The sequence below is a fragment of the Aquimarina aquimarini genome, from assembly GCF_900299535.1.
In the GTDB taxonomy this organism is placed as follows: domain Bacteria; phylum Bacteroidota; class Bacteroidia; order Flavobacteriales; family Flavobacteriaceae; genus Aquimarina; species Aquimarina aquimarini.
The window spans coordinates 1-57,671 of sequence record NZ_OMKE01000001.1 but is presented as its reverse complement, the minus strand read 5'-3'; the positions used below and the strand labels follow the sequence as shown (position 1 = coordinate 57,671).

Sequence of the window (57,671 nt, the reverse complement as noted above, 5' to 3'; positions counted from 1 at the left end):
CAAAATCAACTAATATCTTATCAAGTTCTCCTGAGTTATAGGTAAAAAAAACTTGGTACTTCTCACCCAATTCATCCAAAATCTCTGAAAGCGGCCTATTTTGTGAATAATTTTTAGCCTCCATTGGAAAAATTCCTATTATAATAAAATAGCAACAGAAGAAGACATATTTAAAATCTTTTCTCATAATTAAATACTTGATTTAACACCTAAAAAGGGTATTTATGTTGGTTAATTGTTTTGTTTGACAATTAGTTTATTCTTATCTTTTATTATTTCAACATCTAGTGAAATTTCAAGGATAGGAATCACTATGTCAAGGTTTTTCATAGGGATTCCAATTTTACGAGTCTCTTTATATAAAGTTTCATCTTCTAACTCTATATCTACACCATAGATATTTTCTATTTCTTTAAAAATCTTATCTACCGTAGAATTCATCTGTAATGTTCCTGTCCTCCATGAAGTATAGAACTCTTGCGGCACCTTATTACGATCAATAATTGTTTGTTTTTTTGCAGAGTAAGTAATAAAATCTCCTGGGTTAAGGTATTCCTCTTTATTGTTCATAAGAAGCTTTATTTTCCCTTCTTTTAAAAAAATTTTGGTAAGATCCCCTCTAGATTGAACATTAAATTCAGTTCCTAAAACTTCAATGGTTAGTTCATTAACGATAACCTGAAATTTGCTTTGAGTTGTTGTTTTTTTTTCGACGTCAAAAAAGGCTTCCCCATTCAACCATACAACACGCATATCGCTATCTTTCCAGTTTTTTGATAACTTTAATGTTGAATTTGCATTTAATTCTACTATTGAAGCATCTGGAAGTTGTACAGTTCGCCATTCGGCATAATCAGTCGTATAGTTTTTATTATACCCATAATTAGATCTATAAAATAAATAGCCTACAAAAAATAATAAGGTAAATGAGGCTGCAATGATTAGGTTACGAAATTTTTCATTAAGAAGAAATCGTCTTTTTGGTCTCAATGATAATGGGAGTTTTTTCTCAGCTATATTAAACACAAGGGTGAGTTTCTGTTTTATTTCTTCTGGAGTTTTATCGTATTGCTCAAAATAGGATTTTCCAGAGAGTAAAAACATTTTTGCTTCTTTTATTACGGCCTTTTTTTCTGGGTGTTTTTTTAAAAAATCTTGCCAAAAATCATTACTTAATAAAGAAGGAGAATACACCCAATTCTGAAATTCGGTATCTTCAATTAACTCTTCAAAGTTCATTTCTTTATATATTTCAAAATCACTCATATTAAAATAAATATCGCTTTTAGATAAATTTATTTAAATACTCCTAATCAAATATTAAGGAGTTTTATATGAATGATGTACGAAGAAAGAATTTGTAACCCTTTTTTTTAAAAAAATAGATTTATAATGAGAAAAATTTTAAAATTCTTTGGCTATTGAAGTTTTTTTGAAGGCAAACATCCAAAAATAATAGTAAATAGAAACGTTTTTCCTTTTTCTATTTTCGAACGGATTTTCTGAATTGCTCTAGACACATAATTTCTAGCAACCTGTCCATTTAGTGAAGTTATTTGAGTAATTTTTTCATAACTAAATCCTTCATAATATCTAAGATAAATAATTTCTTTTAGATAGGGAGGCAAGTTTTGGATTTGGTCTTTCAACCATTCTTTTTTTAACGAAGTTGTTTCTTCTTCAATAATTTTTTTTTCTTTTGATACTGTATATCTTTCTTGATCAACAACTAGTTTTCGGATAACTCCTCTGCGATCATCTTTTTGCTTTTCAGAGATTATATTTAATTTAATCGACCGAAACATATAAATTTCAAGGTTTAGTACATGATTAAGTTTTTCAGGGTCTTTAAGCATTTTTACAAAAAACTCTTGAATTACATCTTCAACCAGACTTGAGTCATTACAAAAAAACATTCCATAACGATAAAGTTTATTATAATACGCTGTATAAACCTTACAGAAAGCAACTATATTACCTCTTTTAAGAGATTCAAAAACTTCACCTTTATTTTTTTTCATACCCCAATAGAATATTTTTAAAATATTAAAAATAATTACAATTTTATACATAATTACCAATAAAAAATATAAAATTTTAGTTTTTTTTTACTCTAAATACATTTTCTTTGTTAATTACCTTACAAAACACCTAAAACTTTCTGCTGTAATTTTCTTAGTTGAATTTTCAGATAAGTTTTCCCTTTTTAAACCTTTTTTTCATGCATGTAATGTTAATTATTTTTGCTCATCGTTTTAAAATGTGTGATAACAAGTAGTTATTTAAATAAGTATTAAAGAGATAAAATATAGTTGGTCTGTAAGGATTTGGTCTTTTCCCAGATTTAGGTACAGGTTAAAAATAGAAGATTCAAGCTATTTTTGCCTCTTTTAAGATTACATTTTTTTATCTCATATAGTAGATAGTAAAAATTCCTTAGTTTTAGCCTAATTAAATAGAACTTTATGTAAGATTATGTTTGCCAAAAAGACACTTTTACCTTACACTTAATATTCATAATAAACTAAAAAAGGATAATGATAAAGTTAAATCCATCAATTAAGCATCATCTATTAATAGGTGTATTTATATGTATCTGGGGGTTTATTTTTGCTTTTTTCATAAGACCTTTTGATGACGGCACACTAAATTTTAAAGCATGGCTCTTAATAAGCATCGGTTTTAATGTCATTGCATTTATAGCCTATGCGTTAACAAGCCTAGCTCAAAAATTCGTCTATCAAAAAATTGAAAAATGGAATATTACTCTTGAAGTAATTAGTATTATTTTTTATCAAATATTATATACTATTGAACTTTCATCTATTACAAAAGCCCTTTCATTTTATCAGGAGGATATACTTTTTGGACATTCTGTACTAATATAATTTTCAAAACAGCTTTAATTGTAATTCCAATTATCATTATGGCAAGACGGTATTCAATCAAATTAATTCCTATACCAGAAGATATTTTAAGTATTAAAGGAGATAATAAACTTGATATTTTAAAAATCAAAAAATCTGAGTTAATTAGTATCAGTAATGCTCAAAATTATGTGGAGATTTTTTTTATTAATAATAATGAACTTAACTCAAAATTAATTCGCTCTTCTTTAACAAAAATGCAGGAAGATTTAGATTTTTTAGTTCGAATACATCGTTCACATTTAATAAATCCATCACATTTTAAATCTTGGAAAAACAAAAACACTATATCTCTTACCTTAATGGAACTCCCTGTTTCCAAAAAATATAAAGAAGCCATACAAGCTATTTAACTTTTAGTTCCTCCCTCCTTATCTCTTCAAAAAATTCAACTCTTCCTTAGTATTAATTAGGGAATTGATATTATCTATTTTTAAGGGTGTTCATATAAATTATCCAGAATAGAAAAATAAAAAAACACATCTTACGTTTTCATTGATATAGATGCTATTTTTTACCTCTAAAATAACGTAGCAGTCTATGATTTCACTACCGAGTAAAGCCATATCCACCTTTCTTAATACATACATTACAGTGGGGAAATTACCCACATATGTGTAATTTTTCTACACACCAAAGTTTAGTAAGTATTCATAAAACTCTATGAAACAATTACATTGAAAATGGCATCAATATTGCCACCTTTTCAAAAAAATCAGTGAAACACTTATGAAAGGATTATCATTTTCCAAATCTTTGGAAACTTCTGCAGCTACCAACAAACATTCTAAACTTATCAAGAAAACTATTTTAGACACATCTTCATCTTTCATTTTAATAGGAACATTCTTATTAATGTTTGGTGCTATATCTTTATTCTTTTTCTTACAACCATATTTTGAAAAAATATATTTAGAACGAATAAATAGTCCATGGGGAATTGCCTTAACAGCAACAGGCTTCTGTTTACTCACTATTAAAATTAGTTTTTTAATCTATATATTATTTTTATACTTACGCTATAAAGTCATTAAATCTGTATCTGATGATCAGCTACCTTTATGTACAGTTATTGTTCCAGCATACAATGAAGGTGAGTTAGTTTATAAAACATTAGTTAGCCTAGCAGAAAGCGATTATCCTCAAGAAAAAATACAATTAATTTCTATTGATGACGGAAGTCAAGATGATACATGGCAATGGATGAAAAAAGCTAAAGAAGAATTAGGGGATCGTGTTGCAATTTATCAACAACCAAAAAACAAAGGAAAAAGACATGCCCTGTATCGTGCATTTAATTTAGCTACAGGAGAGATTTTTATAACTGTGGATAGTGACTCTATAGTTAAAAAAGACACAGTACGTAATATGGTTAGCCCTTTTGTAGTCGACAAAAAATGTGGTGCTGTAGCAGGTAATGTGCGTGTATTGAATAGTAAAAAAGCTTTAATCCCACGTATGTTGAATGTAAGTTTTGCTTTTAGTTTTGAGTTTATCCGCTCTGCTCAAAGTAGCTTAGGTTCTGTATTATGTACACCAGGAGCACTATCAGCTTATCGAAGAGAAGCTGTTTTTAATTGCCGTCAAGAGTGGATTACTCAAACTTTTATGGGACAAGTCTCAAAAATTGGAGAAGATAGGGCTATGACAAATATGATTTTAAAGCAAGGTTACAAAGTATTTTTTCAACGTAATGCCTATGTGTATACTAACATCCCCGAGCGCTACAAAAATTTATATAAAATGTTCATTCGTTGGGAAAGAAGCAACGTTCGTGAGAATATAGCAATGTCAAAATTTGCTTTTGGAAATTTTAGAAAAGAGGCAAAAAGTGGCACTAGAATATTATTATTAAACCAATGGTTAAAAATGACAATGGCTTACCCAGGAATAATATTGATGTTATTTTTTATCTGCACCTACCCTATATTATTTCTAACTTCTACACTGGTTAGTATATTTGTTTTTTCAAGTATACAGGCTTTATTTTATGCAAAAAAGCATAGTCTTACAGAATCTCTTTGGGCGTATCCTTATAGTATCTTTTATGCCTTCTCCTTATTTTGGATTACTCCTTACGCTATAGCTACTGCTGGCAGAAGTGGGTGGTTGACAAGAGATTTACCAAAAAAGCAACCAAAGAAAAAAATAAAAAAACAACAGATTATTACTGCTGCTGTATCATCGTAATGTAAAAATAATTGTGTTTATAAAACGCAATCAAATTATACTTTGTAATAATCAAAGTAGAAAAAAGAAATAATATTTTTATTCCTCTTTTTCATATTTGTATGTTTGCACACAATAATATTTAAGACTCACATTTATGACGACATCAGGTAAAATAGAATTAATGGCTCCTGCTGGTAATTTCGAATCTTTGCAGGCTGCAATAGATAATGGAGCCGATTCCATATATTTTGGCGTAGAGCAATTAAATATGCGTGCCCGCGCAAGTATTAATTTTACCATTGATGATTTACCTGAGATTGTAAACAGATGTTCTAAAAAAAATATCCGTACTTATCTTACTCTTAATACAATCATATACGATCATGATTTATCGGTTATAAAAACAGTATTGGATGCTGCAAAAAAAGCTACTATTACTGCGGTTATTGCAATGGACCAATCAGTTCTTGCATATGCAAAACAAATTGATATAGAGGTTCATATCTCTACACAGATTAACATTACCAATATAGAAGCCGTTCGCTTTTATGCTATGTTTGCAGACACGATGGTCCTGAGTAGAGAACTTAGTTTACGTCAAATAAAAAAAATAACCGAACAAATCGAGAAAGATCAGATCAAAGGACCTTCTGGTAATTTGGTAGAAATTGAGGTTTTTGGTCATGGTGCTTTATGTATGGCAGTATCAGGAAAATGCTACTTGAGTCTTCATTCACATAACTCCTCTGCAAACAGAGGTGCTTGTAAACAAAACTGCAGAAAAAAATATACGGTAATCGATCAAGATTCTGGTTTTGAAATAGAGGTCGATAATGAATATTTGATGTCTCCAAAAGATTTATGCACATTAGATTTTTTAGACCAGGTGATTGATACTGGTATCAAAGTATTAAAAATTGAAGGTCGTGGTAGAGCCCCAGAATATGTTGCCACTGTTATTAAAACATATAGAGAAGCAATTGATACCTATTATGAAAATAACTTTACTAAAGAAAAAGTAACTGAATGGATGGATCAGTTAAAAAAGGTATATAATCGTGGTTTCTGGAGTGGGTATTATTTAGGTCAAAAACTTGGAGAGTGGAGTGATGTTGATGGATCCAAAGCTACACAAAAAAAGGTTTATATAGGAAAAGGTCAACATTATTTCACTAAAAGCAAAATAGGAGAATTTAAAATTGAAGCGTATGACTTATCACTGGGAGATACTGTCCTTATTACTGGACCAACCACAGGAGCTAAGGAATTTAAACTTACAGAAATGTTTGTAAACGACAAGTCGCTACAAAAAGCCCAAAAAGGAGACTCTTGTACCATCCCTTTAGACTTTAGAGTTCGATTGTCAGATAAACTTTATAAAATTGTGAAGAATTAATAACAAATGGTAGTAGTAACTTTACAACGAAATAAATGTATTGGGTGTAATTATTGTGTTGAACTTGCTCCAGAACAGTTCCAGATGTCTAAAAAAGATGGGAAATCAGTTTTATTACACGCCATCGAAAAAAAAGGCTTTTTTACCATAAAATCATCAGACAATACTATTTTTGACGCTTGCAAACGAGCTACAGAAGCTTGTCCTGTTAAAATCATTATCACTAAAATGATTTAATGAGCTTGGTAATTAGTCATAGAGCAAATTATTAGCTTCTATTTTTATACTCATCTATAAAATTTAATAATGCAAAATTCCTACAGGGATAGTACATAAATTTTTGATCATTGAAATCTACATTTTAATTCTACTTCTGGTTCTAAATGATATGTAAAAACAATAGAGCTTTTTAGAAAAGGTTGTTCCAACATTATTTCTAAAGGTAATGTTAAGGATGATTCATTTCTATACAACCAAATATCATTATAAATATGCACTTGGGTTTCTATCAAAGTGCTTTTATATCGATCTATATTCATGGATTTTAAATTCACTATCTTTTCTGGTAATTGTGATAGAATATTTGAGTCTCCTGTATAAGAGGATATAGCTTTACGTACATCTAAAATAGTCCCTGCATCCTCTTCTAAACAGTCTGAATCTTTATTGGGTTTAGCTAATAACTTTAAGTTTATCTGTACATTTTCAGGAATTAATGTGATGTTCTTATTAAATTGAGGCAATAGATTAAATACAATAGGAACATAACATTCTCGATACAATAATGCATCTAATGTCTCACTAATAAGAATATGAAAAGTATTCGGATTTGGAACTTTAAATGTTACCGCATCAGCTAAGTAGAACTCTTGAATATAATCTTCTAACCCTAGTGTGCTAATTAAATTCTTGGAAGATTCAAGAGCATTTTTATTAATATCCAATAACGAAAAATTGACCTCTTCAGGTTTAAAAAAATGGGCTACCAAAGTTACAAATGGAGCATAAGGCCCACATCCCGCATAAAAAACATGAATCAATTCATTTGGATATACCTTTTGCTTATCTCTAATGGCATAAACAATTGCTTTTAAAAACCTTGTCGTTCTTTTATAATCCAGTAGACATTGTGCTGCATAGTTTAACCCCAGAGCTTTTCCTTTTGCAGTAGGAACAGCCGCCAGATGTTCTATATTTAAATCAAATCCAGTAATTTTAGTGATCTCTTGAAAATGTACATGGATTTGATCTATAATTCTTTCAATCTCTGTTTGATTGTATGGGTTTTCTAATAATGATACCGCTAATTTTTTGAGGTCACCAAATGTTTCTTTTCCAGTCATTGTTTTAATTTCTTATTACACTCATAAAAATCCTCACCCTTTAGTCTTACCAGATAGTAGAAATAAAGATATTACTTACTACGTAATCACCAACTATAAATCTATAATTATAGAGTATAAATGTAAGTTGTTTTTATCAAAATCACATCTTACTATATTTTAACTATTTTTGCTTTTAGCTATGAAAGTATGTATTGCAGAAAAGCCAAGTGTTGCCCGTGAAATTGCTGCTGTATTAGGAGCCAATACTAGATGTGATGGTTATTATGAAGGCAATGGGTATGCAGTTACCTATACCTTTGGTCATCTTTGTACACTATTTGAACCAAATGACTATAAGCCATATTGGAAAAGCTGGGATCTTAACAACCTCCCTATGCTACCCGATAAGTTCAAAACCAAGGTAGTAGACAACTCGGGGATCAAAAAGCAGTTTGATATTGTAAAAAAATTATTTGATAAAGCCACCGTAGTTATCAATTGTGGAGATGCTGGACAAGAAGGAGAATTGATACAACGATGGGTTATCGATCAAGCAGCTTATCAAGGTGAAGTACAACGCCTTTGGATTTCGTCATTGACCACAGAAGCTATCAAAGAAGGTTTTGACCAACTACAACCATCTACGCAGTATGATAATTTATATTACGCAGGGTTTTCTAGAGCAATAGGAGATTGGTTATTAGGTATGAATGCCACACGACTATATACAGTAAAACACGGAGGATACAAACAAGTATTATCCATTGGTAGGGTACAAACACCTACATTGGCAATGCTGGTCAACCGATTTAAAGAGATTCAGAATTTTAAACCCCAACCCTATTGGGAGTTACAAACGGTATATAGAGAAACACTGTTTAATTGTGAAGAAGGAAGATTCTTAAAAAAAGAAGAAGGAGAGGCTTTTGCCAAGGTAGTAAAAGAAAGTGATTTTGAGATTCAATCTATTACTAAGAAAAAAGGTAAAGAATATGCCCCCAAGCTTTTTGATCTTACAGGATTGCAAGTATATTGCAATACAAAATTTGGATTTTCTGCAGATGAAACTTTAAAAATAGTCCAGAAATTATATGAACAAAAGGTTGTTACCTACCCTAGAGTAGATACTACTTTTTTACCAAATGATATCTACCCAAAAGTATCAGGGATATTAAATAAGTTAACCAATTACCAAAATCTTACTCAACCCCTATTAGGAAAGAAAATCAAAAAATCTGCTAAAGTATTCAATGACAAAAAAGTAACAGATCACCATGCAATTATTCCTACAGGAGTTCAAATTAATCTACAATACAATCAACAACAAGTATATGATATCATCACCAAACGATTCATTGCAGTATTTTATGAGGATTGTGCAGTGGCAAACACAACAGTCATTGGTAAAGCAGATACAGTAACATTTAAAACTACAGGGAAAGTAATTTTAGAAAAAGGATGGAGAGTAGTTTTTGAAACCCCTAATTCTAAAGAGAAAAAAGAAAAAGGGATCCTTCCTTCTTTTGAAAAAGGAGAAAAAGGCCCACATGAACCTTCTTTTTTAGAAAAAGAAACCAAACCTCCTAATCAATATACAGAAGCTACCTTATTACGTGCTATGGAAACAGCAGGAAAACAAGTGGATGATGATGAAATGCGGGAATTGATGAAAGAAAATGGTATCGGTAGACCTTCTACCCGGGCTAATATTATCGAAACTCTTTTTAAACGAAAGTATATCAAACGAAATAAAAAACAGATCCTACCCACCCAAACAGGAATACAGCTTATTGATACAATACAAAATAAACTACTTACCTCTGCTGAATTAACAGGGCAATGGGAAAAGCAATTAAAAGAAATTGAAAAAGGAAATTTTCATGCTGGAGCTTTTATCAAAAACATGAAAAAAATGGTAGATGATTTGGTATACGAAGTACGTACCGAAAAAAAACGTGCCAACATTTCTTATACCGCGACTGCTGAAGAACCTGTCTCAAAAAAAGAAAAGAAAGTAATAACAATTAATGGACAATCATGTCCTAAGTGTAAACAAGGCACACTCTTAAAAGGGAAAACAGCATATGGTTGTAGTGGGTATAAAAAAGGCTGTGATTTTAAACTCCCTTTTTCTTTTGAAGGCAAAAAAATATCAGAAAAACAGTATTTACGGCTACTACAAAAAGGATGTACTGTCAATCTAAAAGGTTTTAAAACTTCTAATGGTAGCAAAAAAGGTTTAATTCGTTTTGACGATCATTTTCATTTACATCTCGAAGAAAAAAAAATGAATCATTCTCTCACCTCTAGTAAAACTCCTGACTCCATACCTTGTCCAACTTGTCATCAAGGAACAGTAGTAAAAGGAAAAACAGCTTATGGATGTAGTGCATACAAAAGCGGATGTAACTTTAGATATACATTTGATAAAATTCGAGAAAAGGCTAATGGAAAACCATTGACCGCCTCATTGGTTGTTTCTTTACTTAAAGAAAACTAAAAACAACTATCACAAAATAACACTAAATTCATAAAATAAAACCTGACCAAAAAATAAATTTGATCAGGTTTCACATGTCTATACATAGGGTAGATTAGAATAGTTTATACAACCTATCTAAATAAATTACACTCTCTTAAAAGAGAAATCTTACTTTTTAATTATTTTCAATTTCTCTGTTACATTACCCCTCTCAATGGTCACAAAATATATCCCTTGTCGCATATGAGAAGCATCCCATTCAAAATTTGAGGTTTTATCAATATTTAATTTTGAATACACCTGCCTCCCCCAAAAATCATGAATTACAATAGATACATCTCCATTTCCTTTTACATTTTTTAAGTTAAACATAAACTTATCAGAAGAAGGGTTAGGGGATACAATAGTCTTTATAGACGCTGTATTTACTGGCGGATTAGGCACAGCAGGTGCTACACTTCCAAAAATCTGAAATCGCAAATCAATACCAGGATCCTGCGGATTATTTTCATCAATTTGTATAGGGTTCCAACCACTATATACTCCATCCAAAGTTGATGCTATTTGTCCTCTTTCTCCTATCCCTGGATTTTTTGCCTGATAGAACCAATTCCATCGTTTTTGCTCGGGTGATGTTCCTGTATCTTCAATAACTGGAGAAATCGATATCCAATACCTCCCTGCAGGCAATACCTGAGGAGTAAAGGTTATATCAATATCATTATTATATGGGTTTACAGGATTTATGGTTTGGAATGGTTGATCTTGATAAATTGTATTTTGATCCAAATCAATAGAATCATTGTTATGAATACTTAACAGTATACTCTTTCCTACAACCAATGCATCATTTTCTCCAAATCCAAAGGCTTTTATTCTATCTACTGTCCAAGTTTCACCTTCTGGAACAACAAAATCATCTGCTGCCAAAAATTGGATAAGTTGCCCTTGTTGCTCAGGATTAACATAAACAGGATAGCCATTTTCTATAGCTCCTTCTAGTTGACTATATACAGGTACTTCATCTACGGTTACTGTAAATCCTTCTGATACCTGCTCTGTTCCAGAGGTAGCAATTAGACCAATCGTAGCTCTTCCTATAGTATTTGGTGTGTAAACCAATCGTATTACTCCGTCAACAAATGTAGCGGTAACCAGATCTGGATTTGAATTAGTTATCCTAATAGTAACGGGTTCTATGTCTTCCTGATGAAATAGGCCCTCTATATTTACCTGACTATCTGCACTATTTTCTGTGACTGTAAAATCTTCTAATAAACGAGTAACACTTAATTTTGGTTCGGGAAGTGGTTGAGAAAATGGAAATTTTGCACTATAAATACCACTACCATGAGTTCCTACCGCAATAAACCCATCTTTTCTAATATCTATATCCGATACTAATGCTTCTCCTATCACGGTATCTTCTCTCGTCCATTTTACTTTTCCTCTGGCTAATAAATCTCCAGTAGTATAATATAATCCCGTACTGGTACCCACATATACTTTTTGAAGTCTCTCTTCTGCCTGACTTCCTTCGTAAAATGCAACGCAACGTACAGAAGGACCATTTCCTGTTCCATCTGCATTTTCTTCTAGATTACCACTGATATCCTGCCAGGTATTCCCTGCATCATTACTCATAAAAATACTAGGGATACCATAATTAGAGAACACAACAATCACCCTATCTGAATTAGAGGGATCTACCGCAATATCAGTAACATTAGCTCCAGGTATAAAGTTTTTCCCTGTAAAAATATCAACTACTTCCTGATTATCCAGATTAGCATTGTCTATTCTATAGATTGCTCCTTGATTAGTTCCATAATATAAGCGATTGGCAACAGGGTATGTAGATACATCCATTGCTGTGATAAATCCACCAGAAGGACTTTCTGATTCTAATAATATAGTCCAATTTACAGAAGCATTTTTGAATTCTGGGTCAAAAGGAATGTCATCCAGATTATTATTCCTCCAAATTGCAGCCGCTACACCTAAATACATAATATTATCATTATTATGATCTAGGATATAAGGTGTAAGAAACGAATAAAAAGCACTAGGGTTATTAGATGTCCCTTCAGGAGTTATTTTTATTTGAGAAGTGATTTCCCCTGCCGCATTCAGGTTTTGTCTAAAAACAAATCCAAATTGAGAAGACACATAACGAGTTGCTCCATTATCAGCAATATGGTTTACAGTTCCATCTCCTCTAAAAACTTGTTCCCATATGGCAGTAGGAGCACCCGAAGAAGTAAAATAAGTACTACTATCCTGAAATCCAGCTAGTATATTTTCGTTGGTAGATTGGGGATCAAAAGACAGATCATATACCTGAGTTGTCAGATATCCATTATTAAGAGAAGTCCAGTTAACAGATTCACTTGCTGCTACCCTAGTGATATCATTGGTTATAAATACTCCTCCATCATTTGCCGATAATGCCATATTGGAATTAGAAGGAAAAAACACCAGGTTATGTTGATCAGGATAATGATCTGTATAGATATCTACATCTCCTGCTTGATTAGGTTTATATCCACCAATCCAGTCTTGCAGCCCTTGTACTACATTAGAAAAAGGGGTCGTAAACCCATCAAAAGATCTATATAAATTTGTTCCTCCTACAAATACAATATTAGGATTGGTAGGATGCACTTTGATAAGCATATTATAGCTCCCTTGAAAATTTAAATTGGCAATTCTGGTTCCTATATCTGTAGGTAAATTTGCGGATAGGTTTGCTATTCTAGGAGAATCTCCATGATCATATCTATAAAGAGTAGCTGAATTTTCTAAAGGTTGTGCTCCTTGGCCTTGGTCTCCATGAAATGATAAAAAATACACTCTATTTTCGTTAGAAGGATCTATCCCGATAACAGTTCTTCTATAGGTTGCATTAGGAATAGGCGTAATATCAGTCCACTCTGTTGCATTTCCCGTAGCAGATGTAAAAAAACCTTTTACTGGATCTCCCTGCCCATCTATAGTAGCATACAAACGCCCAGTAGATGTAACTGCTATCTCAGAGAATGAAATATCGTTTGTAGTACCTAATACTGGGGCAAATGTTATTCCTGCATCTTGAGACCTATAAATTCCTTTTTTTCCTGCAACATAGATATCTCCATTTATGGGATTGATTGCCATAGAATTAACAACCCCAAAAGCATTAGCCGTAGTCACATCCCCATCAGTTGTACTAGCTAATAATTGCCAGGAATTTCCTCTATCTACAGATTTATAGATCCCATTACCAGTTAATATTGCTCCTCCATCTCTAGAGGAATTACCAACTGTCTCTCCTGCTCCGTAATACCATACATTACGCATGCCTTCTCTAGGGTCTTGTACAATGGTTGTAATATGTAAATCCTGATCCCCCTGTAAGATTCTCGACCAGCTTTGCCCTCTATCCACAGTTTTCCATAGACCACCACTTACGCCTCCTGCAAAAATAATGTCCTCATTAGTGATATCGATCGCTAATGCTCTGGTTCTACCCCCTACATTATTAGGCCCTCTACTTTTCCAGTCTGAAAATTCTTTTGATTTGGTGGTACTACGAGTAAAGCTTTTTTTGGCGCTGATTTTTCTTGAGAACTTTAATTCTTTTCGCCTGATATCATCTGGCACTTTACCAGTTCTGGGGTCTTTAATTTTGTTATACTCAAAATTAAATCGCTCAATGGCGTCATCATATAACCGCTCTTTTTTACTTTTACGTTGTTTTTGAGCATTGTTTCTTTGTGAGTTTGTTGTTTGGCCATGTGCCACTACAGGTCCTAAAAAAGATAATGCTATGTAAAGCATTACCCTACTTGTGGGTTTTAAGAATTTCATGATTATAAGTGAGTTATATTAAGAAAAAATATGTTTCTATAACATCATTACAGAAGCTACTGCTTCATATACTATTCAGAACCTTTCAGTAAAAATCACATCACAAGAAAGGTAAAAAGGTGGGTATGACAATAAAATAAATTGATTAAATCAATTATTACAATAATACAAAACAATCGCTTAGAAAACTCTTATAAAAAAGTTAACGCAAATATAAAGTATTGTAAACAAATAGTTTACATAAAGTTAATTTTACAAAACACACCCCATATGTTCATAGATAGCATATTAATTTTTTAAACTATCTTTTCTTTATATAAAACAACAAAATCTGATCACACACATCCGATCAGGTTTTATGTACGCCTTAAATTAAGAGCTTAATGATCCGTTTTACTTCTTAAGTATTTTAGGATGTATTGATAATATAACAAAAGGAGTAGTTTTAAAACTACTCCTTTCAAACACAAACTTCGGTTTTAATAAAACTAATTAAAAATGAAACGATAAATAAGGTTAATAAAAGTGTATTTTATTTTATACAATTCTTACATGTTATATCACCGTCTTCTTTTTACTATTTAATATGAGTTTCGAAATAAGTATTTATTTCAGGATTAGAAGGCCTCATTGCATGCGCTGAGACAATTTTACCTTCGGGATTTACCAGTATAAATGTAGGGTATCCAGGTATTTTATATAATTCTGTAATCTTCATTTTTGATTTTTGTTCTTCGTATAATTGAGTCCCTTTCAGGTTTTCTTTTTTCACAAATTCTTTCCATGTTTCTTTTTTATCCTTAACAGAAACACTCAAAAACTCTATATTTTTATCACGATATCGTTCTTCCAGTTTTTTTAAGAATGGAATTTCTTGTTTACAAGGCCCACACCAAGTACCCCAGATATCGATATAAACATATTTTCCTTTAAAGTCACTCAATGACACCATATTTCCTTCAACATCTTCATATGTGAATTCTGGAGCAGGGTTGCCTGGTACTAATTTTTTAATTTCCTGATATCGTTTTTCTACATATTCTTTTATAGAAGGACTTGTTATGATATCAATAATTTCAGTATATCTTTTTTCAAAATTTGGATTAGAAGACACCAAGCTTCGTCGTATTGGGTGCTCCCATAACAAATCATCCTTAATATCATTGGATTTATATGTTTTAATTTCGGCAATAGCAGCATCCATAAATTTGGTTTTATAATACTCATATCCTCCAATCTTTTCTATAATTTTTTTATAAAAAAAATCTTTCACCAAACGTTTGTAGGTTATCGAATTTTTATAATCTTCGCTATTATCAAAATTAGTAGTATCCATAAAATCTTTGGTGACCTTTTCCGTTTTGGGATAGTACTTACTCAATTCACTTTCTATATCTTTATGAGTCTTACCTATATATTTAGAATTATAAAAAGGGTAACTTCTGACCATATCAAAATATTCATATTCGATATTCTTTTTTTCAATTTTTTTGAAAGTTTCGCTATAATCAGTAGCATCTATCAATATATTTGCAGTATTTTTTTTAGAATTTAACTCAGCTAAAAACTCATCCTCATTTAAACCATAAAGCTCTTTCTCCTTGTCGCTATCAATATAAATGCTTGCTTTTTTTTGTATAAAATTATTTATTGCCCCCCCTTCTCCAGAAAAAATTAATGAAGGTTTTCCTATTCTAAAATTCATAGTAAAGGAGATATCTTTTCCTGATATAATATATACAGGTATACTATAATAAGCCCCCAAATTAATACTGTAAAAACCTTCTTTTAAGGTTAGTGTATCCTTAAAATTATTAGCATCATCAAGCGTGATTTTTTTGGTTACGATACCTTGCCCATTAATTGTAAAGACTTTTGTAGAATAATCTTCAATTATACCCGAAACAACTGTCTTGGGAATTTCTGTATCAGGTTGGCTTTTACACGAAAAAGCAATAGCTGTAAATAAAACTAAAAAGTAATATTTGAATTTCAGTAAATAAAACATTTTATAGATATTTTTGGTTATACTTCATAAAGACGTAACAGAAAGCTCGCTACCCTTACTTTATTTTCTGTTATTTTTTATTTCTACCTCTATTCTCAACAAGATAAAACTTATAAAAGATGGCAAAAAAGTAAAGCACTCTTATAAAAATCGCTTTTATTTTCATTCTTTAAATTAGCTTTTTATCAGTCTAAAAAAACAACTACTTAAAAAGAATCATAACTTAAATAGCATGAAAAAAAATGAAGATTATTTCTGGATTCAATTAAAAGGTGAAAATCATTTTTTTTTCTTCATTTTTTGATAAATACTATTCCAGGCTTTTTTCTATAGCCTACAAATCATAATAGAAAATCTACCTCCAAAAGTAAGAGATGTTTTCTGCCAATCTAGAATGAATGGATATACCTAACCTGAAATAGCTAAAGAAAAAACATTTCTATAAAAACCATGGAAGCTCATATTACAAAAGCTTTAAAGGTCTTAAGACAAGACCTTAAGAAACATATAAATTAGGGAGTACACCTTTTCCATCGTCATTAATAATATGTTAAACTACCCAAATGCAGAAAAAAAGAGAAAATAGAATCTATAATAAGGCACTAAAATACATGCCTGAGGAAATAGCTATAGGTACCAAAGCGGAAAAACGTAAAGTATTTGCCCCTATAAGAAAAAGAGAAAATAAAGCCAACCAATTAAAACGATTTTTAAAATACGCGACAATATGCATCTTGCTATACTCTATATCTATCACATACCATATATATCCCCTTATCATCTGAAATCGTTTCTAATCATATGGCCAAAACGGTAACCCCTAAGGGAAATACTGAAAAAGTCATTTTACCAGATGGCTCTAGTGTATGGTTTAACTCTGGTAGTAAACTTATCTATATTATTTTTTTTAAAGGAAACGAAAGAAGAGTCACTCTAGAAGGAGAAAGATATTTTGAAGTTGTAAAAGATAAATCCAAACCTTTTATAGTATTAACAAAAAAATATGAAAATACGTGTTCTAGGTACTTCTTTTAATGTAAAGGCATGCCCTGAGGATAATCAAATAGAAGCAGCTCTTATAACAGGAAAAATACAATTAAATATTGATAATAACACTTCTGAAAAGAATATCTACATGGTTTCTGGAGAAAAAGTTATTTATAAAGAAAAGCACATGAAATACATTTAAAAAAAGAAGAAAAGTTGATCTTTAAGAAAGAGTCACTGGAATTAATAACAAATGAGCTTGATAGAACTTTTAATGTAGACATTATAGCAGATAAAGGTCTTATCATCATAAGTTATAGCATTGATCAAGGTAAATTCTGGAAAAAGACAGTTGCTGAAGAACTGAAACCATTTAAGTTCATTAAGCAATTCTTATACAAACGATATGACATACAGACTTTGTATAGAAACTTTCCCTACTCTATACCTATTATCTCCAGAAGGAATTGTACTCAAAAATAACCTCAGACAAGAAAAATTATATCAAGCAGTATCTAAGCGATTTGACAAACTGTAGCCTTTGAGTTATTCTAAAAAAGGTAGTAGTAAGCAATACTGCCTTTTTATAAATAAGCACACCTTACACATAAAACTCAGAAGTATGTTTAATCACCTTTAGAGAAAAAGTAGTATTCAAAACTCCTATATTATCAATCTTAGATAACTTAGAACGCATAAACTCATGATACTCCTCAAGGCTAGGCATATTAATTTTTAATAAAAAATCTACTTGGCCAGCCATATGATAGCATTCCTGTACTTCTTTTAGATTTTTTATTTGGTTTTCAAACTTATCAATAAATAACTCTCCATGAGACTGTAGAGATACTTGGCAATATGCAGTGATTGGTAAATCAATCATTTTTTTATTGACGATAGCTACATATTTTTCTATATATCCTTTTTGTTCTAATCGTTTAATTCGTTCATATATAGGAGACACTGTCAAATTCAAAAGATTTGCGATTTCTTTTGCTGTTTTTTTAGAATCTCGTTGAAGAATCCGTAAAATGGTCTTATCTGTATTATCTAACATTTCCATAAATCTAAAAACTTTTAATCAACTATCAACAGTAAAAATACTTTTATTTTGATAATATACAGATTTTTTTACTTCATAAATAATGCATAGGTTCTTCATAACTACATCTCACACATTAAAATAAATCAAAAAAAACGAAAAAATTAAGAATATTTTATACCAAATTAACATTTAAACAAAAATTAAAACGAAAAAATCATAAAAAACCATGTTTTTTAACATAAAACTCTTCTCTATTTAACAAGAAAAAAAACTTAATCTTTTTAAAAAATCAACTATAAAAAGAAAAAATAATTATTATTTAGCTATTATAACATAAAAATCACTGATTTTATAGTTAAAATACAAATATTAGTCTTCATATTATAAATTTGACAATAACATCTCTTTAAACAATACAAATTGTTAATCTTCAAGAAATACAATAAAAAAATAAAGAGTGTAACAAGGGAAATCAAAAGTCGAATTATTAACTAAATCAATTTCAATATGAAGAATAAATTAAAATATCTATTTTTTGTGTTTACCTTCATGTCTTTTTCTTACACTATTATTGGTCAGGAAATCAAAGTCAATGGAAAAGTAACGGATGGCAGCGGACTACTATTGCCAGGTGTAAATATTATTATAAAAAACACTACTACAGGAACACAAACCGATTTTGACGGAAACTATTCTTTAACACTCTCATCAGGAGCAACCATAGTATTTAGTTATGTAGGGATGGAAACTCAAAGTATTATAGTACCTAGTTCAGGAACCTATGATATTATTATGCAAGAAAACTCTAACGAACTAGAAGAAATTGTAGTCACTGGCTACTCAAAACAATCCGTTAGAAACATTACGGGGTCTGTTGCAGTAATCAAAGCAGAAGATCTTGCCGCTACAACACCTGTAGATCTAGAACAATCTTTACAAGGGCTAGCATCTGGAGTAACTGTAGGTTCTGAAGGAGGTCCTGGAGGAAGAGCCATGGTAAGAATACGTGGTTTCGGGACCATCAATAACAATGATCCTTTATACGTTATAGATGGCACACCAACCACTACAGGAATTAATCAATTAAACCCTTCTGATATAGAATCCATGCAGATATTAAAAGATGCATCATCTGCTGCTATTTACGGATTCAGAGCTGCCAATGGTGTTATTTTGATTACTACCAAAGGAGGGAAATACAATAGTAAAACCAAATTTACCTTCAACACCAGTATAGGAATAGATAATATTGCTAAATCTAATTTCCCCGACCTTTTATCTCCGCAAGAGAGCGCAAATGTAATTTGGACTCGATTTAACAATGACGGTGCAGCCCCTGCTCACCCACAATACGGTACAGGAAACACTCCGATACTACCAAATTATCTAACTCCAGCTGGAGCAGACTCAGCAGACCTCTCTACATACGACGCTACAACAAATAAAATAACACGAGCTAATAAAGCAGGAACAGATTGGTTTGATGAATATTTTAATGATGCCTTTGTACAAAATTATAATCTAGGAGTATCTGGAGGGTCAGAAAACGCAAAATTCCATGTAGGAATGGGAGCATTAAAACAAGAAGGAGTTGCATTACATACATTCTACAACCGGTATACCTTACGAGCAAACTCAGAATTCAAAGTTACCAATAACTTTAGAATTGGTGAGTCATTTAATTTATCGTATTCAGACAAAGTAGGCTCTGCTGGTAATCAAAATACTGCAGGAGATATCTCTTTTTTATACAGAGCACAGCCAATTATCCCAGTATATGATATAGCTGGCAACTATGCAGGACCACAAAGCCCAGGATTAGGAAACGGGATTAACCCTGTAGCCAGTGCTACAAGAAATAGAAATAATCTAACTAGAAGATATCGTACAATAGGTAATGTATATGCAGAACTAGATTTTTTAAAAGATTTTACTTTCAAAACCAATATGGGAGTTGATTATGACAATACCAATAGTTCATTTTTTACCTTTCTCAACCCTGAAGTTGCAGAGCCAAATACCGTTAATCGATTAAGAGAAGATAATTTTTATACGATCTCATCTACATGGTATAATACTTTAAGCTATTCAAAGAACATAGGCAACCACTCATTTGATGCTGTATTAGGAACAGAAGCACACAAAACACAAAACAAATTCCTAAGAGCTTCAAGAACAAGCTTTCTTATAGATAATCTTGATTACAGATATATTGACAGAGGAGAACAAACAAGAGATAATAGAGGTTACGGAGGAAAAAGTGCGTACTTCTCTAGTTTTGGTAAGTTAGATTATAGCTATAATGACAAATATCTACTCTCATTCTCATTACGAAAAGATGCTACTTCAAAATTTGCACGTAATAATAGATCTGATTACTTCCCTTCATACAGTGCCGCATGGAGAGTATCTAATGAAGGTTTTATGAAAAATATTTCTTTTATCAGTGATCTAAAAATAAAAGCAGGATACGGAGAGTTAGGAAACGAAAGCATCCCACAAGGTAGAATATTCAGTCAATACATTAATGACGATGATAGAAATTATGACTTAAGAGGAAGTAATTCTGTCATATCTTCGGGTTATAGCTTGTATATAATAGGTAATCCAGATCTAGAATGGGAAACCACTACAACAAAAAACATTGGAATTGATGCAGCTTTATTCAACAATAAACTCACATTAGGCTTTGAATACTACAACTCATTAACAGAAAATTTATTGATTCAGGATCAAGCAGATATAACACTCATAGGTAATGCCCAAGCAAAATATATCAACGCTGGATCTGTAGAAAACAAAGGGTTTGATTTTTCATTAGGCTATCAAGATCAAATCAATGATAACTTAAAATATTATGCCACTGTCAACGTATCATCATACAAAAACACGGTAAAAGAACTATCTGACAATCCTGATCATTTTTTAACAGGAAATTTAGCTAGAGAAACCAGACCATCAAGAACACAAGCTGGTCAACCTATTGCTTCTTTTCACGGATTTATTATCGATGGTATTATCCAAAATGAAGCAGAACGCAATGCAACAGGAGATTACTTAGGAAAAGATATAGGAACATTTAAATACAGAGATATCAATAATGATGGGGTGATCAATGATGATGACAGAGATTTTATAGGAAGTCCACATCCCGATTTTACCTATAGTGCAAATATGGGATTAGAGTACAAAAATTTTGATTTCACCGTATTCTTTCAAGGAAGTCAAGGAAATGATATCTATAATTTCACCAAGTTTTTTACAGACTTCAATAGTTTTCCTGGAGGAAAAAGCAGAGACTACTTAAATTCATGGAGCCCAACTAATACTGGAGGTAAATTACCTCAACTTTCTAACAACCCAGCAGAACATTACTCTAGTGCTAGTAGTTATTATATAGAAGATGGGTCATACCTACGATTAAAGAATATTCAACTTGGATACAACCTCCCAGAATCAGTACTATCAAAACTAAATATCACAAAGCTCAGATTCTTTATTCAGGCAAAAAATTTATACACCTGGACAAAATATTCTGGATTAGACCCTGAAATCAATTTACAACAATATGGTGGTGGCGACTCTGTGAATCTAGATATAGGTATTGATAGAGGAGCTTATCCTGTAGCAAGAACCTTTATAATGGGAGTCAATCTCACTCTGTAACACAAAATGATCTGAAAAATGAGAAAACATCACTCATTAGAAACAGCAAAAAAATTAAAAAACAAACAGATGAAAAAAGTAATCTTATTTATACTCACAACACTAGCTCTGATTTCTTGCGAAAAAGAGTTAGACATTAATCCACAAGGAGCTCTTGTAGAAAGTGTAATAGAATTTGACAAAAAATGGGTAGACCAACAATTAATCAGTGCCTATGCTATTTTAGATGGAAATCCTGGGTATTTCTGGGCACCAGCCTCTAATTGGGCTTTAGGAGACGTAGCTTCCGATGATTTTCATAAAGGATCTTCTATAGATGATCAACCACAATTAAATGATGTAGAGCGTTTTTCTTCGGGAACCACCAATATATATTTATCCAGAAAATGGGAATCTTTGTATGAAGGTATTTCCAGAACAAATCAAACATTAGAATCCATTGATAAAGCAATAGAAGAAGGCACGCCAGAAGAAGACCTTGTTATTTTGGGAGCAGAAGCACGATTTCTAAGAGCACATTATCATATGGATGCAAAAAAAATATGGAACAACATTCCTTTTATGAAAGAAGGCTTGATTGCTACTCCACCCAATGACACTGATATCTGGCCCTCAATAGAAGAAGATCTGATATATGCCTCAGAAAACCTTCCTGAAAACCAAGAAGACCCAGGCAGGGCAACCTCATGGGTAGCAAAAGCATATCTCGCAAAAGCACATATGTTTCAAAATGATTACCAAAGCGCACGACCAATTCTAGATAATATTATAAATGAAGGTCCTTTTCAATTAGTACCTATCTATCATGATAATTTTAATGGAGAAAAAGATAATAATTCAGAATCTGTATTTGCTGTTCAAAATTCTGTAAATGATGGTGGTGATGGTTTTATAAATGGTAACAGAGGTAATAGACTTAATCACCCATATGCTTCTGATGCTCCTGGAGGCGGATGCTGTGGTTTTTTTCAACCAAGTCAAAATCTAGTAAATGCATTCAAAACTGGAGCAGATGGTCTACCTCTTTTAGATACTTTTAACGACACTGATGTTACCAGTGATCAAGGAATCACATCAGATATCCCTTTTACTCCTTATGCAGGAAATCTTGACCCAAGATTAGATTGGACTGTAGGTAGAAGAGGAATCGAATATTTAGAATGGGGACCTATGCCTGGATCAAGATGGATCAGAGATCAATCAAACGGAGGCCCATATGTTGGTAAAAAGCACGAAGTGCTAAAATCACAAGAAGGCTCTATTTCTGCCGCAGGATTCCCACAATATAATGCAATAAACACCCCTCTTATACGATACTCTGATGTATTATTATGGAGGGCAGAAATTTATGCAGACGATGGACAATTAACTGATGCCATGAATCTAGTAAACAGAATAAGAGCAAGAGCGGCAAACCCTAATGGTTTTGTCAAAAACTCAGATGGAACTCCTGCAGCAAACTATGTAATTAGTGAGTACACCACATTCCCAGATAAAGAATACGCTATCAAAGCAGTACGCTTTGAGCGACGATTAGAATTAGCATCAGAAGGACATCGATTTTTTGACCTCGTACGCTGGGGGATTGCTCCACAAGTATTAAATAAATATATAAGTGAAGAATCATCAAAACGAGTATATCTTAATGGAGCTAATTTTACCTCTCAAAAAAATGAGTATTACCCTATTCCACTAGATGCTATTAACTCATCAGAGGGTGCTTTAAAACAAAACTCAGGATATTAATCAACTAATAACTTGTTATTTGACTTATTGCATTAGTTATTATTTTTTGTTTTTAGTTACGAAGACAGAATCGTTTTTTCAGATTCTGTCTTTCGTATTAAATTATTATAAATATCTGTTGTGAATTTTAAAACTAATACTATAAGATAGTGTAAACACAAGCTCTAATAACCTAAGCTATTTTTATATGAAATCATCAATACATTTCTTGCAAAAAACACTATTCAATCTCAAAATAAAAAGATCATGAATTGTCTTACCATAAAAAAAGTATTCCTACTATTTAGTATAGGAATCATAGGAATACAATGTTCGCACGAGGAAATAAAAGAGCCAGCAGATTATGTGGATGTTTTTATCGGCACCAAATCCCCAGGGCATACATTTCCTGGCCCTACATTACCTTTTGGAATGGTACAATTAAGCCCCGATACAAGGAATGATCATACAAGTTGGCCCGCTTGTGCTGGATATGACTATACAGACACCTCAATTATAGGATTTACTCATACCCATCTTTCGGGAACAGGGGTTCCTGATCTGGGAGACATCTTATTCATACCCACAACTGGTGACATACAGCATCAATCTGGATCTGCCCAGAATCCAGATTCAGGATATCGATCAAGGTATCATCATGAACAAGAATTTGCAGAACCTGGGTATTACTCTGTACTTCTTACCGATTACAATGTAAAAGCAGAACTAACAACGACAAAACGGGTTGGAGTACATAGATACACCTACCCTAAAGCACAAAAAACAAGTATTATTATAGACCTAGAACATCGTGATCCTGTCATAGAATCATCATTACAAATTATTAGTGATACAGAGATTGCGGGATACAGAAGGTCAAAAGCATGGGCAGGGAACCAACGCCAGTATTTTTCTGCAAAATTTTCTAAACCAATACAATCTTATGAAATCTTAAACGGAGACAAAATAGCAATTACTGGTTCAGATTTTATGGGTAAAAAAATAATAGCCGCTCTCAATTTTGACAGCTCAGAAGATGAACTACTAGTAAAAGTAGCGCTATCTGCAGTGAGTATAAAAGGAGCACAACAAAACTTAGAGAAAGAGCTTACACATTGGGATTTTGATAAAGTCAAAGATGAAGCAAAAAAAACATGGAACACTTCACTGAGTAAAATAGAGATAGATGATCCCGATGAAGATAAAAAAGAAATCTTTTACACAGCTCTATATCATAGCTTACTCACTCCCAATCTATATAACGATGTAGATGGGCAATATCGAGGTATGGATGACAAAATTCATAAAACAGAGGGGTTTAATAATTACACAGTCTTTTCTCTTTGGGATACTTTTAGAGGGCTACATCCTTTGCTCACCATTATAGAACCAGAGGTAACCAGAGATATTGTCGTCACATTACAGAAAAAACATGAACAATTTGGTGAAATCCCTATGTGGGAACTTGCTGCAAACGATACCCGATGTATGATAGGGTATCATGGTGTTTCTGTAATAGCTGATGCGTACCTAAAAGGAATAACAAATGTAGATGTAGAAAAAACACTACAAGCCATGATAGAAAGCGCAAATGTAAAAAAGAGAGGTATTAATTACTATACAGAACTAGGCTATGTTCCTTCAAACAAAAATAGTCAATCTGTATCCAAGACATTAGAATATGCCTATGATGACTGGTGTATTGCACAAATGGCCAAAGCCCTAAACAAAACTGATATCTACAATGAGTATTCTCGTAGAGCTCGCTTTTTTGTAAACCTATATGATCAACAAACTGGTTTTATGCGGCCTAGGTATTCTAATCGTACATGGTATGAAGATTTCAACCCCACCTCAGTAGAAAAAACATATAACTTTAATTTTACAGAAGGAAACTCTTATCAATACAGCCTATTTGTTCCTCATGATATTGCAAGTATCATAGAACTTGTAGGTGGAGATGATAACTTCAACCTATGGTTAGACACTCTTTTTTCTAAAAATTTTGATGAAGAAATAAGCGATGATTCTGATGTTTCAGGCTTACTAGGTCAATACTCGCACGGTAACGAGCCTAGCCATCATCTTGCTTATTTATATAATTATGCAGGAACCCCTTGGAAATCGCAAAAAACCATTCACAAAATACTTGATGAGATGTATACTTCTGAACCTGATGGATTATGTGGAAATGATGATTGCGGACAAATGTCTGCTTGGTATGTATTAAGTAGTTTAGGGTTTTACTCTGTCACCCCCGGAGCTCCTGAATATGTAATAGGAAGCCCAACTTTTGAAAAAGCTACTATCAATCTTGATAACGGTAAAACTTTTACTATAAAAGCCAATAATGCTAGTAAAGAAAATATCTATTTTTCATCCTTAAAACTGAACGGACAAGAATATCCGAACACATACCTCAAGCATGAGGATATTTTAAAAGGAGGAGAATTGGTATTCGAAATGACAAATACTCCAAATAAAAAATGGGGAGTTGCTACAACAAATCGTCCAATGTCTGACACTCAAAAAACAGTTAGCATTCCTTATCTTACATCTGATTACACATCATTTTTGGATACCAAAACAATTACTTTAGGCTGTGATACAAAAGATGCGGAAATATACTATACTATTGATGGAAGTCAACCTACAAAAAAGAGTACCAAATACGTAGCTCCTTTTCAAATAAAATCATCTACCAATCTAAAAATGAAATCCTTTAAAAATGGATTAATCTCAAGCTACACCCCTTCTGTTTTTTTAGAAAAACTACAAAGTATAGATCGCCAAAAGCTTAAAAACAAGCTAAAAAATGGACTATCATATAAGTACTACGAAGGCATTTTTAGATCTGTTTATGATTTCTCAGCAGAAGAGCCTATAGAAAAAGGGAAAGTTAGCACCATTCATATAGAACATAGATTGAGAGATGAGTGGATCGGATTCAAATTTGATGGTTTTATCAATGTTCCAAAAAATGGAGTATACAATTTTGAAATAGCCGCCAACGATGGTGCTCAATTGCTAATTGATGATAAAGAATTATTTGAAAGTGACGGCAGGAAATCTTTTAGTTTTACTCAAAAAAACAATATCATTCTATCCGCTGGATTACATAAATTTACTGTCAAGTACTTTCAATGTTCTGATAATATCGGTTTGAAAGTATTATGGAGTGGTCCTGATTTTGAGAAAAAAGAAATAGACGCTTCTCGTTTTTTTCATATTTCTAATACTATCAAAAAATAACCAGTATAGAATATGCTATATTCAAAACTAATAATAACCAGAATTCTATTTACTCTAAAAAACACCCAAAAACGCTATGAAAAAAATCATAAAAACAATAAAATAACATCCTAATCACTCGTATTAAAAAACTCAAATAAAACAAAAAACAAACAACTAATTGCACTATAAAAAATGATATTAGGAGTAGATATAGGAGGTAGTCATATTACGGTTGCTCGTATTGATTCACAAAGTCATGACATACCAGACTCAAACATAATCTCTAGCAGTATAAACAGTGCTGCTCAAGCCAATAAAATTATTGATCAATGGATCCATGTTTTGCAAAAAAGCATTGATGCTATTGGCAAAGAATCTCTAGAAGGGATTTGTATCGCAATGCCTGGTCCATTTGATTATCAACAAGGAATTTTTGCTTATAAAATGGAACATAAATATACTGCGCTATATGGGTTAAATATAAAAGAGATTATCACCAAACGATTAGCATTATCAAAATCAACACCAGTACGTTTCTATAACGATGCAGCATGTTTTGGTATTGGTGAATTCTGGAAAGGAAAACTAAAATCAATAGAAAAAACAATAGGTATAACCCTAGGCACAGGTTTTGGAGCTACTTTTCTATCAAATGGATTACCAATGCTTACAGGAAAAGGCATTCCCGAAAATGGAGAATTATACAATATAGTCTTCAAAGAAGGAATCGCAGATGAATATTTCTCTACTCGTTGGTTTATAAAGAAATATTATGAAAAAACAGGAGTTTCTATAAACGGAGTAAAAGATTTAATTCATGTGACAGCATCAAAAATTATAGTAAATCAAATATTTAAAGAGTTCTCTCTAAATCTAGCAACCTTCTTATCTCCCTGGTTAAAGGGATATGATACAGATGCAATTGTAATTGGTGGAAACATTGCAAAAGCATGGGATTTTTTTGCAGAAGACTTACAAAAAGAATTAGAAAACCAAGGATGCTTTACCAAAATATATCAAAGTGATTTGAGAGAAAAAGCTATATTATTAGGGAGTGCCCGATTGGTAGATGAAATATTCTACAAAAAACTCCATTTTCAATCAAAAAAAACAGAAATACCTAACTAAATGAAATATCTATCTTTAATCTAAAACTACGATTTTGAAAAACAGTAAAACATATAAAAGTGCTTTTATATTCCTGACCTCACTATTTTTTTTATGGGGTTTTATCACAGTACTTGTTGACTCATTAATCCCTAGACTAAGAGAAGTTTTTACACTAAACTATTTTCAAGCTGGATTGGTTCAATTTGCCTTTTTTGGCGCCTATTTTTTATTATCGATCCCTTCTGGGTTTATTTTATCAAAAATAGGATACAAAAAAGGAATCATATTAGGACTACTAACTCTTGCTACAGGATGCCTATTATTTTATCCAGCAGCCTCCTATCGTGAATTTAGTATTTTTATGCTAGCCTATTTTGTTGTAGCAAGTGGGATTACCATTCTACAAGTTGCCGCAAACCCTTATGTAGCTGTCTTAGGCCCAGAGGAAAGTGCCTCTAGCAGGCTCAACCTATCGCAAGCCTTTAACTCTTTGGGAACAACTATTGCCCCCGCAATTGGAGCTATGTTCATATTAAGTGATAAGGTAAAAAACACACAAGAAATCTCTGCTCTCAATACTATAGACAAAGAACAATATTATATTTCTGAAGCAGCCGCAGTACAATCACCTTTTATAGGCATTGCTGTATTTGTAGTGATACTCGCTTTTATTTTTATATTTATAAAACTTCCCAAATTAATCAAAAGCAGTCCAAAAGGAGGATATATAAAAGTAATACAAAGTAAATCCTTACTACTAGGTGCAATAGGAATTTTTGTATATGTAGGAGCAGAAGTAGCAATTGGAAGCTATCTAATTAACTATTTTCTTGATATGAATCTAGCTACATTAATTAAGGAAAACGCAATAATGAAAAGCATATCAGAGAGTATTTTAGGATCAGATAGCGAAACCTTAGACAATAAGGCTGTAGTTGGTGCTTTTGTTACTTTTTATTGGAGTGGCGCGATGATCGGGCGATTTGTAGGAGCACACCTTACCAAAATTATAAAAGCTTCAAAAGTACTTAGCTTCTTTGCCATAGGAGCCGTATTATTCATTATAATATCTATGGTAACTTCTGGTTTTGTTTCTATGTGGAGTATTCTACTCGTAGGCTTATTCAATTCTATAATGTTCCCTACAATATTCTCATTATCCCTAGAAGGATTAGATGACTTAAAACCACAGGCATCTGGCGTATTGTGCACCATGATAGTAGGAGGAGCGATAATTCCACCAGTATTTGGATTACTCTCTGATCATATAGGTTTTAAAATAGCATTAATACTTTTGATAGTATGTTATCTATACATCGTTTTTTATGGTATCATAAAAACAAAAAAGAAAGCCTTAGAAATTAACAACAATTCATTGACTCAATAAAAGACAAACAAAATCATCACCAATGAAATATCTTTCAATTCTAATCGCAGGAATACTTTGTTTATCATCCTGTAAAGAAACAACCAAAACACCTGTTACTCAATCCACACCTAGTAAAGAGATAGCAAAAGTAGATTTTACTCAATATGTAAATCCATTTATTGGTACTAGCAAAATGGGACACACCTACCCTGGAGCAACTGCACCTTTTGGTATGGTACAAGTAAGCCCACAAACCAACTTTGAAAAAATGTTTCACAAAGACGGTAAATACAACAAAGAAACCTACGAATACTGTGCAGGTTATCAATACAGGGATACTACCATAATAGGCTTCTCCCACACAAACTTGAGTGGTACAGGACACTCAGATTTAGGAGATTTTTTGATAATGCCAACCACAGGCGACCTCATCCTTGATCCTATAAAAACCAAAGACGAATCAAAAGGGTTTTATTCCACTTTCTCGCATGATGAAGAGTCTGCATCACCAGGTTATTACAAAGTAAAATTATCTGACTATAACATTACCGCAGAAGTTACAGCCACAGAACGAGTAGGATTCCATCAATACACTTTTCCAGAAACAAAAGATGCACATATCCTTTTGGACTTGGTGTATAATGTATACCATCATGATGATAAAAACGTATGGACTTTCATACGAGTAGAAAATGATTCTTTAATAACGGGGTATAGACAAACTACAGGCTGGGCAAGAACAAAAAAGGTATTTTTTGCAATGCAATTTTCCAAACCTTTTACCAGTTATGGCCATAAAAAATATGATGCTGTTAAATACGATGGTTTCTATCGCCGTTTTGATCAGCAACACAATTTCCCAGAAATGGCAGGAAAAAATATTCGTGCATATTTTAATTTTGACACAAAAACCAATGAAAAAATTAATATCAAATTTGCACTATCATCAGTAAGTACTACAGGAGCATTAAATAATTTACAAACCGAACTCCCAGAATGGGATTTTGAAAATACTAAGCAACAAACAAAAAAAAAATGGAATGATGAATTGTCAAAAATAGAAGTAAAAACGATTGACAAAAAAGACAAAACCACTTTTTACACTGCTTTATATCACACTATGCTCAGTCCTATCGTATACGAAGATGTGGACGGGCAGTACCTTGGACTGGATCAAAACATTCATACTTCAGAAGGTTTCACCAATTATTCTGTATTTTCTCTTTGGGATACTTATAGAGCATTACACCCTTTATTCAACATCACTCAACCAGCACGTAATAATGATATGATAAAATCAATGCTCACTCATCAAGAACAGAGCGTACATAAAATGTTACCTATCTGGAGTCATTATGCCAATGAAAATTGGTGTATGATAGGATATCATGCAACCTCTGTAATTGCTGATGCAATAGCCAAAAATGTTGGTGACTTTGATAAAAAACAAGCATTAAAAGCATCTGTAAGTACCGCCAATGTCCCTTATTTCGATGGCCTTGGAGATTATATCAAATACCAATATGTACCTGATGACAAAAGCCACTCTTCTGTTTCTAAAACATTAGAACTAGCATACAATGATTGGTGTATTGCCCAAATTGCAAAAAGTACAGACGATAAAAAAACTATGGATACCTTCCTGAATAGATCAGAGCATTACAACAATGTATATGACGCCAAAATAGGATATATGCGTCCCAAACTATCTGATGGTACATTCAGAAAAAAGTTTGATCCATTAGACACACATGGTCAAGGTTTTATTGAAGGTAATGCATGGAACTACGGATTGTATGTGCCTCATCAATTAGATAAAATGATAAAAATGATGGGCGGTAACGAGCGTTTTAGTCAACATCTAGATTCTTTGTTTACCATGAAATTAGATGATAAATTTATAGAAAAACATGAAGACATAACCAGAGATGGTATCATAGGAAACTATGTACATGGTAATGAACCAGGACATCATATCCCCTACCTGTATAATTGGACAGGGAAACCTCATAAAACCCAAGAACGGGTTCGTATGATTATGGATACCATGTATGGACCTACAGTAGATGGGCTATGTGGTAATGATGATGCTGGACAAATGAGTGCTTGGTACATATTCAGTAGCTTAGGGTTCTATCCTGTTACCCCTGGTTCTTCTGATTATGCATTAGGTAGTCCTTTGATAAAAGAAGCGATCATACATCTAGAAAACGGAAAAATATTGACCATCAGTGCTAAAAATCAAAGCAAGGATAATATCTATGTACATCAAGTATCTATAAATGGTACAATCATAGAAGGCATAACACTATCACATCATGATATTAGTGACGGAGGAGAACTTGTGTTTGAAATGAGTAACACTCCCAAAAAGATCTAATATTCAAAGTATTTACCTTAAAATAACATTAAAAATCAATAAAATCCTCAAGAGGGGTCTTGGGGATTTTTTTATAACTATACGATATTCAAAAGATAGGTTTCCTATTTTTTCTCTTGTCACTGTATATTTTTTAATCTCTAGTTCTAGAAGAAATCATCATTTTTGAATTATTACCAAAAGTAAAGACCATAATTCTTCTATAGCAGTAAGAATAATTAATAATTATCAGACAGAAAACTATTATAAATTGTAATTTTGATGGTAAGCAAAAGCTTTTTTTAGCACATTGTACTAAACAGATTGTATACAAAAAATGATATTAGGAGTAGATATTGGAGGAAACTACATAACCGTTGCAGGGATAGATCCCAAAACAAATAAACTATCAGAAACTAATCTAGTTTCTATGAGTGTAAATAATAAAGCAAGTGCAGATGAAATATTAGAACGATGGATATTTGCATTACAAAAAGTAATAGACACTCTAGAAGCTCCTATGGAAGGGATTGGTATAGCAATACCTGGACCTTTTGATTATCACAATGGAATTTTTGCTTTTAAAATGCAACAAAAGTACGATGCTCTTTTCTGCTTAAATATCAAAGAATTATTAAAAAAGAAATTACAGTTATCAGATGACATCCCTATACGTTTTTATAATGATGCCGCTTGTTTTGGTATTGGTGAGGTATGGCGTGGAAAACTAAAATCTATTCGTAGAGGCCTTGGCATCACATTAGGAGCAGGTTTTGGAGCATCTTTCCTTTTTCATGGACTCCCTATTCTTTCAGGAGACGGAATCCCAAAAGATGGAGAATTATATCACATACCTTATAAAGATGGGATCGCAGATGATTATTTTTCTACCCGCTGGTTTACAAAACGATATAAAGAAATCACAAATACGACAATCAATAATGTAAAAGAACTTACAGAAGCTTCTTTGCAAAATGATGTTGCTGTACAGCAGGTTTTTGATGAATTCTCAGAAAACTTAGCAGAATTTTTAAGTCCGTGGTTAAAATCGTATGATGCAGAGGCTATAGTTATAGGAGGTAGTATTGCAAAAGCATGGCCCTTCTTTGCAGCTACTCTAGAAAAAAGATTAAATGAACAAAAGTGCTTTATCAAAATACATAAAAGTGAACTACAAGAAAAAGCAATACTTCTAGGAAGCGCAAGGTTGGTAAATGATACTTTCTATAAAGGCTTACCGTTTTAACTATATTGTAAATAATAATCTCAACCATAAAGCATAAAAAAATCAGAATTCTTATGGTAAGAATTCTGATTTTTTTTTATAAATAAGATCTAGTAATAAAAAACCTATTTAATAATCTTTTTTTGTTTTGATTTCCATTCTGTGAGCCCACCATCAAGATCGTATATTTTCACAAAACCAGCCTTCTTCATATACTCAGAACATTTTTTGCTTCTCCCGCCACTACGACAATAAATAATAACAGGTTTGGTCTTATCAACCTTACCAATAAGCTCTTCAAAGTTATCAGCATTAAAATCAATATTCTCTGCTCCTTCTATATACCCTTCTGAGTACTCTCCTGGGGTTCGCACGTCAATAAGTCGTACCTTTCTCATTTCTAACAGAGAATCCATTTCTTCAACAGTAATTAATTCTACTGCAGGAGCCTCTTCTTCTTTTTTACAATTAAAAAAAACTAATGAAAGAAAAGCAACTATAAAAAAAGATTTAATTTTCATTACAATTATTTATTCTGCGGTTTCTCCATCCCAATTCATAAAACCTCCTATCAGGTTATATGCGGTTTTGAATCCCATCTGATTCATTAATGTACATGCCTGAGCACTTCTAGCGCCTGAGCGGCAATACACATAATAGTTTTTTGATTTATCTAGTTTTTCTAATTCATCAAGAAAATCCTGTCCTTGACGAATATCTAAGTTAAGCATATTAGGGATAAAACCATCTTCTACCTCTTCTTCTGTTCTTACATCCAGAATTACTGCATTGCTGTCATTAGCAATTTGCTCTTGCCATTCTTCTTGTGTGATATCTTCTGCCATTATAATAAATTGTACTAAAGTTTATATTTTATACTATACAAATATAAAAAGTACTTATTAAAACGACACCTTCAATGTATCAAAAATAAGAATATAATAATAGTTTTATATTATGCTTTGATACTACAACCTATTGCTTTTGTAATTTCTACAGGAACTTTCTCACCTTTTAACAAAGCATTTACAGCATCTTCTACATATTTCAGATCTGCCTTAGATGCATCTTTGTAATTATTATCAATAGCACCAATATAACGAACAAGATTACCTGCTCCTGTCTTTTCTAGCACATATACATGTGGCGTTTTTTTGGCTCCGTACTGTGGGTATATTTTTTGGCCATCATCTAATAAATATGGAAAAGAAAAACCTTTCTCTTTGGCTCTTATCTTCATATTATCAAAACTATCTTCTGGATACGCTTTTGAGTTATTGGGATTTATTGCGATAACAGGATATCCCTTTTGCTTAAACATTGCATCCAACGCAATGATTCTATCTTCATAAGCAACAGAATATGGGCAATGATTGCATGTAAAAACAACAATAAATCCTTTGGCATCTTTATAATCTACCAATGAAATCATCGATTCATCAACATTTTTTAATTTAAAATCTGTAGCAACATCTCCTATAGCATACCCTTTATCAATTTTACTATCAGAAACTTTATCTATTGCAAAAGCACTCACTGCTATTACAAAAGCTACTCCAACTAGAATTTTTAAAGTTTTCATTGGTTTAATTTTTATTACACTAGATTATATATCGAACTCATTTTACAATACTTTCTTCAACTCTTTTTCCAGCTCATTATAAGTAAAAGATCTTTCATAGAAATTACTAGTTCCATTTTTATAAATAATTGTTGCTGGAATAGAACCCGACCATTTACTATTTACTTTTGGAATCCAGTTATTTGCATCTGGATCATCCAGTAAAATAATTTTACTTTTTATTTTTTGTTTTTTAACAAACGGAATTAATCTAGACTCTACTTGACTAGGCAAATCCAAACTCACCAAAATCACTTCTACTTTATCATCGGGATACCTACTATTTATCAATTCAAAATAAGGTAACTCTACAATACAAGGTTTACACCATGTAGCCCAAAAATTAATGATTCTTGTTTTGCCATCATTAATAGTCAACAAAGGTTTAAAACTCTCAAAATCATATACAGGTATTTCTACACCTTTACTCTCAAAAACATCGGTTGCATCTAGTGCAACGGTTTGTTCTCCTTTACAATTTACAAAGAGTAACAGGGGTGTGATATATAAAAAAATTCTCAACATCTTACTAATTTATCAAAACCATGAGCCATGCAAAAGAAAATTAACAAGGTTTCTATGTTTTAACTAAAAATTATCTAAAAATTACGTTTAAACATACCCAAATGGTAATACGTTCTAAAACACAATAATACTATTAAACAATCCTTAAAAACCGTATTTTAACAAAGAATTAATAACCTTTTAGAGTTTTCAAAACAAAATTCAATATACATTTGTACATACAAACGTTGTACATACAAATGTGAAAATAGAAAAAATTATAAAAACAGAAACAGCACTTCCTCTTTCAAAAAAAGTCGTGATAAATTTACTATACACAGAGAATTGGATAATGGATAAAATTAATATGGTATTAAAACCATATGATATATCATTACAACAATTTAACGTATTACGAATTTTAAACGGGCAGAAAGAGAAACCCGCCAATCTTTCTACAATACAAGAAAGAATGGTCAATAAAATGAGTAATACGACACGATTGGTAGATAAACTTATCAAAAAAGGATATGCGCAAAGAATTACATGTCCTTCTAATCGTAGAAAGGTTGAAATTACAATTACAAAACAAGGCAAGTCATTTCTTGACAAAGTAAGCCTTGCAGTAGAGCAATTTGAAAACCAAGTTACTTCAACTTTTTCTGAAGAGGATTTAATACTCCTTAATAATTTACTAAACAAACTAAGAAGTACAAATTAATAATTAACAAGCAATCTTATTTTAAATCATGAAAACAAAATCTAAATTATTCATCCTAGCAATTGCTGTAATCGCAACCACCTCATCTTTTGCTCAGAAAAAAGAAATTAAAGCATCAGAAAGTTCAATTCAATGGACTGGTAAAAAAGTTACAGGATCTCATACAGGAACATTAAATCTATCAGAAGGATCAATCGTATTTGATGGTGATAAAATAACAGGAGGTGAATTTACAGTAGATATGACCTCACTAGCTGTTACAGATCTTCAAGCAGGAAAAGGAAAAGAAGACCTAGAAGGACATCTAAACTCTGATGACTTTTTTGGAGTTACCAACCATAAAACAGCCAAGCTAGTCATAAAAAAAGCTAAAAAAAGTGAAAATGGATATAGTATCCTAGGAGATTTGACTATCAAAGGAAAAACAAACCCTGTTAAGTTTATCCTTACTGTAAAAGGAAACACTGCCTCTACAATTCTTACTGTAGACAGAACCGATTACGATATCAAATACGGATCAGGAAGTTTCTTTGATAATCTAGGAGACAAAACGATCAATGACGAGTTTGAATTAGCCGTAAACTTAAAAATGTAATTTTTTTTTAGTACCAATTATAATTAATTTATATATTTGACTCAATAAATAGAAAAATGAAAACAATCTTAACAAACAATTGGTGGTGGTCTTTTCGAACGAAAGCGTCGTGAGATAGACCCTGTCATTATGTTAAGTAAACATATAAAAGGCTTGTCAAATCACGACAAGCCTTTTTTTTGTTTTCTATATAAGAAGTACTAATTAAAAAAAATATTAGAACCATACAATGAGTTATAAATTAACCACACATTTCAAACAAGTTCTGGCAGACACTTTTACTCCTGTAAGCGTTTATTTAAAAATAAGAGATCGTTTTCCTAATAGTTTATTATTAGAAAACAATGATTATAGAGGTAGTGAAAACAGTTTTTCATATATCTGTTGTAACCCAATTGCCAACATCAAAATAGAGAATGAAACCATTTATCAATCCTTTCCTGATAAAAGCATCATAGAAACTCCTATCACAGAAGATATCAATATCCCAGAAGTTATCGAGCAATTTGGTAATCAATTCGAAACTTCAAAAAGTGATTTCAAATTCATAAACAATGGTCTTTTTGGATATATTGCCTATGATGCCGTTCGCTATTTTGAGGATATCTCCATTACCAAAAAAGAAAAATCATTAAACATTCCAGACATACAATACACAGTATATCAAAATATTATTGCCATTAGTAACTTTACAAATGAGGCCTATATTTTTGCACATTGCTATCAATCAGAAAGTAATATTGATGAAATAGAATCCTTACTCAAAATCAAAAATTTTGCCTCTTATAATTTCTCAACAGTAGGAGACACAACCTCTAATCTTGATGACGAACAATATAAAGAACACGTTACATTAGCAAAAAAACATTGTCATCGTGGTGATGTATTTCAATTGGTGCTATCCAAACGATTCTCTCAAAAATTCAAAGGAGACGAATTTAATGTATACCGAGCACTACGCAGTGTCAACCCCTCTCCTTACCTCTTTTATTTTGATTATGGTGATTTCAAAATATTTGGCAGTTCTCCAGAAGCACAATTAGTTGTCAAAGATGACATTGCAGAGATTCATCCTATTGCAGGAACATTTAAACGTACAGGAAACGATGAGCAAGATGCAGAACTTGCCAAAAAACTATCTGTAGACGAAAAAGAAAATGCAGAACATGTAATGCTGGTAGACCTTGCCCGTAATGATCTTAGCCGAAACGGAAATCAAGTGACCGTAGAAAACTATAGAGAAGTCCAGTTTTATTCTCATGTAATTCATCTGGTAAGTAAAGTAACCAGCAAAAAACATAAGAATACCTCTACTATGCAAATCGTAGGAGACACATTTCCTGCGGGTACTCTAAGCGGGGCTCCAAAACATATGGCCATGCAATTAATTGAAAAATACGAAAACATCAATCGTGATTTTTATGGGGGTGCCATCGGGTTTATGGATTTTTCAGGAAATTTCAACCATGCTATTATGATTCGTACATTTTTAAGTAAAAATCATGAACTGCATTGGCAAGCAGGAGCAGGATTGGTCAACGAATCAAATGAAGAAAGTGAATTACAAGAAGTATATAATAAACTAGGAGCATTGACTAAGGCATTAAAACTTGCTGAAGAAATATAACGGTGTTCCCCTACGGGTCGGGCTATCCGCGCTACATGGTAGCCAAGCTCTTATCCCTAACACAAAATAACATAGAGACAAAGTAATAAGACAACAAAACTTTGAAACGACAAAAAACAATGAGCAACAAAATATTAGTAATCGATAATTATGATTCATTCGTGTATAATCTCGTTCATTATCTCGAAGATCTAGGATGTGAAGTAACTGTAAAGCGTAATGACCAATTACAATTAGAAGACATAGAACCATTTCAAAAAATACTACTATCACCTGGCCCAGGAATTCCTGATGAAGCAGGATTATTAAAAGATATTATAAAAACCTATGCCTCCACCAAAAGTATCTTTGGTGTTTGCCTTGGTCAACAAGCTATAGGAGAAGTCTTTGGAGGTGACCTCATCAACCTTGATGAAGTCTATCACGGGGTTGCTACCCACGTAACATTATCTGTAAAAGATGAACTCCTTTTTGACGGTCTAGATGCTACCTTTGATGTAGGTAGATATCACTCTTGGGTAGTAGCAGATAAAAACCTACCCGATTGCTTACAGGTCACATCATACGATCAAAATGGACAAATTATGTCATTACGACATAAAGAATTAGATGTACGAGGTGTGCAGTTTCATCCAGAATCAGTATTGACACCTGATGGAAAAAAAATATTAGAAAACTGGATAAAAAACTAACTAGAGATTTTCTGAAAAAACAAAAATAATATCAAACACGATTCAGATGAAAAACTTACTCAACCGATTAATCAATCACGAGACCATCTCAAAAGAAGAAGCCAAAAGGGTTTTGGTCAACATCTCAAAAGGAGCATACAATCAAAGTCAAATAGCATCATTTCTCACAGTATTTATGATGCGTAGTATCACCATAGAAGAATTAGAAGGATTTAGAAATGCCCTATTAGAGCTATGCATTGCAATCGATCTTAGCGAATACAATCCAGTTGATTTATGTGGTACTGGTGGTGATGGTAAAGATACATTTAATATCTCAACCCTCTCCTCTTTTGTCTCAGCAGGAGCAGGAATCAAAGTCACCAAACACGGTAATTATGGCGTTTCATCTACATGTGGTAGCTCTAATGTTATGGAACACTTGGGAGTCAAATTCAGTAATGATAAAGATTTTCTCAAACGCAGTATCGATGAAGCAGGAATCTGCGTATTACACGCACCTTTATTTCACCCAGCTATGAAAAACGTAGCACCTATTCGTAGAGAATTAGGAGTAAAAACTTTTTTTAATATGCTCGGACCAATGGTAAATCCAGCCTTTCCAAAAAATCAAATCGTAGGTGTTTTTAATTTAGAATTAGCCAGAATGTATGGATATCTATATCAAAACACCGATAAAAACTTTACAATTATACACGCTTTAGATGGCTATGACGAAATCTCATTAACAGGAAATACAAAAACCATCTCTAACACAACAGAAGGCATGCTCTCACCATTGGATTTTGGAGTGCCAACACTCACTCAAGAACAAATCTATGGCGGTAATTCTATTGCAGAATCAGCCACTATTTTTATGAATGTACTTAGTGGTAAAGGAACCGAAGCTCAAAACAATGTAGTTTGCGCCAATGCAGGAATGGCAATTGCCACAGTAGAAGGGCTACAGCCAAAAGAAGGGTTTGACAAAGCAAAAGAATCTTTACTCTCAGGAAAAGGACTCATCGCTCTACAAAAAGTACAACAGCTCAGTAAAAATTAATAGATCACAAATTATCAAAAAATGAAAGTCGAAACATATAAAATAACAGGTTGGCAAGACAAAGAAACTGGACTACTTATTGATGAAAATGAAGAATGGATTTTGGTAAAGCATATACCTGTAGATTATGTTATTGATGGATTTAAACTCTATAGAAAGAGTGCCATAAAAAAGAGAAAATCAAAAACAAAACAAGATAAAATTGCACGTGTATTAAAACTCAAAAATATTGAATCAACTCCTCCTGATACATTTCGGTTTGCAAACATTCTAGATATTCTAAAATGGAGTGAAGAAAAATACGGTTTATTCGAATTTCAGGATTATCATGCAGAACTATTTTACGGAAAATTAAACACCGAAAAAGAAAACATATTCACCATAGACTTGATCACCCCCAATGGAAACATCAAAAAAGAATATGAGTATGATTTTTTAACAGATGATATCATAGCAATTACCTTCGAAACTGATTATTTTGAATCCATTAGATTGCTTATGAATGACCAGCAGAAGAAAGAATTAAAAGTAATTAAGTAATAAAAGAGTAGCAATCTATATATTTTGAAACGATAAAATGAATGTTATTAATAAAAAACTAGAAGAATTAACTATCGAAGAATGGGGAGAACTATTTCCGATAGAGATGATCTCCTATCAAGAAACGTGGGCCTCTGTTTTTCAAAAAGAAAAACATTTAATAGAGGAGAAATTATCAAAAGCTACCGCAATAGATATTCAACATATTGGTAGTACCTCAATCTCTGGTTTGGCTTCAAAAGGTAGTATAGATATGCTGATTGATATCCCATCTCAATTACTTTTTGATACATCTATCATTCAAGCAATGCAAACACTCGATTATGAATATTGTATACAATCAGGATATGGCCCAAATTATATGATATTTGCAAAAGGGTTTGATAGAAAAGGAAAAACAGATTTTGTGATGAAAATCACAAAATTAGCAAAACAAAAAATAAAGGCTACTCGCTAACGATTATATAACGACAATGAATATTCTAGATAAAATAATTGCCGACAAACACAAAGAAGTTGCACTCAAAAAAAGTATACTACCTATTACTCAATTCGAGAATTCAGTATTATTTGACCGCAAAACAAATTCACTAGCACAAGCATTACGCACTAGTGATACAGGTATTATAGCAGAACATAAACGCAGATCACCATCTAAAGCTGTGATTAATCAAAAAGTAAGTGTACAAGATGTAGCACAAGGATATCAAACCGCAGGAGCCTGTGGAATGTCTGTACTATCAGACGGAAAATATTTTGGAGGCTCACTAGAAGATGTATTATTAGCCAGAGCAACAGTACAATTACCTATCTTGCGCAAAGAATTTATCATAGATGAATATCAATTATTAGAAGCAAAAGCATATGGAGCAGATGTCATTTTATTGATTGCAGCCGTTTTATCTCGTGATGAGATCAAATCCTTATCACAATTTGCAAAAAGCTTATCACTAGATGTGTTATTAGAAGTACATAATCAAGAAGAGCTAGAAAAATCAATAATGCCCTCTCTTGATATGTTGGGAGTAAATAATAGAAACTTAAAAACTTTTGAGGTAAGTACCGATATCAGTAAAACATTAAGTACACAAATACCCGATGATTTTGTAAAAGTTTCAGAAAGTGGCATCAGTAATATAGAAGCCATAAAAGACCTGCAACAGTATGGATACAAGGGTTTTCTTATTGGGGAAAACTTTATGAAAACTGACGATCCAGGTACTAGCGCTATAGAATTTATAAAAAAGTTGAAATGAATACAGTATTAGTAACAGGAGTAACAGGAAATATAGGTTCACATGTATTGTTTGAATTATTATTTGACCTGTATTCCAAAAACGAAGAAGCAGCCATTTATGTGTTAATTCGTAAACAACCAACAAAATCAGCAAAACAACGCCTTCTGGATGAAGTATTTACAGAACAACTCATCCCGCAAAAAATAGCTCCTTTTTACAAAGAATATTTAGAAAAGTATATTCATGTAATCGAAGGAGAGATTAACAACTTTACACTTCCTGCTGATGCAGGAAATAACATAACCGTGTATCATTTAGCCGCTTCTGTAAACCTAAGCAATACAGAAAAAGCAAAAAATGAAATCGCACATGTAAACTATATCAATACGCAAGCATTTTTTGAGGTAATCAAATCACGAACAAAAAAACTCGTTTTTGTAAGCACCGCTTTTTCCAGAGGAGAAATAGAAGGTGAAATTACCGATGACTATCACTCTGCAACCGACTTTGATTTTAGAAACTTCTATGAAGCCTATAAAATGAAAGTTGAAAAGCTAGTATTAGAAATCGCTAAAGAAAATGATTTCAGTTGCACCATTGCCAGACCTAGTGTAGTATCAGGAAGGCTTATTGATTATCCAAAATTTGTAAGCAGTCGGTACATTGTATTCTATTCTATTGGAGAGTTCTTCAAAAAAATGAAAAAACTATATCCCGATTTAGGAAAAATACGAATGGCATTAAACATAGATGGAGGACTTAATATCGTTCCTGTTGATTATGTAGCAAAAGGAATCATACGTGCCGCAGAGATCAAAGAAGAACAACTAAATATTACATTGACCCAAAATGTGCCCACACAATATATTATCACCAATATTTTGCAAAAATGTGGTGTTGAAATTGAGCTAGTTGCAGAAGAACCAAAAAACAAAACTACCATAGAAAAACTATTCTATAAAACAATCGGTAGTCAATTGGTAAAATACTCAACTTCAAAAAAGCATTATTTTGAATCCAAATTAATACGTAAAATACTTGCTGATATCGAAGAACCAAATATGTTAGACAGTTTTAGTGAAGTATATAATTTTGCTCATAATATCAATTTTGATAATACAAATATCAAGTTAGAACCATCAAATCTTTAGCATTGAAAAATAATATCATAAAAATAAAGGTTTGCGGAATGAAATCTCCTGAGAATATTCAGCAAGTAACTATGTTACAACCTGATTATTTAGGATTCATTTTTTATCCAAAATCTCCCAGAAATTTTGAAGGTGATATCCCTACAGTACCATCACCTATCAAAAAAGTAGGAGTCTTTGTAAATGCCTCTATTGATTATGTTATAGAAAAAGTACAGCAATACGGTTTTAGAGTCATTCAATTGCATGGTAATGAATCCCCCGTATACTGTCAAAAATTAAAAACACGTTGTCAATCTATATCCAATATAAAATCTGATATAGAGCAACAAGATCAAATCAAAATATGGAAAGTATTCTCTATCAAAGATACTTTTGATTTTGACATATTAACTCCATATGAAACCATTGTAGATTGCTTTCTTTTTGATACCAAAGGAAAAGAAAAAGGAGGTAATGGATATACCTTTGACTGGAGCGTCCTAGAAGGTTATCCCGCTACCACTCCCTTTATTTTGAGTGGAGGTATTGGCCTTGATCAAATAGAAGCCATTACATCATTTATGAACAGACCAGAATCAAACTATCTATATGCAATTGATGTTAATAGTAAATTTGAAAATGCCCCTGGCATAAAAAATATAGACGATTTAAAAAAATTTAAAAAACGTGTTATCTCATAGCAAACATGAATCATTACTAAATAAAGAAAGAGGTAAAATAGATTTCATTATAGAAGAGATGACAAAAAACACATAAATCATGAATTATCAAGCCAACGAAAAAGGATATTACGGAGATTTTGGAGGAGCTTATATTCCAGAAATGCTCTACCCAAATGTAGAAGAATTACGAAGTAAGTATCTCGATATAATGAATGAGCCATCATTCAAAGAAGAATTTGACCAATTATTACGAGATTATGTAGGTCGACCCTCTCCTTTGTATTATGCCAAACGTCTTTCTAAAAAACACAACACAAAAGTATACTTAAAACGTGAGGACCTTAATCACACGGGAGCTCATAAAGTAAATAATACCATTGGACAAATTCTTGTAGCCAAACGACTTGGCAAAAACAGAATTATTGCAGAAACGGGAGCAGGACAACATGGGGTTGCTACCGCAACTGTATGCGCTCTTATGGGGATCAAATGCATTGTGTATATGGGTGAGATTGATATAAAGAGGCAAGCTCCCAATGTAGCACGAATGAAAATGCTGGGCGCAGAAGTAAGAGCTGCCAAATCAGGAAGCAAAACACTAAAAGACGCAACAAATGAAGCCATACGTGATTGGATCAATAATCCCGTTGATACGCACTATATTATAGGTTCTGCTATAGGCCCACATCCATACCCTGATATGGTAACACGTTTTCAATCAATCATATCAGAAGAGATCAAATGGCAACTTAAAGAAAAAGAAGGAAGAGAAAACCCCGATTATGTGGTTGCATGTATTGGCGGAGGTAGTAATGCTGCAGGAACCTACTATCATTTCTTAGAAGAACCCAAAGTAGGTATTATAGCTGTAGAAGCCGCAGGAAAAGGTGTGCATAGTGGTGAGAGCGCAGCAACCTCTCAATTGGGTAAAGAAGGAATCATACACGGTTGCAAAACACTATTGATGCAAACTACAGACGGGCAAATAACCGAGCCTTATTCTATTTCGGCAGGATTAGATTATCCTGGTGTCGGGCCATTACATGCACATTTATACAAAACCAATAGAGGAGAATTTTACTCGGTTACAGATGAAGATGCAATGGCAGCAGGATTAGAACTATCACAACTAGAAGGTATCATTCCTGCTATAGAATCCTCGCATGCATTGGCTATTTTTAATGACAAAAAATTTGCACCAGATGATATTGTTGTAATTAGCCTCTCTGGTCGTGGAGACAAAGACCTTGACACCTACATAGACTATTTTAAATTATAAATCAACAATACATACGCTATGAAGTGATGTAAACTTTTTTTCCAGAATCAAAAAAGTTTATACCACCTCTATATTAATCAGGAGAAAAACATACCACTTTTATGAACAGAATCAACCAAAAATTAGCCGAGGACAAAAAATTACTATCCTTATATTTTACTGCAGGATATCCCTCACTTCATGATACTGTAGAAATAATTCAGAATCTGGAGCAACACGGTGTAGATATGATCGAAATAGGATTACCATTTAGTGATCCTCTAGCAGATGGCCCTACCATACAAGAAAGTTCTACTATCGCCTTAAAAAACGGAATGACAACACACCTTCTGTTTGAGCAATTAAAAGATATTCGCAAATCGGTAAACATACCTTTAATTATTATGGGATACTTTAACCCTATGATGCAATATGGGGTAGAAGCCTTTTGTGCCAAATGCCAAGAAATAGGTATTGATGGATTGATTATCCCTGACTTACCCGTAGCAGAATATCATGAACACTATCAAGAGATTTTTGAAAAATATGGACTGATCAATGTTTTTCTAATCACGCCACAAACTTCTAATGAGCGAATTCGATTCATTGATAGTGTATCCAATGGTTTTATTTATATGGTAAGCTCTGCCAGTACCACTGGGGCAAAAAGTACATTTGGAGACACACAGCAGCACTACTTTGAACGTATTGAAGCTTTGCAGCTCAAAAACCCTCAAATAGTTGGTTTTGGTATCAGTAATAAAGACACCTTTACACAAGCAACCAAAAATACCAATGGAGCTATTATTGGATCTGCTTTTATCAAACATCTCACGCAAAATGGACCAAAAGGTATTGGTGATTTTGTAAAAAATATTCGATAATTTGATCATGACATAGTAACAATCAAGAGCTTTGAAACATTAGTAAGTATAAACTAAACATCTGTAAGTAAATGAAAATTAAAAACTATCGTACACTTTTATTTTTGCTTACCTGCATAATTCAACTTGGGTATGGACAAACCGATTTCAATACAAAATTATCAGATGCTGGACTGGCATTAACCAAAGATCAAGTGATCTACGACCCTACTTATTATGCAATAGCATACCCAAACGGGGATGTACCAGAAGGCACAGGGGTTTGCACAGATGTTATTATCAGAGCATACAGAGCACTAGATATTGATCTTCAAAAAGAAGTACATGAGGATATGCGAGCTAATTTTGAAGTATATCCCAAAAATTGGGGGCTATCAAGAACAGATAAAAATATAGACCATAGAAGAGTGCCTAATCTAATGAAGTTTTTTTCTCGATTCGGAAAAGTCAAAAAAATCTCTATGAATCCAGAAGAATATCTGCCAGGAGATATCGTTTGCTGGAATCTGGGAGGAGGTATGACACACATTGGCTTGGTAGTAAATAAAAAATCAGAAGATAAACAACGGTATCTTATCGTACATAACATTGGCGGAGGTCAAGTAATCGCTGATTGCTTGTTTGACTATAAAATTATTGGACATTATCACTATAAAAAATAAGAATCAATACACAAGCTCTATTCAATTAATAAAAAAACAATACTCATGAAAAAAAACATAGTACTGCTCCTTATGTTCGCTTTTGTCTTTGCTTGTAAAGAGAATCAAAAACAAAAAGATATCGAAACTCAAGACGAGATAGAATCAACTACAGATCGCGATATCAATCCAACAGAAACACGGCAAACAGAAACTCGCTCTACCCCTGCATCATCACCTAATGATGTAGATTTTGAACAGGAAGTTCAAAATTTTATCACTTGTAAAAAAGCAGCTACCGAACGTAATGATTGTAGAAATAGTATTACCAAAGTGATTACAAAAATGCACGAGCTTACCGAGTTTAATGACCCCAAATTAGGGTATGTGGTATATGACAGTATTCGTCCGATTGCAGAACGGTCAAAACACTGGCTACAATTAGGTACAATAAATCAAGAAAGCATACAACAGGCATTAGAACATAGTGAGAGAGGTGGTTTATCATTAATCATTGACACCTCAGAAACTTACGGGCATGTGGTAATGATTATCCCTGGTGAGACAACAAAATCAGGATCATGGGGGATGGAATTACCCAACGTATTATCCTTAACAAATTACAAACCAGAGAAATCATTCTATAACAAATCACTTGCCTATGCAATGCAAAAGAGTGATGCTCTCAAAATATTTTTAAGACAATAACCTGTACAAATTCCTGATACCATTCCTGAATTGATTTTTTGATAAATTACTTTGGTAGTAAACTCATGAAGTATTCGTTTGAAACAAACCTTTAATTTCTGAGCATTAAGGTCTCACTTAATGAGCAAAAAATCAATTCAGGAATAATACCAAGGTTACTGTATTTATACTCTTTATACACTACCAAGTTTAAATATCAAAACGTTCTTTTAAAGCTTGCTTAATTCGTTCTAATCCAGCCAAAATATAATCCTTGCGTTCTCCTATGCCTATTCTAAAATGATAATCCATCCCATAACAATCACCCGCGAGAATAAAAACACTTTTTTCTTTACGCAGCCATTCTGCTAGTTCTGTAGAGTTGATTTCTAAATTATATTTTATAAACAGCATTCCTCCACTTTGTGGAGCTGTATATTCAAACAAATCCCCATACTGATTCAACCATTCTTTTACTGCTTTCAAGTTTTCATTAAGCATGGTTCTATTTCTATTTAAAATTTCCAGACGTTTCGCTGGTTGTAGTGCTATTTCTCCTATATAGTGGCTCATAATTCCTGCTGTAATTGATGTATAATCATGGTATGCCCATGTATCTGCAATTATTTTTTCTGGGCCAACTAACCACCCTAAGCGTAACCCTGGTAAAGCATAGGCTTTTGATAGCCCTCCGTTTACCATTACTTTATCATACATACCCATAAAACTTTGTCTTACATTTCCATCTAAAGCCGCTCCGCGATACACTTCGTCACAATATACCCAGGCATCTACACTCTTGGCTATAGTTATAATTTCTTTCATTTCTTCTTTAGTAAGCGTGTATCCTGTTGGATTATTGGGGTTACAAAGGGCAATCATTTTAGTTTTTGAGGTAACCAATTTTTTCAATTGTTCTAAGTCTGGTTTCCAATTATTTTCTTCAAGTAACTGAAAAGCTTTAGGAATACATCCCATTTCTTCTGCAATACCCCAAATCTGCATATAATTAGGAACCATCATTACAACTTCATCTCCCTTTTCTAATAGCGTATGACATGCAATAAAATTTGCTTCAGAAGAACCATTGGTTACCAAAACATTCTCTTCATTAGCCCCATTATAAAGAGCGCTTATTCTTTTACGCAATGGTATAGATCCATTGGTCTGTCCATATCCTAATACTGTATTAGTAAGTGTATCTATTTGTTGTTTATCTAATAATTCATTTAGTGTATACGGATGAAAACCACTCTCTGTCAAATTATAATCAACAGTGTTTTCAAATAAAGACTGTACTCGTTCTAGTTCAAAAATTGGAATATTCATAATCTATTGTTTTTTGTAGTTTGTATAAATTGATTTTGCAATCATAATATCTTGTATAGCAACACCTGTAAGGTCTACAACACTAATTTGCTGTTCATTACTCCTTTGTAGCCCCTCATTTTTAATAGCATTACCCAGTTCAACAACTTTCTCTGGGAGTATCGCACCTTGTTGAATCGCTCTATAAACCTCTCCTCTACTTTTACTTTGAGAAATACTATCTGCAATCACGATATCAGCTTTGCCTAAAATTTCACTTTGTAATTCTTGCTTTTCTGAAGTATCAGAACCTACAGCTGTGATATGAGTTCCTGGTAAAATATCTTCTGATAATAATAGCGGTTCTTTTGAAGCCGTGGTAGTAACAATTATATTACAATGTTTTGAGATTTCATTGGGTGTTTTTGCGATATGTATTACAAACTTATCACTCAGTTCTGATTTTAATTTCTCAACATTTTTTATATTTCTACCCCATATCCACACTGTTTTACAAGAGGTATATTGTTGAAGGTATTCTAATTGTAATTTTGCTTGAATACCTGTTCCTATAATACCAATAGCTACTATCTTTTTTGGTGCAAAATATTTGGCCGCTAGTGCTCCTGCTATCGCTGTACGAATATTGGTAAGATACCCTTCATCTAATAAAATAGCCTCTGATTGTCCTGTTTTCTGGCTAAACAAAAGCATCATCCCTTGGCTAGATGGAATTCCTATTTTTGTATTCTCATAAAACCCTGAAGCTATTTTTATTAGAAAAAAATCATCTTCTTTCAGGTATCCATATTTTATATGTACCTCTCCCTCTGGCTTATCAAAAAGCAACTCTCCTATTGGTGGAATAACAGTATTACCATTACTATATTCCACAAAACCTTTTTCTATAGCCGTCATCAAATCAATATTTTTGAGAATTGATTTAATTTCTGACAGATTAATAATTACACTCATACTGTATGTATTATGTTAAACTAAAAAACCTCCATACACCTCAATCATTTTTATTGATTTAAGGTATATGGAGGTCTTCCATAAATTTTACTTGCTTTCCCTATTTTCTTCCTTAAAGTTGAAAAACAAGCTTGTAACCTAAGTTACTATATCTTTATTTGAATACAAATATATATTTTTTTATTAAATCTTCTTTATCTATTAGAAAATCTATTACATCATAGAAGCTTAGCATAATCACAGCTACGGTTAATTTTTATTAGGGAGACCTACATTAGAAATGGTGTTTATACTGCATTACCCTAAAATCAATAGTGTTGAATTTGGGGTTTTCTTTTTTTAGATCTTTATATTTCTGTAAACTCCCAATAGATCGGTTGGCTGCTCCCGACGGCGCAATGAGAGATACTGTTTTTATCACTCTTTCTCCTACTCTAAATTGATGGATTCTAGGAACCTCATCTGATATTATTTCTAATTTCATCTTATATTCTTTTAGGTGTCTTCTAAAAAAATATTCTGGTCCATTTTTACTATTGCCCCCCGTAAAAAGCAAGGTATCTATTTTAGGATATTGTTTTAGATACCCTATAAGATTTCTAAGCTGTATTTGTTGCATTCCCAAATCAGAAGCATCTATTTTTTCTCTTATACAGCTATGTACAATATCGCAAACACCTATCCCACGAGAGTTTAAAAATGTTTTACGCTGGTCTCTTGCCTCTTGAGTGGTTTCAAATTTTAAGTTTAGTTCAAAAATTTTATCCAATACTGGCCACAGTAATCCACTAATACTACCATAGCAAAAATCTACATCTCCTGTTTTTAACTCCCCTGTAGTAAATCGTGGCGGTGGTAAAGTTCCTACAATTAATTTTGTAGCTCCTTTTGGAAAAAAAGGTTCATAAGGATGGGTGTGCAAAAACATAATGTCTAGATCGATGATGAATTCTTATACGAAGATAACTGGATTCTCTATAAATCAAAAATAGTTGGGTTTACACTAGTATCTTGTACTATCATATATCTTATAATACATCTTTAGTTTACCTCAATCGTCAAAAACACCATATCCATAAAATAAGCATCTGATCAAATTATTTAACTAGTCTTCTTTTTTGCCGTACACCATTTCCTACATAACTATTTGTATACCAAATACTTCGAATTCTAGTTTTTGACTAACGAATTATAGGTATTAAATAACGAATACTAGCTTTCAAATACTTATCCATAAAGTAGATACTAATTTCGAGTCTCAACTCAACTTAAAAAACAAACTCAACTATGAAGAAAGAGAGAACGATTTCAAAGAAAAGCTATTCAAATTCGTAATACTCAATATCAACTATATCGTTTTTTTTAGATCGTTACTCTACACACATTAATTTTTTTATTCACAAATCAAACTCAATTTTTAATTTTTAACCTAACACAATGAAAAAAACATTAATCACTTTAATGCTATTTACCTGCTATTGTACGATAGCACAATATAATGCTTCAGCTCCATGGATGGCAGAATTTGAAAGCAACAAAAAAACATCTGTAATCGATGAGAAAATAACCTTTGAAGAAATTACCACTGCATTTGATAATTACTGGAAAGGTCGTGACCATACCAAAAAAGGAAGTGGATACAAACCATTTATGAGGTGGAGAGAATATTGGAAAAATGCCGTATTACCAGATGGAACACTACCTTCTCCCGCATATTTCTTTACTACTACGGCTGCCAAAAGTAAAATGGCATCCTCTCAAAAAAATAGTAAGGCTGCACCTAGTTGGACACCAATGGGTCCTTTTGATCATAATCAGGCATCTTCATGGTCTCCTGGTCAAGGAAGAATTAATGTTGGAATTATAGATCCAAATAATCCAAATGTTATGTACGCTGGTGCACCTGCAGGAGGAATTTGGAAATCTACCAACAAAGGGGTTAACTGGTCTCCGTTATCAGATGATTTATCTCAAATAGGAGTTTCTGGTATTGCTATAGATCCTAAAAATTCGAATATAATTTACATTGCAACAGGAGACGATGACGCAAGTGATAGTTATAGTATTGGTGTTCTTAAATCTACAAACGGAGGTACTACTTGGTCTCAAACAGGTTTAAGGTTTACTAATACACAAACTACAGCAAATGATATTTATATAAACCCCAATAATTCTAATGAATTATGGGTGGCTACTAGTGTAGGTGTATACAAAACTACCAATGCAGGTGCTAACTGGAACAGAACGTTACAAGGTAACATTAAAGACATAAAGCTTAAACCTGGTAACACAAATGTAATCTATGCGGTAACAGCAACGTCTTTTTATAAATCTACAAATGCAGGTGATAGTTTTTCAAGAGTTCAAAGTGGGCTACCTTCAAGTTCAGGAAGATTAGTAATCGATGTAACCCCTGCAAATCCAAATTATGTATATGTACTAAGTGCACGCTCAAGGACTTCTAACTACTCTTTTCAAGGATTATATCGTTCAACAAATAGTGGTGCTAGTTTTACAAAGACAGCAGAAACTAGAGATATTCTTGAGAGTTCTCAAGCATGGTATGACTTAGCACTTGCTGTTTCTGATAAAAATGCGAATACGGTCTTTGTAGGCTGCCTTAATGTTTGGAAATCAACAAATGGAGGAAGTAATTTTTCTAAAATTAATAATTGGTCCTCTCCAAGACAAGCAACATATACGCATGCCGATATACATTTTTTGAGATATTATGATGGAAAACTTATTTGTGGAAGTGACGGAGGAATCTATATTTCTGAAAATAATGGGCAAAGCTTTAAAGATCTTACCAAAGGACTCCAAATAGGACAATTCTACAGAATTTCAGTAGCAGAAAATAGCAGTGCTGATCATGTAGTTGGTGGTTTACAAGATAATGGAGGGTATGCACTTAACGGAACTGAATGGAATAATTATTATGGCGCAGATGGTATGGATTGTGCTGTTAGTGGAAATAATGATAACACCTATTATGGATTTATTCAAAATGGACAGAATCTTTATGTAACTACAAATAGAGGAGCAAGTCAAAGGCAAGTAGCAAGAGGGCCAGAAACAGGAAACTGGATCACCCCATTAGTATCTGATAAAAATGGTGTTTTATATGCTGGATATTCTAGTTTTTATAAGCTAAATGGGAATTCTTTTCAAAAGCTAAGTAATTTCAATTTTGGAGGAAAGATTGATCATATAGAACTAGACCCAATAAATGGAAACATTATGTATGTTGCCCGTAAGAAAAATCTATTTAAAAGTACCAACAAAGGTGTAAACTGGACCAAAATAGAAACTTTTCAAACTAACATCTCTTCTATAGAAGTCCACAATGACAATAACCAAATTGTTTATGTTTCAACAAGCGGTTCTAGTAATGGAGGTGTTTTTAAGTCTACAAATCAAGGAACTAATTTTACAAATATCAGTGGTAATCTGCCTAATGAAGGTAAATTTATCGTAAAACACCAAAAAGGTACAGAATCTATTTATTTAGGTACCTACCTTGGTGTGTATCATAAAAATGGAAACAATGACTGGCAGAATTATTCTCAAGACTTACCAAATGTTGCTGTTCGTGATTTAGAAGTTAATCTTAAAGATCAAGTGCTTCTTGCGGCTACTTATGGTCGTGGTGTATGGAAAGTGCCACTTGCAGATTCAACAAACCCTGGAGATACTGAGGCTCCTTCTGCTCCTACAAATGTAACAGCTTCTTCAATAACAGATACAAAACTAGTTTTGTCATGGACTGCTTCTACAGATAATGTTGCAGTAATTGGGTATGATATTTATAGAGGAAACACAAACCTTGGAACTGTATCAGGAACAACGACAACAATTAATAACCTAACAGCAAATACAACCTATCAATTTAGAATAAAAGCTAAAGATGCAGCGGGTAATCAATCTGCATTTAGCTCTACAATAAGCGCTACTACTACTGGTGGTGGTACAGGTAATGGATGTACCTCAGGAATATCTTCTTTCCCATACAATGAAGGGTTTGAAAATACTTTGGGGGCATGGTCACAATCTACAGCAGATGATATTAACTGGACTGTAGATGCTAGTGGTACTCCATCAAGTGGAACTGGACCTGCAAGTGCAACACAGGGGTCGTATTATATGTACGTTGAAGCTTCTGGTAATGGAACTGGGTATCCTAACAAAAGAGCTATTTTGACTTCTCCTTGTTTTGATTTATCATCAACAACTCAAGCTAGTTTTACATTTAGCTATCATATGAATGGTACTGGAAATATGGGAAGTATTGCTGTAGAAATCAGCACAGATCAAGGGGCTAACTGGACTAGTATTTGGAGTCAAACTAATAGTCAAGGTAATTCTTGGAAAAATGCAATCATTGATCTTAGCTCATATGCTGGGGGAGGTGTTCAACTACGGTTTAATAGAGTTACAGGAACTACATGGCAAGCAGATATTGCTATAGATAAAGTAGCTGTAACAAATACAACAGCATCAGCAAATCGATGTGATGGTGTTTCGCAACATAATGCTTCAATTTCATATCAGACAGGTGATCAAGTAGTTTATCAAGGTAATCTATGGGAAAAAACAACAACAAGTTGGACAAACCTTGGTGCTTGTGGCAATCCTGTAGCATCAATTGCTTCGGGTACTGTGACGATAGCACCACCAACTATAATTAAGAATGGATTAAAAATATATCCAAATCCTGTAAAGGGAGCTATTCTTAATATTATAACAGGAAATCTTGGTTCTAAATCCTATACAATCTATACTCCATTAGGTCAAATAGTGGACCAAGGAGCTGCTACCAATACTATTAATATTGAAGACTTAGAAGCTGGATCTTACTTTATAAAAGTAGGTACCCAAAATGCTCGATTTGTAAAAGAATAAAAGTCTAGATATAGTTTATTACTAAAGCCTCTTGAAAAATGAATTTCAAGAGGCTTTTATTTTTCTGAAAAACATGTTAAATAATATTCTATCAGGTTGCACATAGGTTTTATCTCTATTAAACTCTCTTATTTCTCTAATCATATCGGTACACATTTGGTCTACTGGCGGATCATAATCTAGCGAAAATCACAGTGATTTTTTAGTTAGTTTCTAGATTCTGAATCAAAAAGTGAAATGAATCCCTAATTTAGAAAGTTACAGAAATACTCACACAATCAAATTTGAAAAATGTTTTAGGAATAATTCACCTGAAATTGAAAGTGAAAAATGGAATTGAAACAAAAAGACTTGAATTTAAAAAAACAACTCAGTAACAAATTTTATTGAAAATAGTCTAACTAGAAATAAACTAACATACAATACGATGAATACACTGACCAATTGGAAAGAGTTCTTTCAATTCTTGAAAAAACCTAATTATTTAAAGCAAACAGAAGGAATAAAAAACAAATCTCTCTTAACTTTTAATTCATTGCTTTTAAATATTCTACTTATTATCCCTTTATTATTACTATATGCAATCTATTTATATTCAACAGGAGAGCTTAATGATAATATGAATGAAAATGTTGAAAAACTATACCATCCAATCATACTATATTCAATGGTTGCAATTTTCGAGGAATTTGCTTTTCGAGGGTTTTTAACAAAATTCAAACCTTTATTATTTTCTATATCTATCACTGGAATATTTTCTTATTATTATAAAAAAACATCTTTTAATAATATGTTTTTTGAACCTGAAGGTTTAATAGAAACGGGGATTTTTGCTATAATGTTATTTTTAATTCTATATTTTATTGGAAAAAAATATAATTCAAAGCTTATCGAATTTTGGAATAAAAACTTTAGCTATATTGTGTATTTCAGTGCATTTCTATTCGCTTTTCTTCATTTTTTCAACTCTAAAGAGTTAGAAATAGGCTATTTAAAAACTATTATCTTTCAACTCATAGGAGCTTTTATTTTGAGTTTCGTTAGAATTAGAGCAGGAATACTATATGCTATTGTATTACATTTTATATTCGATATTATACTTTAAAAACAACTACTTACAGTTGAGTAAAAAAGGAGGATTTCGCCCCTAAACCTCTCAATTCATACAGCTTTTATTATTTATAATAAGGAGAAGTTTGGACTATTACCCAGCAAGAAAAAGCAAAAAGAAAGAGAATCATAAATAAATAAATAAATAGCTCCCTTTCTACGATCCTTTCTTTTTAAATGACTAAACTCATCAATATAACTTCTCCATTTATTACCTTGAAAGAATAAGAAATAATGAACAAAACTTATTATAGATAGAATAATTATTACTCCTACATTTTCTCCAAGTTCATCAAAGATATAATTACTAAAAAAAATAAAAACAAGTGAAAATAAACCAATCATGTGTATAAAAGCTAAAAACAAAATAGCGATAGTTGGTGCTTCATTACGTTCACTTTTATATGACCTATAAAAAGAATAAACGATAAAAAATAGATACCGTAAATACTTTGGTGGGCTTATTTTTGCTAACCAACTATTCATCTTCGCAAAGCTTTTGATTGATATATCATTTTGGGCTGCACATAGGTTTTATCTCTCTTAAACTCTCTTATTTCTCTAATCATATCGGTACGCATTTGCTCTGGTGGGGCATCATAATCTAGTTCAAAATCCATGGTATGAAAATCTTCTTTTGCCCACTGCTCTCGCTCACGTGCCCACGCACTAGCTTGCTGGGTGCTATAGCCGCTAGGTTTACCCCAATCACCAAATTCATCATTGGCATCCATCAAAAAATAAGTACCAGATATCGCCCAGCCATATCCAGGGATAAAAGCAACAAATCCCATAGTAACACCTATATCTATTGAGTATTTTGTATAATAGGTTCTATATGCTTTTCTATAAGCTGTATCCCAAATACTTCATCAAGAATTATATGTGAAACTGGCATAAGAATACATATAAATAAATAAATAAATAGTCCCTCTTCTACGGTCCTGCCTTTTTAAATAGCTAAACTCATCAATATAACTTCTCCATTTTTTTTTATAAATAAACAAATAATAAAAAATAATAAAAGTAATTGTACAAATAAAAAATGCCCATTCGTTTCTATTACCATCTCTATACATTGCATCAGTAAAAAAAAGATTCAAAAAGAATAATAGTATTAATGCTTTTGATATACCTAAAAAAATAGCTGCTGTATAATGCGCTTCATACCGTTCGCTTGTATGACTTCTATACCAACTATAAGCAATATAAAAAAAGTAACGTAAATATTTTGGCGCTCTTATTTTTGCTAACCAACTACTCATCTTCGCAAAGCTTTTGATTGATATATCATTTTGGGCTGTACATAGGTTTTATCTCTCTTAAACTCTCTTATTTCTCTAATCATATCGGTACGCATTTGCTCTGCTGGCGGGTCATAATCTAGCTCAAAATCCATGGTATGAAAATCTTCTTTTGCCCACTGCTCCCGCTCTCGTGCCCATGTACTGGCTTGTTGGGTACTATACCCCCTAGCTTTACCCCAATCACCAAATTCATCATTGGCATCCATCAAAAAATAAGTACCAGATATCGCCCAGCCATATCCAGAGATAAAAGCAGTAAAACCCATAACAATATCTACTGCATTTTTTGTATAAACTGGAATTAATAGAAAAATATATAATCGAAAGATATTAGTGTGCAAATAAGTAAATAAATAAATAAATAAACAGTTCCTTTTCTTCTATCTTTTTTCTTAAAATGCTTAAATTCTTCTACATATACACGCCATTTACCTTGATACCAAAATAAATAATAAAACAATAACCCAGTAATAATAGCAATAGGATACACCGTTTGGTATTCATTAAGTTCAAGTATTATTCCTTTATTAAAAGCATGTAATACCCTTAAAAGAAGAGGGGTATGCACAAACCANNTAACNAAGACTATAGCTGTAGCATGTGCTTCATTACGTTCGCTTTTATAACCTCTATACCAGCTATACGCAATATAAAAGAAGTAGCGTAAATACTTGGGGGGGTGTATTCTTACTAGCCATTCTTTCATTTACGAAATTCTTTAGAGTTAAATAATATTCTATCAGATTTCACATAGGTTTTATCTCTCTTAAACTCTCTTATTTCTCTAATCATATCGGTACGCATTTGCTCTGCTGGAGGGTCATAATCTAGCTCAAAATCCATGGTATGAAAATCTTCTTTTGCCCACTGCTCCCGCTCTCGTGCCCATGTACTGGTTTGTTGGGCACTAAAACCACTGGGTTGCCCCCAATTACCAAACGCACCATCCATATCCATCAAAAAATAAGTGCCTGATATCGCCCAACCATATCCAGAAATAAAAGCGACAAACCCCATAGTAATATCTACAGCAGCTTTATCTTTCATCTCTTTTAAATTAGAATCATTATATGATGTAGCTGTGGATATGTTACGTGCTGTAACAAAAATAGTAACCGCAAAACACACTTTTCCAAGTGCTTTAGGAAAAGGCATTGCTTTACCGCCTCTTACTTTTGCCCAATGATGGCTGGTTTTTAGGCCTTGTCTTACAAATCCGTTTTTTGCGTGTTGAATCTCTTGATAACTATGCCATGCGCCATCTAGGCTTTTCCATTGGGTACCTTCTATTCCCTTTAGGTTAAGAAACGAGTGTGTATAATGT

51 protein-coding genes (1 of these 51 running past the window's edge) are annotated in these 57,671 nt (G+C 32.7%); 32 read left to right on the top strand and 19 right to left on the bottom strand.

From position 1 onward, the window contains the following. The 3 genes from DG508_RS00255 to DG508_RS00245 all read right to left on the bottom strand — a co-directional run. Positions 1-187: the start of a SusC/RagA family TonB-linked outer membrane protein gene (locus DG508_RS00255; protein ID WP_108866229.1), read on the bottom strand. 3,167 nt of this gene lie to the left of the window's left edge; only the first 187 of its 3,354 coding nucleotides appear in the window; it begins with the start codon at positions 185-187; its stop codon lies off the left edge, out of view. Between the two features lie 44 nt (positions 188-231). After that, on the bottom strand, positions 232-1,266 hold the full coding sequence (locus tag DG508_RS00250) for a FecR family protein (RefSeq protein WP_108866228.1): 1,035 nt from the start codon (positions 1,264-1,266) through the stop codon (positions 232-234). A 152-nt stretch (positions 1,267-1,418) separates the two neighbouring features. Further along, positions 1,419-2,021, bottom strand: coding sequence for an RNA polymerase sigma factor (locus DG508_RS00245; protein WP_159090551.1), 603 nt, complete (start codon positions 2,019-2,021; stop codon positions 1,419-1,421). Positions 2,022-2,537: 516 nt separating this feature from the next. Here DG508_RS00245 and DG508_RS21220 point away from each other — a divergent pair. The 5 genes from DG508_RS21220 to DG508_RS00225 all read left to right on the top strand — a co-directional run bounded on the left by DG508_RS21220 (position 2,538) and on the right by DG508_RS00225 (position 6,732). Next, the gene (locus DG508_RS21220; protein ID WP_234418147.1) at positions 2,538-2,888 is read left to right on the top strand and encodes a hypothetical protein; all 351 of its coding nucleotides are present in this window, start codon (positions 2,538-2,540) and stop codon (positions 2,886-2,888) included. Between the two features lie 38 nt (positions 2,889-2,926). Further along, positions 2,927-3,280 (top strand): LytTR family DNA-binding domain-containing protein, encoded by a 354-nt coding sequence (locus DG508_RS21215; RefSeq protein ID WP_234418146.1) that lies wholly within the window; start codon positions 2,927-2,929, stop codon positions 3,278-3,280. 376 nt (positions 3,281-3,656) lie between these two features. Then, positions 3,657-5,117: a glycosyltransferase family 2 protein gene (locus tag DG508_RS00235; RefSeq protein WP_108866226.1), complete on the top strand. Its 1,461-nt coding sequence runs from the start codon at positions 3,657-3,659 to the stop codon at positions 5,115-5,117. Between the two features lie 136 nt (positions 5,118-5,253). Continuing rightward, positions 5,254-6,495 (top strand): peptidase U32 family protein, encoded by a 1,242-nt coding sequence (locus DG508_RS00230; protein ID WP_108866225.1) that lies wholly within the window; start codon positions 5,254-5,256, stop codon positions 6,493-6,495. Between the two features lie 6 nt (positions 6,496-6,501). Beyond that, positions 6,502-6,732, top strand: a complete 231-nt coding sequence (locus DG508_RS00225; RefSeq protein ID WP_108866224.1) for a ferredoxin — start codon at positions 6,502-6,504, stop codon at positions 6,730-6,732. Between the two features lie 107 nt (positions 6,733-6,839). Here the strand turns inward: DG508_RS00225 and DG508_RS00220 are convergent, their stop codons facing one another. Then, positions 6,840-7,838: an SAM-dependent methyltransferase gene (locus DG508_RS00220; RefSeq protein ID WP_108866223.1), complete on the bottom strand. Its 999-nt coding sequence runs from the start codon at positions 7,836-7,838 to the stop codon at positions 6,840-6,842. Positions 7,839-8,019: 181 nt separating this feature from the next. On the opposite strand from DG508_RS00220, the gene DG508_RS00215 reads away from it, so the two are divergent. Continuing rightward, the gene (locus DG508_RS00215; RefSeq protein ID WP_108866222.1) at positions 8,020-10,320 is read left to right on the top strand and encodes a type IA DNA topoisomerase; all 2,301 of its coding nucleotides are present in this window, start codon (positions 8,020-8,022) and stop codon (positions 10,318-10,320) included. Positions 10,321-10,470: 150 nt separating this feature from the next. Here DG508_RS00215 and DG508_RS00210 read toward each other — a convergent pair whose 3' ends face one another. Next, complete coding sequence (locus DG508_RS00210) at positions 10,471-14,121, bottom strand: T9SS type A sorting domain-containing protein (RefSeq protein ID WP_159090549.1); 3,651 nt, start codon at positions 14,119-14,121, stop codon at positions 10,471-10,473. Between the two features lie 607 nt (positions 14,122-14,728). After that, a complete protein-coding gene (locus tag DG508_RS00205; RefSeq protein WP_108866220.1) occupies positions 14,729-16,159 on the bottom strand; it encodes a TlpA family protein disulfide reductase in 1,431 nt (476 codons plus the stop codon). A gap of 801 nt (positions 16,160-16,960) precedes the next feature. Here DG508_RS00205 and DG508_RS00195 point away from each other — a divergent pair. From DG508_RS00195 to DG508_RS21355, 3 genes are all read left to right on the top strand, one after another. Then, entirely contained in the window at positions 16,961-17,194 is a 234-nt protein-coding gene (locus tag DG508_RS00195; RefSeq protein WP_108866218.1) for a FecR domain-containing protein, read from the top strand. Continuing rightward, complete coding sequence (locus DG508_RS00190) at positions 17,163-17,348, top strand: hypothetical protein (protein WP_108866217.1); 186 nt, start codon at positions 17,163-17,165, stop codon at positions 17,346-17,348. Before DG508_RS00195 ends, DG508_RS00190 begins: the two co-directional genes overlap by 32 nt. A 204-nt stretch (positions 17,349-17,552) precedes the next feature. Then, positions 17,553-17,684, top strand: a complete 132-nt coding sequence (locus DG508_RS21355; protein ID WP_255412507.1) for a hypothetical protein — start codon at positions 17,553-17,555, stop codon at positions 17,682-17,684. Between the two features lie 63 nt (positions 17,685-17,747). Here DG508_RS21355 and DG508_RS00185 read toward each other — a convergent pair whose 3' ends face one another. After that, the gene (locus DG508_RS00185) at positions 17,748-18,209 is read right to left on the bottom strand and encodes an Lrp/AsnC family transcriptional regulator (RefSeq protein ID WP_103865043.1); all 462 of its coding nucleotides are present in this window, start codon (positions 18,207-18,209) and stop codon (positions 17,748-17,750) included. A 489-nt stretch (positions 18,210-18,698) separates the two neighbouring features. On the opposite strand from DG508_RS00185, the gene DG508_RS00180 reads away from it, so the two are divergent. From DG508_RS00180 to DG508_RS00150, 7 genes are all read left to right on the top strand, one after another. Beyond that, positions 18,699-21,857 carry a SusC/RagA family TonB-linked outer membrane protein gene (locus tag DG508_RS00180; RefSeq protein WP_108866216.1) on the top strand — a complete coding sequence of 1,053 codons (3,159 nt, stop codon included), beginning with the start codon at positions 18,699-18,701 and terminating at the stop codon, positions 21,855-21,857. A 69-nt stretch (positions 21,858-21,926) separates the two neighbouring features. Further along, entirely contained in the window at positions 21,927-23,603 is a 1,677-nt protein-coding gene (locus DG508_RS00175) for a RagB/SusD family nutrient uptake outer membrane protein (protein ID WP_108866323.1), read from the top strand. Positions 23,604-23,849: 246 nt separating this feature from the next. Next, positions 23,850-26,834, top strand: coding sequence for a GH92 family glycosyl hydrolase (locus DG508_RS00170; protein WP_108866215.1), 2,985 nt, complete (start codon positions 23,850-23,852; stop codon positions 26,832-26,834). 174 nt (positions 26,835-27,008) lie between these two features. Beyond that, a complete protein-coding gene (locus tag DG508_RS00165; RefSeq protein ID WP_108866214.1) occupies positions 27,009-27,944 on the top strand; it encodes an ROK family protein in 936 nt (311 codons plus the stop codon). A gap of 34 nt (positions 27,945-27,978) precedes the next feature. After that, positions 27,979-29,313 (top strand): sugar MFS transporter, encoded by a 1,335-nt coding sequence (locus DG508_RS00160; RefSeq protein ID WP_108866213.1) that lies wholly within the window; start codon positions 27,979-27,981, stop codon positions 29,311-29,313. A gap of 22 nt (positions 29,314-29,335) precedes the next feature. Beyond that, positions 29,336-31,675: a GH92 family glycosyl hydrolase gene (locus tag DG508_RS00155; RefSeq protein ID WP_108866212.1), complete on the top strand. Its 2,340-nt coding sequence runs from the start codon at positions 29,336-29,338 to the stop codon at positions 31,673-31,675. A 316-nt stretch (positions 31,676-31,991) separates the two neighbouring features. After that, positions 31,992-32,900 carry an ROK family protein gene (locus tag DG508_RS00150; RefSeq protein ID WP_108866211.1) on the top strand — a complete coding sequence of 303 codons (909 nt, stop codon included), beginning with the start codon at positions 31,992-31,994 and terminating at the stop codon, positions 32,898-32,900. A 104-nt stretch (positions 32,901-33,004) separates the two neighbouring features. Here DG508_RS00150 and DG508_RS00145 read toward each other — a convergent pair whose 3' ends face one another. The 4 genes from DG508_RS00145 to DG508_RS00130 form a co-directional block, all read right to left on the bottom strand. Continuing rightward, the gene (locus DG508_RS00145; protein WP_108866210.1) at positions 33,005-33,400 is read right to left on the bottom strand and encodes a rhodanese-like domain-containing protein; all 396 of its coding nucleotides are present in this window, start codon (positions 33,398-33,400) and stop codon (positions 33,005-33,007) included. A gap of 9 nt (positions 33,401-33,409) precedes the next feature. Further along, positions 33,410-33,724, bottom strand: coding sequence for a rhodanese-like domain-containing protein (locus DG508_RS00140; protein ID WP_108866209.1), 315 nt, complete (start codon positions 33,722-33,724; stop codon positions 33,410-33,412). Between the two features lie 110 nt (positions 33,725-33,834). Beyond that, positions 33,835-34,461 carry a thioredoxin family protein gene (locus DG508_RS00135; RefSeq protein WP_108866208.1) on the bottom strand — a complete coding sequence of 209 codons (627 nt, stop codon included), beginning with the start codon at positions 34,459-34,461 and terminating at the stop codon, positions 33,835-33,837. 42 nt (positions 34,462-34,503) lie between these two features. Then, positions 34,504-35,025 carry a redoxin domain-containing protein gene (locus tag DG508_RS00130; RefSeq protein ID WP_108866207.1) on the bottom strand — a complete coding sequence of 174 codons (522 nt, stop codon included), beginning with the start codon at positions 35,023-35,025 and terminating at the stop codon, positions 34,504-34,506. Between the two features lie 241 nt (positions 35,026-35,266). Here DG508_RS00130 and DG508_RS00125 point away from each other — a divergent pair, with 241 nt between their 5' ends. The 14 genes from DG508_RS00125 (at position 35,267) to DG508_RS00060 (ending at position 46,766) form a co-directional block, all read left to right on the top strand. Beyond that, on the top strand, positions 35,267-35,725 hold the full coding sequence (locus DG508_RS00125) for a MarR family winged helix-turn-helix transcriptional regulator (RefSeq protein ID WP_108866206.1): 459 nt from the start codon (positions 35,267-35,269) through the stop codon (positions 35,723-35,725). 28 nt (positions 35,726-35,753) lie between these two features. Beyond that, on the top strand, positions 35,754-36,320 hold the full coding sequence (locus DG508_RS00120) for a YceI family protein (protein WP_108866205.1): 567 nt from the start codon (positions 35,754-35,756) through the stop codon (positions 36,318-36,320). 229 nt (positions 36,321-36,549) lie between these two features. Beyond that, positions 36,550-37,947 (top strand): anthranilate synthase component I family protein, encoded by a 1,398-nt coding sequence (locus DG508_RS00115; protein ID WP_108866204.1) that lies wholly within the window; start codon positions 36,550-36,552, stop codon positions 37,945-37,947. 119 nt (positions 37,948-38,066) lie between these two features. Beyond that, positions 38,067-38,639: an anthranilate synthase component II gene (locus DG508_RS00110; RefSeq protein ID WP_108866203.1), complete on the top strand. Its 573-nt coding sequence runs from the start codon at positions 38,067-38,069 to the stop codon at positions 38,637-38,639. Positions 38,640-38,685: 46 nt separating this feature from the next. Beyond that, positions 38,686-39,681 (top strand): anthranilate phosphoribosyltransferase, encoded by a 996-nt coding sequence (trpD, locus tag DG508_RS00105; RefSeq protein ID WP_108866202.1) that lies wholly within the window; start codon positions 38,686-38,688, stop codon positions 39,679-39,681. A gap of 21 nt (positions 39,682-39,702) precedes the next feature. Next, positions 39,703-40,221 carry a hypothetical protein gene (locus tag DG508_RS00100; protein WP_108866201.1) on the top strand — a complete coding sequence of 173 codons (519 nt, stop codon included), beginning with the start codon at positions 39,703-39,705 and terminating at the stop codon, positions 40,219-40,221. 37 nt (positions 40,222-40,258) lie between these two features. After that, positions 40,259-40,678, top strand: coding sequence for a GrpB family protein (locus DG508_RS00095; protein ID WP_108866200.1), 420 nt, complete (start codon positions 40,259-40,261; stop codon positions 40,676-40,678). Between the two features lie 16 nt (positions 40,679-40,694). Then, a complete protein-coding gene (gene trpC, locus DG508_RS00090) occupies positions 40,695-41,477 on the top strand; it encodes an indole-3-glycerol phosphate synthase TrpC (RefSeq protein WP_108866199.1) in 783 nt (260 codons plus the stop codon). Then, on the top strand, positions 41,474-42,610 hold the full coding sequence (locus DG508_RS00085; protein ID WP_108866198.1) for an SDR family oxidoreductase: 1,137 nt from the start codon (positions 41,474-41,476) through the stop codon (positions 42,608-42,610). The genes trpC and DG508_RS00085 overlap by 4 nt, the downstream gene beginning before the upstream one ends. A gap of 2 nt (positions 42,611-42,612) precedes the next feature. Then, the gene (locus DG508_RS00080) at positions 42,613-43,293 is read left to right on the top strand and encodes a phosphoribosylanthranilate isomerase (RefSeq protein WP_328515260.1); all 681 of its coding nucleotides are present in this window, start codon (positions 42,613-42,615) and stop codon (positions 43,291-43,293) included. Between the two features lie 79 nt (positions 43,294-43,372). Then, positions 43,373-44,554, top strand: coding sequence for a tryptophan synthase subunit beta (trpB, locus tag DG508_RS00075; protein ID WP_108866196.1), 1,182 nt, complete (start codon positions 43,373-43,375; stop codon positions 44,552-44,554). 101 nt (positions 44,555-44,655) lie between these two features. Continuing rightward, a complete protein-coding gene (gene trpA, locus DG508_RS00070) occupies positions 44,656-45,417 on the top strand; it encodes a tryptophan synthase subunit alpha (RefSeq protein WP_108866195.1) in 762 nt (253 codons plus the stop codon). A gap of 71 nt (positions 45,418-45,488) precedes the next feature. After that, entirely contained in the window at positions 45,489-46,079 is a 591-nt protein-coding gene (locus DG508_RS00065) for a DUF1287 domain-containing protein (protein ID WP_108866194.1), read from the top strand. Positions 46,080-46,124: 45 nt separating this feature from the next. After that, a complete protein-coding gene (locus tag DG508_RS00060) occupies positions 46,125-46,766 on the top strand; it encodes a hypothetical protein (RefSeq protein ID WP_159090547.1) in 642 nt (213 codons plus the stop codon). Between the two features lie 189 nt (positions 46,767-46,955). Here the strand turns inward: DG508_RS00060 and DG508_RS00055 are convergent, their stop codons facing one another. From DG508_RS00055 to DG508_RS00045, 3 genes are all read right to left on the bottom strand, one after another. Beyond that, positions 46,956-48,074: an aminotransferase class I/II-fold pyridoxal phosphate-dependent enzyme gene (locus DG508_RS00055; RefSeq protein WP_108866192.1), complete on the bottom strand. Its 1,119-nt coding sequence runs from the start codon at positions 48,072-48,074 to the stop codon at positions 46,956-46,958. A gap of 3 nt (positions 48,075-48,077) precedes the next feature. After that, entirely contained in the window at positions 48,078-49,028 is a 951-nt protein-coding gene (locus DG508_RS00050; protein ID WP_108866191.1) for a Rossmann-fold NAD(P)-binding domain-containing protein, read from the bottom strand. Between the two features lie 274 nt (positions 49,029-49,302). Continuing rightward, positions 49,303-49,956: a uracil-DNA glycosylase family protein gene (locus DG508_RS00045; RefSeq protein WP_103867396.1), complete on the bottom strand. Its 654-nt coding sequence runs from the start codon at positions 49,954-49,956 to the stop codon at positions 49,303-49,305. 509 nt (positions 49,957-50,465) lie between these two features. Here DG508_RS00045 and DG508_RS00040 point away from each other — a divergent pair. Continuing rightward, positions 50,466-53,930 (top strand): fibronectin type III domain-containing protein, encoded by a 3,465-nt coding sequence (locus DG508_RS00040; protein WP_108866190.1) that lies wholly within the window; start codon positions 50,466-50,468, stop codon positions 53,928-53,930. A gap of 427 nt (positions 53,931-54,357) precedes the next feature. Continuing rightward, complete coding sequence (locus DG508_RS00035; protein ID WP_108866189.1) at positions 54,358-55,035, top strand: CPBP family glutamic-type intramembrane protease; 678 nt, start codon at positions 54,358-54,360, stop codon at positions 55,033-55,035. 74 nt (positions 55,036-55,109) lie between these two features. Here the strand turns inward: DG508_RS00035 and DG508_RS00030 are convergent, their stop codons facing one another. From DG508_RS00030 to DG508_RS00005, 5 genes are all read right to left on the bottom strand, one after another. Beyond that, positions 55,110-55,526 carry a hypothetical protein gene (locus DG508_RS00030; RefSeq protein WP_108866188.1) on the bottom strand — a complete coding sequence of 139 codons (417 nt, stop codon included), beginning with the start codon at positions 55,524-55,526 and terminating at the stop codon, positions 55,110-55,112. Then, a complete protein-coding gene (locus DG508_RS00025) occupies positions 55,523-55,834 on the bottom strand; it encodes a hypothetical protein (protein WP_108866187.1) in 312 nt (103 codons plus the stop codon). The genes DG508_RS00030 and DG508_RS00025 overlap by 4 nt, the downstream gene beginning before the upstream one ends. Positions 55,835-55,912: 78 nt before the next feature. After that, a complete protein-coding gene (locus tag DG508_RS00020; RefSeq protein ID WP_108866186.1) occupies positions 55,913-56,305 on the bottom strand; it encodes a hypothetical protein in 393 nt (130 codons plus the stop codon). Next, positions 56,302-56,613 (bottom strand): hypothetical protein, encoded by a 312-nt coding sequence (locus DG508_RS00015; protein ID WP_159090546.1) that lies wholly within the window; start codon positions 56,611-56,613, stop codon positions 56,302-56,304. Before DG508_RS00015 ends, DG508_RS00020 begins: the two co-directional genes overlap by 4 nt. 436 nt (positions 56,614-57,049) lie before the next feature. Further along, positions 57,050-57,671 (bottom strand): hypothetical protein (locus DG508_RS00005; protein ID WP_159090544.1); only part of this gene is annotated, 622 nt, incomplete at its 5' end.

What these genes read in the sequence shown, in the direction of transcription:
- DG508_RS00250 (WP_108866228.1), bottom strand. Translation starts at nt 1,266, where the DNA reads ATGAGTGATTTTGAAATATATAAAGAAATGAACTTTGAAGAGTTAATT.
- DG508_RS00245 (WP_159090551.1), bottom strand. Translation starts at nt 2,021, where the DNA reads ATGAAAAAAAATAAAGGTGAAGTTTTTGAATCTCTTAAAAGAGGTAAT.
- DG508_RS21220 (WP_234418147.1), top strand. Translation starts at nt 2,538, where the DNA reads ATGATAAAGTTAAATCCATCAATTAAGCATCATCTATTAATAGGTGTA.
- DG508_RS21215 (WP_234418146.1), top strand. Translation starts at nt 2,927, where the DNA reads ATGGCAAGACGGTATTCAATCAAATTAATTCCTATACCAGAAGATATT.
- DG508_RS00235 (WP_108866226.1), top strand. Translation starts at nt 3,657, where the DNA reads ATGAAAGGATTATCATTTTCCAAATCTTTGGAAACTTCTGCAGCTACC.
- DG508_RS00230 (WP_108866225.1), top strand. Translation starts at nt 5,254, where the DNA reads ATGACGACATCAGGTAAAATAGAATTAATGGCTCCTGCTGGTAATTTC.
- DG508_RS00225 (WP_108866224.1), top strand. Translation starts at nt 6,502, where the DNA reads ATGGTAGTAGTAACTTTACAACGAAATAAATGTATTGGGTGTAATTAT.
- DG508_RS00220 (WP_108866223.1), bottom strand. Translation starts at nt 7,838, where the DNA reads ATGACTGGAAAAGAAACATTTGGTGACCTCAAAAAATTAGCGGTATCA.
- DG508_RS00215 (WP_108866222.1), top strand. Translation starts at nt 8,020, where the DNA reads ATGAAAGTATGTATTGCAGAAAAGCCAAGTGTTGCCCGTGAAATTGCT.
- DG508_RS00210 (WP_159090549.1), bottom strand. Translation starts at nt 14,121, where the DNA reads ATGCTTTACATAGCATTATCTTTTTTAGGACCTGTAGTGGCACATGGC.
- DG508_RS00205 (WP_108866220.1), bottom strand. Translation starts at nt 16,159, where the DNA reads ATGTTTTATTTACTGAAATTCAAATATTACTTTTTAGTTTTATTTACA.
- DG508_RS00195 (WP_108866218.1), top strand. Translation starts at nt 16,961, where the DNA reads ATGGCCAAAACGGTAACCCCTAAGGGAAATACTGAAAAAGTCATTTTA.
- DG508_RS00190 (WP_108866217.1), top strand. Translation starts at nt 17,163, where the DNA reads ATGAAAATACGTGTTCTAGGTACTTCTTTTAATGTAAAGGCATGCCCT.
- DG508_RS21355 (WP_255412507.1), top strand. Translation starts at nt 17,553, where the DNA reads ATGACATACAGACTTTGTATAGAAACTTTCCCTACTCTATACCTATTA.
- DG508_RS00185 (WP_103865043.1), bottom strand. Translation starts at nt 18,209, where the DNA reads ATGGAAATGTTAGATAATACAGATAAGACCATTTTACGGATTCTTCAA.
- DG508_RS00180 (WP_108866216.1), top strand. Translation starts at nt 18,699, where the DNA reads ATGAAGAATAAATTAAAATATCTATTTTTTGTGTTTACCTTCATGTCT.
- DG508_RS00175 (WP_108866323.1), top strand. Translation starts at nt 21,927, where the DNA reads ATGAAAAAAGTAATCTTATTTATACTCACAACACTAGCTCTGATTTCT.
- DG508_RS00170 (WP_108866215.1), top strand. Translation starts at nt 23,850, where the DNA reads ATGAATTGTCTTACCATAAAAAAAGTATTCCTACTATTTAGTATAGGA.
- DG508_RS00165 (WP_108866214.1), top strand. Translation starts at nt 27,009, where the DNA reads ATGATATTAGGAGTAGATATAGGAGGTAGTCATATTACGGTTGCTCGT.
- DG508_RS00155 (WP_108866212.1), top strand. Translation starts at nt 29,336, where the DNA reads ATGAAATATCTTTCAATTCTAATCGCAGGAATACTTTGTTTATCATCC.
- DG508_RS00150 (WP_108866211.1), top strand. Translation starts at nt 31,992, where the DNA reads ATGATATTAGGAGTAGATATTGGAGGAAACTACATAACCGTTGCAGGG.
- DG508_RS00145 (WP_108866210.1), bottom strand. Translation starts at nt 33,400, where the DNA reads ATGAAAATTAAATCTTTTTTTATAGTTGCTTTTCTTTCATTAGTTTTT.
- DG508_RS00140 (WP_108866209.1), bottom strand. Translation starts at nt 33,724, where the DNA reads ATGGCAGAAGATATCACACAAGAAGAATGGCAAGAGCAAATTGCTAAT.
- DG508_RS00135 (WP_108866208.1), bottom strand. Translation starts at nt 34,461, where the DNA reads ATGAAAACTTTAAAAATTCTAGTTGGAGTAGCTTTTGTAATAGCAGTG.
- DG508_RS00130 (WP_108866207.1), bottom strand. Translation starts at nt 35,025, where the DNA reads ATGTTGAGAATTTTTTTATATATCACACCCCTGTTACTCTTTGTAAAT.
- DG508_RS00120 (WP_108866205.1), top strand. Translation starts at nt 35,754, where the DNA reads ATGAAAACAAAATCTAAATTATTCATCCTAGCAATTGCTGTAATCGCA.
- DG508_RS00115 (WP_108866204.1), top strand. Translation starts at nt 36,550, where the DNA reads ATGAGTTATAAATTAACCACACATTTCAAACAAGTTCTGGCAGACACT.
- DG508_RS00110 (WP_108866203.1), top strand. Translation starts at nt 38,067, where the DNA reads ATGAGCAACAAAATATTAGTAATCGATAATTATGATTCATTCGTGTAT.
- trpD (WP_108866202.1), top strand. Translation starts at nt 38,686, where the DNA reads ATGAAAAACTTACTCAACCGATTAATCAATCACGAGACCATCTCAAAA.
- DG508_RS00100 (WP_108866201.1), top strand. Translation starts at nt 39,703, where the DNA reads ATGAAAGTCGAAACATATAAAATAACAGGTTGGCAAGACAAAGAAACT.
- DG508_RS00095 (WP_108866200.1), top strand. Translation starts at nt 40,259, where the DNA reads ATGAATGTTATTAATAAAAAACTAGAAGAATTAACTATCGAAGAATGG.
- trpC (WP_108866199.1), top strand. Translation starts at nt 40,695, where the DNA reads ATGAATATTCTAGATAAAATAATTGCCGACAAACACAAAGAAGTTGCA.
- DG508_RS00085 (WP_108866198.1), top strand. Translation starts at nt 41,474, where the DNA reads ATGAATACAGTATTAGTAACAGGAGTAACAGGAAATATAGGTTCACAT.
- trpB (WP_108866196.1), top strand. Translation starts at nt 43,373, where the DNA reads ATGAATTATCAAGCCAACGAAAAAGGATATTACGGAGATTTTGGAGGA.
- trpA (WP_108866195.1), top strand. Translation starts at nt 44,656, where the DNA reads ATGAACAGAATCAACCAAAAATTAGCCGAGGACAAAAAATTACTATCC.
- DG508_RS00065 (WP_108866194.1), top strand. Translation starts at nt 45,489, where the DNA reads ATGAAAATTAAAAACTATCGTACACTTTTATTTTTGCTTACCTGCATA.
- DG508_RS00060 (WP_159090547.1), top strand. Translation starts at nt 46,125, where the DNA reads ATGAAAAAAAACATAGTACTGCTCCTTATGTTCGCTTTTGTCTTTGCT.
- DG508_RS00055 (WP_108866192.1), bottom strand. Translation starts at nt 48,074, where the DNA reads ATGAATATTCCAATTTTTGAACTAGAACGAGTACAGTCTTTATTTGAA.
- DG508_RS00050 (WP_108866191.1), bottom strand. Translation starts at nt 49,028, where the DNA reads ATGAGTGTAATTATTAATCTGTCAGAAATTAAATCAATTCTCAAAAAT.
- DG508_RS00045 (WP_103867396.1), bottom strand. Translation starts at nt 49,956, where the DNA reads ATGTTTTTGCACACCCATCCTTATGAACCTTTTTTTCCAAAAGGAGCT.
- DG508_RS00040 (WP_108866190.1), top strand. Translation starts at nt 50,466, where the DNA reads ATGAAAAAAACATTAATCACTTTAATGCTATTTACCTGCTATTGTACG.
- DG508_RS00035 (WP_108866189.1), top strand. Translation starts at nt 54,358, where the DNA reads ATGAATACACTGACCAATTGGAAAGAGTTCTTTCAATTCTTGAAAAAA.
- DG508_RS00030 (WP_108866188.1), bottom strand. Translation starts at nt 55,526, where the DNA reads ATGAATAGTTGGTTAGCAAAAATAAGCCCACCAAAGTATTTACGGTAT.
- DG508_RS00025 (WP_108866187.1), bottom strand. Translation starts at nt 55,834, where the DNA reads ATGGGATTTGTTGCTTTTATCCCTGGATATGGCTGGGCGATATCTGGT.
- DG508_RS00020 (WP_108866186.1), bottom strand. Translation starts at nt 56,305, where the DNA reads ATGAGTAGTTGGTTAGCAAAAATAAGAGCGCCAAAATATTTACGTTAC.
- DG508_RS00015 (WP_159090546.1), bottom strand. Translation starts at nt 56,613, where the DNA reads ATGGGTTTTACTGCTTTTATCTCTGGATATGGCTGGGCGATATCTGGT.